Below are 56743 nucleotides of genomic sequence, written 5' to 3' on the forward strand. Positions count from 1 at the left end.
GATCAGGTAACGGATGCCGGCGCAGAAGTGGTGCAGGTATGCCCAGATGAGGGCAAGGACGACAACCTTGGCAAAGCCGTTGGACAGAAGCGCCGTGAACTTGGCGAAACTGATTTCCGACGTGAGACTTTGCTCGAACAAGTACAGCACGAACGGAAGAAGAAGGAACATCAGCGCACCGCTGGCACGGTGCAAGATGGACACCTTACCGGCCCAGGGCAAGCGGTAACGGGCAATGTCGCCCAAACCGATGTTCCTGTATACCGGCCTGGCTTTCTTGATGGCTTCTGCCATGGTCAGACCCCAATTGGCTAATCAACAAACAAAACAGCTTTGCACAAATCCGCGAGATTTTAGCGCGCTTTTGTTGCGCAGCGCACCATTAATTCCATGCGACGCGCTCCACTTTTGTGCTTCCTGCCCTCGCCTGCCAGTGGCGTGATACGGGGGCCGATTGTCTTCTCTACACTGCCTTCATGACGCGCAATACGCTGTTGCGCGACGCACAAACCAAGACGCCGCCGAAGTGGCCATGACCCGCACGAATCGGGCCCATCGACGTGTCGTCAATTCAATTCGTTCTGGTAGTAGTGCCGCGTCGTGACGTACAGGCCACGACGGATCTCCACCGGTTTGTCGCCGAACGTATGCGACACGCGCTCCACCGAGAGCAACGGCGATTGAGCCGCCACCGAGAGCAATTCAGCCGTGGTCGCGTCAGCCGCCACTGCACGGATGTGCTCGGTGGCACGCAACATGCGCACGCCGAACTCCGCCTCGAAAAAGGCGTACATCGGCCCCTTCCACTCGGTCAGCTTTTCAGCCGTCAGCCCTTTGAAACTCGCGCCCGGCAGCCAGATTTCTTCCAGCACAGTCGGCTCGCCCGAAAAGAACAGGATGCGGCGAATCTGCACGACGCTATCGCCGGCCTTGAGTTCGAGCAAGCGGGCGATCTCAGCCGGGGCGCGCATGCGCTTGCACTCCAGCACACGGCTGCTCGGATAGTGCTGTTCGCCCTGCTCCGGCATCAGACGCAAAAACCGGAACTGCACGCCTTCTTCGTAGTGCGTGGTAACGAAGGTGCCCTTGCCCTGGCGCCGCGCGACCAGGTTTTCGGCCGCCAGTTCGTCGATCGCCTTGCGCACGGTCCCCTGGCTGACCTTGTAGCGGGCCGCCAATTCCATCTCGCTGGGGATCATCTCGCCCGGCTTCCATTCGCCGGCCTGCAGGCTTTGCAGGATCAGCGTCTTGATCTGCTGATACAACGGGCTAAAGGTGGGAGAGCCGCCCGCGCCGCCCGAAGAAGCGGACGATGCGCCGCCTTCGCCGCCCGGGGGTGGCATCGCAGCGGATAGAGGGCTGGGTGTGCTCGACATAACTGGCGATTTCACCACAAAAGCGACAAAGGCGTCCAGCCCGTTTATAGAATGTCTTATGTCTTATATAAGACAGAAGATTCATTGACTTTACAGCGAGGCCGGACCTACACTCGCGCCTGCTCCGGGCGACGGCCCCCACGACACGCCACAACGGCTCAAAGGTCAATTGCAGTGTGTTTCCACATCGTCATGCGGACGCAGTAAACTGCGAGGCTCTTGCCGTTTCTGAGCCGACCGCCCACGAGGCGCCGACCGTTGCCGGCAATGCCTGCGAGGCTGCACCGACATCCTGCCGGGATGCGCGCCGCGCGCAGTGCGATCCGCTTTCACTACCGTTTGGAGAGTTCTCATGGCAAAAGCACCCATGCGCGTCGCAGTGACCGGCGCTGCTGGACAGATCGGTTACGCCCTGCTGTTCCGCATCGCCGCCGGCGAAATGCTGGGCAAGGATCAACCCGTCATCCTGCAGCTGCTGGAAATCCCCGATGAGAAGGCCCAGAAGGCGCTCAAGGGCGTGATGATGGAGATCGAAGACTGCGCATTCCCGCTGCTGGCTGGCATGGAAGCGCATTCCGACCCGATGACCGCATTCAAGGACGCCGACGTGGCACTGCTGGTGGGCGCCCGCCCCCGTGGCCCGGGCATGGAACGTGCGGACCTGCTGTCGGCCAATGCCCAGATCTTCACGGCACAAGGCAAGGCACTGAACGCCGTAGCCTCGCGCAACGTCAAGGTGCTGGTCGTCGGCAACCCGGCCAACACGAACGCCTACATCGCCATGAAGTCGGCATCGGACCTGCCGCGTGAGAACTTCACCGCCATGCTGCGCCTGGACCATAACCGCGCCCTGTCGCAGATCGCCGCAAAGACTGGCAAGCCGGTGTCGAGCATCGAAAAGCTGTTCGTGTGGGGCAACCACAGCCCGACGATGTACGCCGACTACCGCTACGCCACGATCGACGGCAAGAGCGTCAAGGACATGATCAACGACCCGGTGTGGAACAACGACGTGTTCCTGCCGACCGTTGGCAAGCGCGGCGCCGCCATCATCGAAGCGCGCGGCCTGTCGTCGGCTGCTTCGGCTGCCAACGCCGCCATCGACCACGTGCGTGACTGGGTGCTCGGCACCAACGGCAAGATTGTCACGATGGGCATCCCGTCAAACGGCGAATACGGCATTCCGAAGGACGTGATGTTCGGCTTCCCGGTCACCACCGAAAACGGCAAGTACAAGATCGTCGAAGGCCTGGAAATCGACGAGTACAGCCAAGGCAAGATCAAGATCACGCTCGACGAGCTGGAAGGCGAGCGTGCGGGCGTGCAGCATCTGCTGTAATCCGCATGATCTAAGAAAGAACCGGAGCGGATCGGCAGCGAACCCTCCGGTTTTTTTTACACCTGCATTTTGATCAAGACATAGGCGTGACAAGCGCCGCCCAACCGATACAACCCGTGCACCCCACCGAGGTTTTGTTCCAGGACGATGCGCTGCCGGCCCAATTGCCGGTCTGCGACCACTACGCGGGCGCAGAAAAACTGATGCGCAAGTCGCTCGCTCTGCAACAAGCCCTTGGCCCTGTTTTCGACATCACGTTTGACTGCGAAGACGGTGCCTCCGTCGGCCAGGAACGCGCACATGCCGAACTGGCCGCCGCGCTCATCAACAGCGACGACAACCGTTTCAACCGCGTTGGCGTGCGCATCCACGATCCGAACCACGATGCGTGGACGCAAGACGTCGACATCCTTGTTGGCCTTGCCGGCCGCCGCCTCGCCTACGTGACCGTGCCCAAGGTACGTGACGTGGTGGAAGTGGCGCGCGTGACCGATCGCATCAACCAAGCTGCCAAGGTTGCGGGCATTGCGCGGCACCTGCCGATCCACGTGTTGATCGAAACGCATGGCGCACTCACGCAGGTGTTCGATATCGCTTCGTTGGTGCAGGTGGAGTGCCTGAGCTTTGGGCTGATGGATTTTGTTTCGGCGCACAACGGTGCGATTCCGGGCGCGGCGATGGGCTCGCCCGAGCAGTTCGAGCATCCGCTGATCCGCCGCGCGCTGACCGATATTTCCGCCGCATGCCACGCCCACGGCAAAGTGCCGTCGCACAACGTCAGCACTGACATCAAACACCCGGACCGCGCGGGCGCCGATGCTGCGCGTGCCCGCAACGAGTTCGGTTATCTGCGCAAGTGGAGCATCCATCCGGACCAGATCACGCCGATCGTTTCGGCTTTCCGCCCATCGCACGAAGAAGTGACACTCGCGAGCGCCATTCTTGCTGCGGCGCAGGACGCCTCGTGGGGACCAATCCAGCATGAAGGCCGGCTGCATGACCGCGCGAGCTATCGCTATTGGTGGGCCGTGCTGCAACGGGCGCACACCACGGGCGTGGAGATGCCGGCCGACGCCGTCGCGCGCTTCTTCGCGTGACGGGCATAGAAAGGAGATTCACCATGACGACGAACACCCAAGCCAGCGCAGGAGCGCGCTTCCGCCAGGCGCTGGTTGAAGAATCGCCGCTGCAGGTGGTCGGCACCATCAATGCAAACCACGCGCTGCTGGCCAAGCGCGCCGGCTATCGCGCGATCTATCTGTCGGGCGGCGGCGTGGCAGCGGGCTCGCTGGGCTTGCCGGATCTCGGCATATCAGGCCTGGACGACGTTTTGACCGACGTGCGCCGCATCACCGATGTGTGCGACGTACCGCTACTGGTAGACGTCGACACGGGCTTCGGCGCTTCGGCATTCAACGTGGCGCGCACGACCAAGTCGCTCATCAAGTTTGGCGCTGCGGCCATGCATATCGAAGACCAAGTCGGCGCCAAGCGCTGCGGCCATCGTCCCAATAAGGAGATCGTCTCGAAGGACGAGATGGTCGATCGCATCAAGGCCGCCGTCGATGCCCGTACTGACGCCAGCTTTGTCGTCATGGCCCGCACCGATGCCCTGGCCGTCGAAGGCTTTGACCGCGCCCTCGAACGTGCCGTGGCCTGCGTGGAAGCCGGCGCCGACGCGATCTTTCCCGAGGCGATGACGGAACTGTCGATGTACCGCAAGTTTGCCGACGCGGTGAAGGTGCCGGTGCTGGCCAACATCACCGAATTTGGGCAGACGCCGCTCTTCACACGCGATGAGCTGGCCACCGCAGGCGTGTCGATGATCCTGTATCCGCTGTCGGCATTCCGCGCGATGAACAAGGCCGCCGAGAATGTCTACGCCGCCATTCGCCGCGATGGCACGCAGCAGAATGTTGTCGACACCATGCAGACGCGCATGGAGCTGTACGACAGCATTGGTTACCACGATTACGAAGCCAAGCTGGACGCGCTGTTCGCACAGAATCGCGGTTGAGCCGGGCCAAGATCCACACCAACGCAAACAAGGAGAACGGAAGGCAAAACTGCGGGGGCAAGCTGCCCGGGAACAACCCGAAAAACGGCGCTGGCGCAAGCACGACACCCCCTTTTGGCGGAGCGGTCGGGCAAGCATGTAACAGAACGTTGGGCGCAGCGTCCAAATCGGTCAAAATACCGGCCGGTGTGCGAAATGCCGTGGCGTTCCGTGGCCTGGCAGCCGCCTCCCCCACTCTGTCTTACCGAAGGAAACCCTATGAACAAATTCATCGTGGGCGCCTGTGCTGGCGTTCTTTCGCTGGCTGCATCGCAATATGCAGCCGCTCAGGCCCCAGAGAAGCCGGCTGCCAAGAAGGCTCCGGCAAAGAAGACTTGGACCAAGAAGCATGCCGCCAAGAAGGCCGCGCCTGTTGCTGCCGTCAAGCCGGAAGGCGTCGAATGGAAGTGCGAGCTTGGCAACGAGATGTACCTCAAGGGCGACATGGCGCGCGATCAGATCATTACGATGTACTGGAAGGGCAAGAACTACCTGCTGCCGCGCCAGATGACCCGCACGGGCGCCGACCGTTACTTCGATCAGAAGACCGGGATGGATCTGGTGGTGATCCCTGCCAAGGCCATGCTGTTCGACCGCAACGAAGGCCACCGTCTGGCCGATGAGTGCCAGACCGCCGAAATGGCTGCCGGCGCACCGGCCCCGACGCAAGCGGGCGCCCTGCGCGCTCCGGCCGGCCTGCCGCTGATGGCGCCGGACAGCCCGCCCCCCGCTCCGGCCCCTGCGCCGGGCGCAGCCCAACCGGCCCAGCAATAACGCGATATCGCGCAAAAGGCCTACAGGAGCCGCCCATGTCCGCACCGGTTGCGAACATCCGCACGAATCTGGACAAGGTCATCGTCGACGATGTGACCTTGTCTGGATGCGCCGGGCTCCGTGGGCCTTTTGTGTCTGGGACCGTCCTGTCAGATGGCACGACGGGCACGACGGCTCCAGGCACGCCCCTCTTCGGCCGCAAGGCAATCGAAGATCACCAAGATGCCATCGCCCGCGGTCAGCGCACCAATGTGCTGCGCATGAACATTGCCCGCGTGGAAGACCAGCCTTTCACCACGAATGACCACGATGCCAAGAAGCGTCCGATCGCCCATGGCATCACCGCCCGCATCAACGGCGGCAAGACGTTCAGCGGGGTCGTGGCGGATTACCCGACCGGTCAGAAGCCAGGCCGGTCAACGCGTTTGTCGGTTTGTACGTGATTGATTTTGTCGATTTGATGTATCCGCAAGGGGCGCCCCGGCACCCCGCGCAATCCTCAAGCCTTGGAGTCATGCCATGCCCCACAATCTGAAAAAAACACTCAAGGAATTTAAGATCAACGGCGGCCAGACCGGCAAGTTCCACTCCCTGCCGCAACTGGGCAAGGAACTGGGCGTGGCGATCGAGCGCCTGCCGGTGTCGATCCGCATCGTGCTGGAGTCCGTGCTGCGCAACTGCGACGGCAAGAAGGTGACCGAAGAGCACGTTGCGCAACTGGCCAACTGGAAGCCCAACGCCGAGCGCGTTGATGAAATCCCGTTCGTGGTTGCCCGCGTGGTGCTGCAGGACTTTACGGGCGTGCCGCTGCTGGCTGACCTGGCCGCCATGCGCAACGTGGCCGAGCGCATGGGCAAGAACCCCAAGAAGATCGAGCCTCTGGTGCCGGTCGACTTGGTGGTGGACCACTCGGTGCAGATCGACCACTTCCGCGAGAAGAAGGCGCTGGACCTGAACATGAAGCTGGAATTCTCGCGCAACAACGAGCGCTACCAGTTCATGAAGTGGGGCATGCAGGCGTTCGACACGTTTGGCGTGGTGCAGCCGGGCTTCGGCATCGTCCACCAGGTCAACCTGGAATACCTGGCGCGCGGCGTCCATAAGAAGGGCGGCGTCTACTACCCGGATACGCTGGTCGGCACCGACAGCCACACCACCATGATCAACGGTATTGGCGTGGTGGGCTGGGGCGTGGGCGGCATCGAGGCCGAGGCCGGCATGCTGGGCCAGCCGGTGTATTTCCTGACGCCGGACGTCGTGGGCGTTGAGCTGAAGGGGCGCCTGCGCGAAGGCTGCACGGCCACCGACCTGGTGCTCACGATTACCGAAATGCTGCGCAAGGAGAAGGTCGTCGGCAAGTTCGTCGAGTTCTTCGGCGAAGGCACGGCCAGCCTGTCGCTGCCGGACCGCGCCACGATCGGCAACATGGCTCCGGAATACGGCGCCACGATGGGCTTCTTCCCGGTGGACGACAAGACCATCGATTATTTCAAGGGCACGGGCCGCACGAAGGAAGAAATCGCCGCGTTCGAAGGCTACTTCAAGGCGCAAAAGCTGTTTGGCGTGCCGAAGGCCGGCGAAATCGACTACACCAAAACGCTGACGCTGGATCTGGCCACGGTGGCCCCGTCGCTGGCTGGCCCGAAGCGCCCGCAAGACCGTATCGAAATCGGCAACGTGAAGTCGACGTTCTCGTCGCTGTTCTCGAAGCCGGTCGCGGAAAACGGTTTCAACAAGAAATCGGAAGACCTCGACAAGACCTTCACGACCACCAACGGCGTCGACGTGAAGAGCGGCGACGTGCTGATCGCAGCCATCACCTCTTGCACGAACACCTCGAATCCGAGCGTGCTGCTGGCGGCGGGCCTGCTGGCCAAGAAGGCTGTCGAAGCGGGCCTGGAGGTCGCGCCGCACATCAAGACGTCGCTCGCCCCGGGAAGCCGTGTGGTGACGAAGTATCTGGAAGCCGCCGGCCTTCTGCCGTACCTGGAGAAGCTGGGCTTTGGCGTAACGGCATACGGCTGCACGACCTGTATCGGCAACGCCGGCGATCTGACGCCGGAACTCAACGAAGCCATCGTGAAGAACGACATCGTTGCTGCCGCCGTGCTGTCGGGCAACCGCAACTTTGAAGCGCGCATTCACCCGAACATCCGCGCCAACTTCCTGGCCTCGCCGCCGCTGGTCGTCGCTTACGCAATCGCCGGCAACGTGACGCGCGACCTGATGACCGAGCCGGTCGGCAAGGGCAAGAAGGGCAAAGACATTTATCTGGGCGACATTTGGCCGACCTCGGACGAGATCGCCAAGCTGATGAAGTTCGCGATGAACGCCGACACGTTCCGCACGAACTACGAACAGGTCAAGAAGCCGTCCAAGCTGTGGGCCAACGTCAAGGGCACGAAGGGCCAGGTCTACGATTGGCCGAAGTCGACCTACATCGCCGAGCCGCCGTTCTTCGAAGGCTTTGGCATGACGCCGGCCGCTGCCTCGGCATCGGTCAAAGGCGCACGCGCACTCGGCGTGTTCGGCGATTCCGTGACGACCGACCACATCTCCCCGGCCGGTTCGATCAAGGAAACGTCGCCGGCCGGCAAGTACCTGCTGGCCAACGGCGTGCTCAAGGCCGACTTCAACAGCTACGGCTCGCGCCGCGGCAACCATGAGGTGATGATGCGCGGCACGTTCGCCAACGTGCGCATCAAGAACCTGATGATCCCGGCCAAGGCTGACGGCTCGCGCGTGGAAGGCGGCGAAACGCTGTTCCAGCCGAGCGGCGAACAAATGTCGATCTACGACGCCGCCATGAAGTACATCGCCGACGGCACGCCGACGGTCGTGTTCGGTGGCGAAGAGTACGGCACGGGCAGCTCGCGCGACTGGGCCGCAAAGGGCACGCAGCTGCTGGGCGTGAAGGCCGTGATCGCACGCAGCTTCGAGCGCATTCACCGCTCGAACCTTGTCGGCATGGGCGTGCTTCCGCTGCAGTTCAAGGGCAACGACTCGGCCCAATCGCTCGGCATCGTGGGCGACGAGACCTTCGACATCGAAGGCCTGGACGGCGAAATCAAGCCGCAACAGGACGTCACCCTTGTCATTCATCGAGCCAACGGCGAGACCACGCGTGCGCAAGTGCTGCTGCGCATCGACACTCCGATCGAAGTGGACTACTACAAGCACGGCGGCATCCTGCCGTTCGTGCTGCGTCAGTTGCTGGCGGCTTAAGCTTCACGCCATTACGCTGCGTTAGTGCAGAACTGAAACCGGCTCTTCGGAGCCGGTTTTTTTATTGCCTGCCGAATCAAACAAGGTGACGATGCTCCAATCAGGGAGCAGGCTTTGGTACAGTGTGCCGAATAGGCCGCGTGATGTGCTCGCCCTGGTGGTGTCGAAATTGCCGTCCGCCCTCGCCTGGTCGTCTCATTGCTGGAGTCCCGCACCCATGGCCCAAGTGGTACTAGCTTTCATCGTCGTGGCGGCTGCCGTTTTCTACATCTTGGTCAAGGCACCGCAGCCCGACGCCCAGACCTCAGCCGCCGCTGTAGCAGCTGCGCCTGTGCCCCCGCCACCGCCGTTGGCCGCTTCCGAGCCGGTTGCCGCGACGCGCACGGCACCAGCCAGCGCGCCGGCCGCATCAGAACCCACAACGGCTTCCATACCTGCGGCCGCAAGCAGCGTGGCAGCGGGAGCATCGGCGCCTGCGGCCAAGCCTTAACGTTTTCGCCTATGCGTTTCGTAATAGGCGTCGCGCAGCAGCGTACAAGGGTAAAATAACGCCCCTTTCATTGTTCCAACGACCGGTACGGCACAGCATGGCAGGATTCCGCTCCAAGGCTCCCCAACGTCTTTCCCCCGATGCAGAACGGCTGGTGGCCGATGCGCTGGCGCTCGACGCGTCAGGCAGCCGCATCGAAGACGTCTATTGGGAACAAAGGCTGTCCGAACGTCTTTCCCGGCTGCTCAAGAACGGCAGCCAGACCGCGCTCGACGCCGCGTTAGACCATCTTTTCAAACACAACGAGGAAGCTTCCGACGTGCTGGCCGAACAGGCCGAGACACTGGCCGAATCGGCCATCCTCAGCTCGGGCGGCGTCGAATATGACGCGTTGCTGATTGCAGCGCCCATCCTGGCACACACGCGCTACATGATCCCGTCGGGCACGATCAAGCCCGAGATGGCGCAGACGCTACAGGTGCACCTGCAGGCCCACGTGATGGCTTCAAACGCCCGCGTGGCGCTCGCGCCGTATCTGTACAGCATCGACCAGCTGCCGCGCACCCATTCCGACACCTTTGCGCTCACGCACAAGCTGGCGGCCTATGCGCTGTCGGGCCAGCCGGCAAAGGTCGAATTGCGCGATATGCCCGAGACGGCACCGATCCTGGCCGATCCGCGCTACTTGGTGGCGATCGTCGTCGCACAACACGGCCAGGCGCTGTTCCGCTGGCAGGAAGACGCCAAGGAGCACCACGCAGAGCGCTCCGCCTGCCTGGAGCAATGGCGCGAGCAAGTCACGCCGACCATCTCAACACTGATGCCTGGCTGCGAGTTCGACCTGCTGCTGCCCGACGCATTCTTCCTGTCCTGCCGCGAGTCCGACAAGCAGATCCGCCCGCTGACCGTCCGCGCTGCTGTCAACTACCTGCAGGGCGCGCTCGATATGCCGGCCAACCGGTTCGGCGCCATCATCGGCGCATTCGGCGAAGAGCAGATCGAGGAATATCGCGTAGCGTTCACGGTGCGCGGCGAGAAAGAACTCATCTACGGCATCGTCTGGCCCGTGTACGGCCGCGATGGTGGAGCCACGGATGTCACCGCGGAAGGCGAACCGGGCAGTCCGCTCGAGCAGATCTGCGACGAGTTGCGCGCCTGCGGCATCGAAGACATCTTCCGCCACGGCCAGCTCTTCGAGCCGGAGTACTGCGAAGATTGCGGCGCCCCGCTCTACGCAGACCGCGCGGCCGAAATCGTCCACGCAGAAATGCCGGAAGACGCGCCGACACAGCAGCCGCTGTTCCACTGATCGGCAACGCACGTTATCAAAGCCACCTCCGGGTGGCTTTTTTATTGCTCCGCCATCGTTCATATTGATTGTCGGTTTGCGTCGCACGTGCCCGGCCGGGCTGCGGCACAATGACGATCTTCCGCCACATGCATCATTGCCCGAACCCCAGGAGCCCCCCGATGACAACCCGTCCCCTCTTGTGTGTTCCCATCCGCGCCCTGATCCGCAACCTTGCCGCTTGCGCGCTGGCTGCGGCTGCCGCAATACCGTTCGCCGCGCAAGCCGACGACCTGCGCATCGGCCTGTCCGCCGACGTCACTTCGATGGACCCGCAATGGAACAACGCCGGCCCCAATAACGCCATGGCGCTGCACATCTTCGAGTCGCTGGTCTTCCTCGACAAGAACGGCCGCTACACGCCCGGCCTGGCGACCTCGTGGAAACCTGTCGATGCCAACACGTGGGAGATCAAGCTGCGCCCCAACGTGAAGTGGAGCGACGGCACGCCGTTCACCGGCGAAGACGTGAAGGCATCGATCGAGCGTCCGGCGCGGCTGACCAATAGCCCGGGCCCGTTCACCAGCTATACCAAGTCAATTACCGACGTACAGATCGTCGATCCGCTCACAGTGCGGCTGAAGTTGTCGACGCCCAATTACGCGAGCATCCCGAACGATCTGAACAGCCTGCCCATCATCCCGAAGAAAGTGGCCAACGCGGCGCAGGCAGACTTTGATGCGGGCCGCACCATGATCGGCACGGGACCGTTCCTGTTCGACCACTTCACGCGCGGGCAGGAAATCGTGTTGAAGAAGAACCCGCACTATTGGGGCCGCGTGCCGCAGTGGGACAAGGTGACCTTCAAGATCATCACCGACAATGCCGCGCGCACGGCCGCGCTGCTTTCGGGCGATGTGGATGTCGTCGAGGCCGTACCGGCTGCGGACGTCCCGCGCATCAAGCAGGACCCGAGGTTCCACCTCGAACAGCAGGTGTCGTGGCGCACGATTTTCTGGCAGATGGACCAGAGCCGCGATGTGTCGCCGTTCGTGACTGACAAGTCTGGCAAGCCGCTGGCCAAGAACCCGCTCAAGGACCACCGCGTGCGTGAGGCTATCGCACTGGCCATCAACCGCGATGCCATCGTCAGCCGCGTGCTTGAGGGCCAGGGCGTAGTGGCATCGAGCATCGTGTCGCCGCAGATCTTCGGGCATCCGGGCGGCAAGCCAATTGCCTATGACCCGGCTCGTGCGAAAAAACTGCTTGCCGAGGCGGGCTATCCGGACGGCTTCGGACTCACGCTGCACGCCACCAACAACCGCTATCTGAATGATGCGCAGGTCGCGCAAACCACCGCACAGCTGCTCACGCGCATCGGCATTCAGACGAAGGTGGAAACGCTGCCGGTGGCGGCGTATTTCTCGCGCGCGCGTCAGGGCGAGTTCTCGTTCATGATGCTCGGCTGGGGCTCGGTGGCGGCCGATGTGGCGCTGCGCAGCATCCTCGGCACGCCCAACCCGCAAACCGGCTACGGCTCGTGGAACTGGGGCCGCTACAGCAATCCGGAACTGGACAAACTGGTGCAGACATCGCTGTCGACGGTCTCGAGCGAACAGGCACACGAGCAGGCCGCCAAGATCGCGGCGCGCTTTGCGCAGACCGACTACGCGATCATCCCGTCGCATCACCAACTGGCCACGTGGGCCATGCGCAAGGGCATCCGCTACGAGGCGCGCACCGACGAATGGTCGCTCGCGTGGTTGTTCACCAAGCAATGATGATCACTTGGTAACCAACACCTTGCCGTAACGCACTGTTACAGCAAATCCGCCGGATGTGCCGCGTTGGGGACGCATTGGGGTAACTAGCAGGAACTTTCATCCTTAGCTTTCCTCTATCATGGCGATTTCCACGCCGACACCCCGTAACTCGTGATGTTGCGACCCAAACTACTTTGTCTCGGCGTCGTCGCTTTGCTGGCCGCCTGCTCCAACCTGCAGACTGAACCGACCGATGGGTCGACCCAGGCCACCAACGCCACGCCGACCATCCCCGCCGCGCCAGCCAAGCCGGCCACTCAGCCCGTCCCGACCACGCCGCCCATCGTCTTCGACGCGACCAATAGCAGCGGCACCACGACGGTCAATCTGCCCTCCAAGGACAAGATGAGCTTGTCCGAATACCGCGCACAAACCCGTGACCGCCTGATTCAATCGGAAGGGGCCCGCCCCGACGTGGCCGACTGCGCTGCGCATGCGAGCTGGATCATCCCGCGCTCAACCAATTTCGACCAGTTCCGCCTGCCAACCGGCGCGCTCTCCAACGACCAAGCCAAGGTCGAACCGTGGGACTCCCGCTTCTCGTCCAGCAAGCAAGGCGCGATCAAGGTGTCCAGCGTGGTCAGCTTCAATGCCGCCGTGCACAAGCGCGGCACGGGCAATGACCAATGGGAGCCAGTGCGCGTGCGCTGCGGGTATGACGAAGGGATGATGCTGGCGTATGAGCTGCTCGACGCCAATGGCCAGCCGTTCGCCGCGCCAGCCGCTGCACCTTCGTCGTCGAAAGCGCGTACGCACTGCCGCCGCGGACATCGCTGCACGACCAGTGCGGCGGCACACGGCAAGAGCGCGGCCAAGGGCAAGGCCTCGACGAAAGCGACGGCCAAGTCCGCCAAGGGCAGCAGCACGGCCAAGACAAAGTCGACGACCGCAAGCAAATCGACGGCCAAAAAGACGACGAAGAAGTCGTCCTCCAACTAAGCGCAGCGCGCCGCCCACACAGGCGGCGCAGCGCTTATCTTCAGCCGAGATACTCCAGGATCGCCTGCAGCATGGCCGCGCCCAACGCGGCGCTGCGGGCGCCGTCCCAGCCCGCGCGTGCATCGGGCAGGTTGGCGTTGTCCTTGAACGGCATTTCCAGCGTCAACGACAGGCACCCATAGGTGTGGCCGACGTACTTGGAAGCGAGCTTCAGCGCGTCTTCGTGGTACTTGCTGGCCTCGTAGCCGTATCGCGTCTGGAAATCCGGTGACGCGCGCAGGAAAGCTGCGACAAAGCGGTCCTGATCAGCACGCTGCGCATCGGTAAAGCCCGGCAGCATTTCACTGCCCGCCACGAACACATAAGGCAGCGCCTCATCGCCATGGATGTCGAAGAAGAGGTCGACGCCGGTCTGCTCGATGGCCTGACGCACAGCCAGCACTTCGGGACTGCGCTGGGCGTCGGGCTCCATCCACTCGCGATTCAGGTTGGCGCCGGCCGCGTTGGTGCGCAGATTGCCCAGCGACGAGCCGTCCGGGTTCATGTTCGGCACGATATGGAAGACGGCGCGCTCGGCAAGCACACGGCCGATCGGATCGCCGCTCCAGGCACCTTGACGCGTCAGACGCGCAAGCAGGCCCTCAACGAACCACTCGGCCATCGTCTCGCCCGGATGCTGACGCGCGATGATCCACACGTTCTTCTTGCCGCGGCCAGGTTCGCCGACGGTGATGCTGGTCATGTCACGGCCCTGCACCGTTTGTCCCAAGCGTTGCGTGCGCACACCCGGCTTCGTTTGCGCGGCGGCCACGAGCGAGAGGTGGCGCTCATCCGAGTACGGCTCGAAGTATGCAAACCAGATGCTGTCATGCTCGGGGGTCACCTCGATGGTCATCATCTTGCCGTCATAGCGTGTCGGCACACGAAACCAGTGCTCGCGGTCGTACGAGGCGACGGCACGGTAGTCTTTCCAGCCGGCGGCGTAGGTGCATTCACCGGCGTTTTCCAGCGCGAGTTTGCAGGTTTGGCCCTGCACGCCTTGCAGCCGGAAGTGGAACCACTGCATGAAGTCTGCGTGCGAATCGCGGCGAATGCGCAGGCGAATGGCATCGGCGCGTGCGGCATCGACGATTTCGATGGCGCCGCTGTCGAACGCGCTGGAGATGTGCGGCTGAGTGGCTGTCATGTCGGATCCTGTCATCAGGTGAGCTTGCGCCGGAAGACCCAGCGCTCGTCGTCGGAATCGGCAGCGACAAAGGCATAGCCGTCGACATCGAACGCCTTGAGCTTGCGCGGATCGGTGATCCGGTGCTCGATCGCGTAGCGCGCCATCAGACCGCGTGCACGCTTTGCGTAGAACGAGATGATCTTGTACTGCCCGTTCTTCCAGTCTTCAAAAACCGGTGTGACGATGCGCGCCTTGAGCACTTTGGGCCGCACCACCTTGAAATATTCTTCAGAAGCAAGATTCACGAGCACGGGGTCGTCGTCCTGCTTGAAGAGCTTGTTGAGTGCGAGCGTCACGTCGTCGCCCCAGAAGGCGTACAAATCCTTGCCGCGCGGATTGGCCAGGCGCGTGCCCATTTCCAGGCGATACGGCTGCATCCAGTCGAGCGGGCGCAACACGCCGTACAGCCCCGACAAAATCCGCAGATGCTTCTGCGCGAACTGCAGATCGTCGACCGCCAGCGAATTGGCGTCGAGCCCGCCGTAGACATCGCCGTCGAAAGCCAGCGCGGCCTGCTTGCTGTTCTCGGCGGTGAATTCGGACGACCAATCCGCATAGCGCGTGGCATTGAGCGCCGCCAACGGGTCGGAAATGTGCATCAGCGTGCCGATCTGGGCTGGCGACAGCTTGCGAAGCACTTCAATGAGTTCTGCGGAGCGCGCGATGAAATCGGGCAGCGTGTGGGTCTTGGTGCGCGGCGGTGTGTCGTAGTCGAGCGACTTGGCCGGCGAGAGGACGATGATCATGTCAGAATCGCGGTTCACAAGTCTGGAATTGTATCGAATGGCAGACGCTGCCGCCCTCGCCCACTCCACCCAGGCTCTGGCCCCGCGCGTGGTGCTGGACTCCAACATCTGGGTCGACATCCTGATCTTCGACGATGCGGTTGCGCGACCGATCCGCGCTGCGCTTGATGCCGGCCGGCTGGACGCCATCATCAGCCCCGCCTGCCGCGAAGAACTGCGCCGCGTGCTGGATTACCCGCAATTCGCGCATTACGCCGTCGACGCGCAAGCCGCTCTGGCGTGGGTCGATCGCGTGACACGGTCCGTTGCCGATCCTGAAGAAGCCGCCCGCACGCAAGGCGAAGCGTTCGTTCCGCGTTGCAAAGATCGCGACGACCAGAAGTTCCTGGCGCTGGCCGATGCCGCCGGCGTTGCCTATCTCGTTTCCAAGGACCGCGCCGTGCTCAAGCTCAAGCGACGCATGGCCAAGTATTGCGACGTGGCGGTGCTGCCGCCCAAGCAGTTCGTCGCGCTGGTCCAGTTGGAAACCGCTGCCCTCGCTGCCACCCCAAATCAAGCCTGAAGCCGTCTTGTCATGACCACTGTTGAATCGCTCGCGCCCATCGCGCCGCCGCCCTCGCGGTTACCGAATGTCGGCACTACCATCTTCACCGTGATGTCGGCGCTGGCCGTGGAAAAGCAGGCCGTCAACCTGGGCCAGGGCTTCCCGGATTTCGATTGCGACCCGCGCATCGTCGATGCGGTGTCCGATGCCATGCGCGCGGGCCTGAACCAATACCCACCGATGACGGGCGTACCCGCACTGCGCCAGGCCATTGCCGCGAAGATCGCCAATCTGTACGGTCACACTTACGATGCCGACCGCGAGATCACCGTCACCGCCGGCGCCACGCAGGCGCTGCTGACCACGGTGCTGTGCTGCGTGCATCCGGGCGATGAAGTCATCGTCTTCGAGCCGACGTACGACAGCTACATCCCGTCGATTGAACTGGCGGGTGGCAAGGTGGTGCCGATCACGCTGAACGCGCCGGACTTCCGCATCCCGTTCGACACGCTCGCAGCGGCCATCACGCCGCGCACGCGCCTGATCATGCTCAACACGCCGCATAACCCGACCGGCACGGTCTGGCATGCGGACGACATGCAAAAGCTGGCCGAGATCCTGGCGCCCACCAACGTGCTGCTGCTCTCGGACGAGGTGTACGAGCACATGGTGTACGACGGCGTGCAGCATGCGTCCGTCGCGCGCATTCCGGAGCTGGCGCGGCGCGCCTTCGTGGTGTCGAGCTTCGGCAAGACGTATCACGTGACGGGCTGGAAGGTCGGCTACGTGGCCGCGCCTGCCGCGCTCATGGCGGAGTTCCGCAAGGTGCACCAGTTCAACGTGTTCACCGTCAACACGCCAATGCAGCACGGCCTGGCGAACTACATGGCGGATCCGCGTCCGTATCTGGAGCTGCCGTCGTTCTACCAGCACAAGCGCGACTTGTTCCGCGCGGGGTTGGAGAAGACGCGCTTCAAGCTGCTGCCCTGCCAGGGCACGTACTTTCAGTGCGTCGACTACAGCGCCATCTCCGATCTGCCCGAAGCCGAGTTCGCCAAGTGGCTGACGAGCGAGATTGGCGTGGCGGCGATTCCCATATCGGCGTTTTACTCGCAGCCGCACGAATCGGGCGTGGTGCGCTTTTGCTTTGCCAAGAAAGACGAAACGCTCCAAGTTGCCCTGGAGCGTTTGTCGAAGGTGTAAGACCGTAAAGCTAAAGCCGATCAGCGCTTGCTGGCGTAGTGCGCCAGCATCTGCTCCAGATTGGCCTTGCTGTCTGCCCGCACCTTCTGCACGTTGGGGTTCTCGGCCATCTTGGCCAGGTAAGGCTTGACGCCCTCGACCTGCACCAGCAGGTCTTCACCGTAGATGATCTTGGTGGCCTGGCTGACCAGCGGGAAATGCACGATGGCCGCGCAGTCCGCAATGGTGAACGTGTCGCCCGCCACATACGGCGAGAACTTGAACAGTTTGGCTGCCGCCGGAATGTTCTTCTGCAGTTGTTCGCGCACCTTCACTTTCAGGTTGTCGCTGATCTTGCCGCCGAAGAACGCTTCGGGAAACAGCTGGCGCGCGACCAGCTCCAGGTGCAGCTCCAGAAACGCCACAATCTCCCGCACCTTGGCCGCCTTGAACGGATCGGCTGGAATCAGCGGATGTTGCGGGTAGCGCGCTTCCAGATAATCGATGATGACCTGCGATTCGCACATTCCACCGTCCTCACCCACCAGATACGGCACCTTGTGCAGCGGCGAAACCTCACCGTCGGTCTGGTCCGGCCAGCGCAGCGATTCCTCAAACGCAATTCCCTTTTCCATCAGCGCGAGCTTGACCTTGTTGTAGTAGTTGCTCGCAGAAAAACCGTATAGCGTCAGCATGAAGCCGTCTCCTTGGTAATTTGGCCGTCCGTTATGGTCGGTGCGGATGCCAGAAATCGCACGCTCGTGCTATTTTAGCCAGACTTCTTTCGATCGCAGCGGATTTCATATGCAAACTATCGGGATTGTGGGCACGGGCGCCATGGGGCGTGGCATTGCGCAGATCGCGGCCCAGGCCGGTTTGCGCGTCAAACTGTTCGACGCCAACCCGCAAGCCGTGGAGGCCGCACGCACGGCGCTGGCCGACACGCTGGCCAAGCTGGCCGCCAAGGGCAAGCTCACAGTGGATGACGCCGACGCCACAATCGCCCGACTGATTCCGGCAGGCGCCCTGACCGACCTGGCCGACTGCGATCTTGTGGTCGAGGCCATCGTCGAGAAGCTGGACGTCAAACGCGACCTCTTCCGTCAGCTCGAAGACATCGTCCGCGCGGATGCGATCCTGGCGTCGAATACATCGTCGCTGTCGATCACCGCGATTGCCGCGACATGCAAGCACCCCGAACGCGTCGCAGGCTTTCACTTCTTCAACCCGGTGCCGCTGATGAAGGTGGTCGAAGTCATCGACGGCCTGCGCAGCGCGCCCGCTACCGGCGATGCCCTGGCCGCACTGGCCAAGCGCATGGGCCACACCGCCGTGCACTGCATCGACATGCCGGGCTTCATCGTCAACCACGCCGGGCGCGGCATGAACACCGAGGGCCTGCGCGTGGCCCAGGAAAGTGTGGCGGCGTATGCGGACATCGATGCCATCATGCGCGAGCAGGCCGGCTTCCGCATGGGGCCGTTCGAGTTGATGGACCTGACAGGGCTGGATGTCTCGCATCCGGTGATGGAATCGGTCTACCGCCAGTTCTACGACGAGCCACGCTATCGTCCATCGCAGATCACGGCGGTGCGCTTTGCGGGCGGCATCCTGGGCCGCAAGACGGGCGAAGGGTTCTACCGCTATCCGGAAGGACAGAAGCAGGTTCCCGCTGAGGGGCCTGCACCGTCTGCGCGCCCATCTTCGGTGTGGATCAGCCGCGCGCATGACGCCGGCCACGCCGCAGCGCAGCGCCTGTTGCTTGATCTGGGCATCACGCCCGAAGCCGGTTCCAAGCCGTCCGCCGATGCGTTGATCATCGTCACGCCGCGCGGGCTGGATGCCACGGCCTGCGTGGCCGCCGAAGGGCTCGACGCACGCCGCACCGTGGCGCTCGACACGCTCTATCCGTTTGCCGCCACAAAGCGCCGCACGCTGATGACCACACCCGCCACAGATGCGGCCTACCGCGATGCCGCACACGGCCTGCTTGCCTCCGACGGGGTGCCCGTCACGGTGATCCGGGACTCGGGCGGCTTTGTCGCGCAGCGCATCGTCGCATGCATCGTCAACATCGCGTGCGACATCGCTCAGCAGCGCATTGCCACGCCTACCGACATCGATCTCGCCGTCACGCTGGGCCTCGGTTATCCGCAAGGGCCATTGGCACTCGGCGATACGCTAGGCGCGAACGCCATCCTGGAAGTCCTGCAAAACCTCTACACGCTCTATGGCGACCCGCGTTATCGCCCGAGCCCGTGGCTGCTGCGCCGTGCCCGTCTGGGCATGTCGCTGCTGACGCCTGATGCCTGATTGCCGCTTACTCTGACGAGGCCGCCATGACCGCGCAATTGCTCTCCAAACGCATCGGCTCGACGCTGGTGCTGACGCTGTCCAACCCAGACGCACGCAACGCGCTGGACCCGGTGATGTACACCGCGTCGATGGAAGCGCTCGACCGCGCCGCCAACGACAACGAGATCCGCGCTGTCATCTTCACGGGCGCAGGCAATGCCTTCTGTGCGGGCGGCAACCTGAACCGCCTGCTGGAAAACCGGAGCAAACCGAGAAGCGTTCAGGAAGAAGGCATCGACGCGCTCAACCACTGGATCGAGACGATCCGCACGTTTCCCAAGCCGGTGATTGCCGCAGTGGAAGGCCCGGCAGCCGGCGCAGGATTCTCGCTGGTGCTGGCGTGCGACTTTGCGATTGCCGCGTCGGATGCAAAGTTCGTGATGGCGTACGTGAACGTGGCACTCACGCCGGACGGCGGCGGCTCGTGGCACATCGCGCGCTTCCTGCCGCGCCCGCTGGCGAGCGAAATCATCATGCTCGGCAAGCCCGTTGGCGCCGAGCGGCTGGCGCACTTCGGCCTCATCAACGAAGTGGTCAAACCCGGCGAGGCGCTGGATCAGGCGTTGGCACTGGCGGAAAAACTGGCTGCGCAATCGCCGCATGCGGTGGGCCGCATCAAGGGCCTGATCACCCACGCCGAAGACGCCTCGCTGCACGATCACCTCAAGGCCGAGCAGCTCAGCTTTGTCGAAGCGCTGCACCACGCCGACGGCAACGAAGGCATCTCGGCGTTCCTGCAAAAGCGCAAACCTCAATACCGCTAATTTCCGGTCCGCATGGTCCCCTTCCCAACACCCCAGCGCCGGCGCGTCTATCTGATGCGCCACGGCGCCGTGACGTACTTCGACGAAACCGGCCGCCCCGTTCCGTCGCCCGAGGCCGTAGCACTCAATGAACTGGGCCGCAGCCAAGCCACCGCTGCGGGCAAAATCTTTGCCGCCGAAAACATCGTCTTCGACCGCGTGATCGTCAGCGGCCTGCCGCGCACGGTCGAAACCGCACAGCGTGTGCTGGCCGAGATGCCCGCGATGCAGGAACGCGGCATCGCGCTTGAACATTGGCCCGAGCTGCAGGAGATCCGCGGCGGCAAGCTGGCGGAGATTCCCGAGCATGAACTCGCGCAAGCCTTTATCGGCGCGTTTGAAGGCACGGTGTCGGAAGACCGGCGTTTCCTCAACGGTGAGAGCATCGGCGAATTTCTTGACCGGGTGATTCCGCCAATCGCCCAGCTGCGCGCGCAAACCGACTGGGACACCGTGTTGCTGGTGCTGCATGGCGGCACCAACCGCGCGATCCTCTCGCACGCCATCACCGGCGGCGAGCGCGTGTTCTTCGGCAGCCTCGCGCAGACCGCCGGCTGCATCAACGTGCTCGACGTTGGCGATGCCCCGGCCGACTGGGTGCTGCGCATGAGCAATTTCTCGGCGCCCTCGCCGACGCATCTCGGCTCGCGGCTGACGACGATGGAGGTGCTGCTGCAGCAATACCTCCAGCATCGCCAGCCGGCTGCCTGAACTTTCCAGATACCCAACAAGATTCGGAGACACACCCATGGCACAGACGGACCAGCAGGATTTCTCAGCCTTCGAGGGCACGCGCCCGGTAGCGGATCAGCAGAAGTTCGACATTGGCGCGCTCGAGGCGTGGATGCGCGAACATGTTGAAGGCTTTGCCGGCCCGCTCACGGTTGAGCAGTTCAAGGGCGGCCAGTCGAACCCGACCTTCAAGCTGATCACGCCGTCGCGCACGTACGTGATGCGCGCCAAGCCCGGGCCGAAGGCAAAGCTGCTGCCATCCGCACACGCCATCGAACGGGAATACCGCGTGATGGATGCACTGGCCAAGACCGACGTGCCTGTCGCCAGGATGTATGCGCTGTGCGAAGACGAAGCCGTGATCGGCCGCGCCTTCTACATCATGGAATTCGTGCAGGGCCGCGTGCTGTGGGATCAGGCCCTGCCCGGCATGGAGCCCGCCGAGCGCACCGCCATCTATGACGAGATGAACCGCGTCATCTCCGCACTGCACACCGTCGACTACGCCGCCATCGGCCTCGCCGATTACGGCAAACCCGGCAACTATTTCGCGCGCCAGATCGAGCGCTGGAGCAAGCAGTACAAGCTGTCGGAAACCGAATCGATTCCGGCCATGGACAACCTGATCGAATGGCTGCCGAAGCATGTGCCGCAGGAAGCCGAGGAAATCACCAGCATCGTTCACGGCGACTACCGGCTCGACAACCTGATCTTCCACCCGACCGAGCCGCGTGTGCTGGCCATCCTGGATTGGGAATTGTCGACGCTGGGCCATCCGCTGGCTGACTTCAGCTACCACTGCATGAGCTGGCACATCGAGCCGGGGCAGTTCCGTGGCGTGGCGGGTCTGGACTTCGCCGCACTCGGCATTCCCACGGAAGCCGAGTACATCCGCCAGTACGAAGAACGCACCGGCCGCCGCATCACGGGCGACTGGAACTTCTACCTCGCCTACAACATGTTCCGCATTGCCGGCATCCTGCAGGGGATCATGAAGCGCGTGGTGGATGGCACGGCGTCTTCGGCGCAGGCACTCGAAGCAGGCAAGCGCGCCCGCCCGATGGCCGAACTAGGCTGGAAGTACGCCCAGCAGGCCGGCGCCTGACGCTGCGCCTCACTCAGCGGCGGCTTTACTCGTAGTCGCGCGCTGCGTCCAGCGGACCGGACATTGGCGCTTCCAGCTCCAGCACCACCCCGCCCGGCAACTGCACGAATATCTGTGCGGCAGGCCGCGCGGGGTGTTTTCTTACCTGGTGCGGGATACCGCTTTCACGCACCGCGGCCAGCACGTCGGCCGCATCTTTTCCGGTGCGAAACGCGATGTGCGAGAACACCAGTTCCGGCGTGTCGCCCTCCTGCGTCACGAGGTGTACCAGCGCATCGTCGTTCTGGTACAGCCACGTGCCGGGAAACGGAAACGCCGGACGCGGCCCCGGTTTCCAGCCGAGCACATCGGCGAAGAATTTCAGGATGGGCGCATCTCCTGCCACGTGAAAGTTCACGTGGTCGAATGTCCAGTCGCTGTCAGGTGTCATAGCAAACCGCCTCCTTCAATGTCGATAATCGCGCCGGTCATGAAACCGTTGGTCATGGCCAGCAGATAGCCTTGGGCAAGGTCTTCCGGCGTGCCGACGCGGCCGACCGGCAAGCCGCTGCCAATACGCGCGAGCATGGTCTCGCGATCGGCCGGGGCGCCCCACACTTCCGTATCCACCACGCCAGGGCTGATCACGTTGACACGGCGCGGTGCGAGTTCCTTCGCCAGATTCTTGGCGGCGGCTTCCACTGCAGCATTGATCGAGCCACGCAGCAAGCCGGTCGCTGTGGCCTTACGAGAAAGCAGGCCAGAGGTGAGCGTAATCGATGCGCGTTCGGTCAGGTGCGGCAAGGCGGCCTGCACCGCCATCAGCGCGGCAAACAGCTTGGTGCCGAAGGCCTGCTCGAGGTCGGCACGTTGCAACGAAGCAAACGGCGGCGGGCTCGTGCGCGAGCCGATGGTGATGACAAGGTGATCGATCTTGCCGCTGGGCGACAACCTGGCTGCCTGGGCCAGCGCGCCCGCCAGCGATGCCGTGTCGTTCGCATCAACGGCAATGCCATGCACACCGTCCGCCGCTTTGGCTGAGCGCCCCAGCACCGTCACGCGCGCCCCTTCGGCTGCCGCCGCGCGTGCCACCGCCTGCCCAATACCGGCCGTACCGCCCAATACCACCACCGATTGGTCCTGCAGAGTGTTCGAAGTCATGCCAATGCTCCTTTGAAAAGAGGAAAGAAAAAACCGTCAATCGATTGGGGCCATTCTTTCATCAAACAAAAGCAAGATAATCTGGCTATGCTTTGATGATTCTCCAAATCTGCTTTGACAATGATCGCCCTCGACGACCTCCGCCTGCTGGTGCGCATTGCTGACGCCGGCAACCTTTCCGCCGCCGCGCGCCAGCTCGGCTGGCTGCCAGCCACCGCCAGCGCAGCGCTCAAACGTGTGGAAACCGAACTCGGCGCCCGCCTGTTCGAGCGCACCACGCGCAGCATGCGACCGACCGAAGCCGGTCAGCGCTATCTAGGCTATGCAAGACAGGCGCTGGAAGCGCTGGACGAAGGTGCGGAAAGCCTGGGGCAGGATCGCACCGAACTGTCTGGCCCCATCCGCATTGCGGCCACATCAGACCTGGGGCGACACATCCTGCGCCCATGGCTCGACGCGTTCTGCGATGAGCACCCGGGCGTGCGAGTCACGCTGGTGCTCGGTGACCGCCTTGCCGATCTGATGCGCGAAGACCTCGACTTTGCGCTGCGCTACGGGAATCTGCAGGATTCGGCACTGGTGCGGCGGCCGTTGGCGTCGCACCCGCGCGTGATCGTGGGCGCGCCGTCGTACTTCAAGCAGCATGGCCGGCCCGCACACCCGAGCGACCTGGCCGACCACCGCTGCCTGATCCTCCTGCGCAACGGCGAGCCCGTCACGCGCTGGCAACTCACGCACGCCAGCGGCCCTGCCCCGATCGACGTGCGCGGTGATTTCCAATGCGACGACGGCGCCGTGGTGCGCGACTGGGCAATCGCGGGGCGAGGCCTGGCATTCAAATCGTGGTTGGATGTCGCGCAAGACGTGAGCGCCGGCCGGCTGGAGGTGGCACTGCCGGCATGGAGCCATGCGCCCACGCCGCTGCAGCTTGTCGCCCTTGCGCGCCGCCATCGACCAGCACGGCTGACGGCCTGCGCGGACTTTCTTGCCGCGCGCTTTGCGGAGTTCAGCGCGCGTTACCCGTTCCCGTCGACAAAGGCGGCAACGACATCGCCCAAGCCGGTCAAAGCCACCAAAGCCACCAAAGCCAAGTCGGCCGTCACGGTGAATACGTAGGCGTGCTTGTTGGTTGTAGCGGCGGCGCTGATTGCGTCCGCCTTGGCGTTCGTCACTGCCCGTCGGCGAATGCCGCTACGGCGTCGTCCAGGGCCACCTCTGCCATCGCGGCGAATACGTGGTCGCGCAGCCAGCGGCTGGCGGCATCCTGGTCGCTGTTCGTGTGCCAGTACAGGTACAGCTCCAGCGGCTGCACGTTGAACGGCAGCGGCAGCATCACGTTGCCATACGGTTCATTAGCGATGCGCGCATAGCGGATCGGCAACGTGGCGAGTAGATCCGTGCAGCTCACCACGCGGCAGGCGGCCGGGTAATGCTGACAACGCAGCCGCACGCGCCGCTCATGGCCGAGCCGGCGCAGTTCCACATCTTCCAGCCCTGCCCCGCGACGCCGGGACGACACGTGCACGTGTTCGCACGCCAGATAGCGCTCCAGCGTCAACGGCGCATTTGCGATGGGGTGGCCCGGGCGCGCCAGCACCACCATCGGGTCGGTCAGCAGCGGCGCATGCCGAATGGCGGGAGATGCCTGCAGCAGAATGTCCGCAGCCGCATCAATGGTGCCCGCCAGCAACTCGGTTTCGAGCTGGCGGCGGTCTCCACGCACGGTCGTCACATCGATGCGCGGCGCTTCCCTGGCAATGGCGGCCATAAGCGGCGGCAGCAGCGTGGCTTCCAGCGCATCGCGCATCGACAAAGTGAAGCGGCGCTCGCTCGTGGCGGGGTCGAAGCGCGTGCCTTCGCGCAACGTGCGCTCGAAGCCCTGCAGCGCGCTGCGCACCTCGGCGATGAGCGTGCGCGCCAGCGGCGTCGGCACCATGCCCTGCCCGCGCCGCTCGAACAGCGGGTCGTCAAACAACTCGCGCAGCCGCCCAAGCGCGTGGCTCACAGCGGGCTGCGTCAGGCTGAGCGTGCGCGCGGCCGCCGTGATGCCGCCTTCCGTATAGATCGCATCGAAGACGACAAACAGGTTCAGGTCGACCCGGGATATATGCATGGTATTGATGGACCGTAATCTACTAAATTCATTTCTCTTATTGTAGGCGAAGGCTTATTCTGCGGACACCACTTGGGAGTTGCGCCACGCGCCATGACCACCACCACTGATCTCGCCGTTCCCACGGGCTTTGTTCTGCTGAACAAGCCGAGCCCTTTCCTGACGATGCTGGGGCCGGTGTATGCCCGAGGCATGGGGCCGACGATGGTGATGGGTTTTCATGTCGGCCACCACCACCTGAACCGGCGCGGCATTCTGCACGGCGGCGTGGTGGCATCGCTGGCCGATGCGGCGCTCGGTTATTGCCTGGCCGAGCCCGGCGAAGGCACCGGCGGCGCCCTGGCCATGTCCACCGCCAGCCTGACTGTGGATTTCATCGCCTCCGCCGGAGAAGGCGACTGGATTGAGATCACCCCGGAAGGATTGCGCACGGGCAGCAAGCTGGCCTTTGCGCAGGCGCTCTTCCATCGCGGCGACCGGTTGATTGCGCGCGCGAGTGCCGTATTTGCCGTGCTCGGCGGACGTATTTGACGCATGGCCGAGCCGGTCTGAACTGAGTTGATGGTTGCCCGTTCGAGGCGCTTGTTCGATGTACTGAGGAGACACCATGAATTTCGATTACACACCCAAGGTCAAGGAAATGCAGGCACGCCTGCTTGAATTCTTTGACCAGCACATCTATCCGAACGAGCACCGCTTCCACGAAGAAGTTGAAGCCAACCGCCGTGCCGGCAACGCGTGGATTCCCACCAAGGTCATCGAAGAACTCAAGCCGCTGGCACGCAAGGCCGGGCTGTGGAACCTGTTCCTGCCGCGCTCGCCGCGCGCGCCCGAAGGGCTGTCGAACCTCGAATACGCGCCGCTGTGCGAGATCATGGGCCGCGTGCCCTGGGCACCAGAAGTGTTCAACTGCTCCGCGCCCGACACCGGCAACATGGAAACGCTGGAGCGCTACGCCTCTGAAGAACTGAAAGACCGCTGGCTCGAACCGCTGCTGCGCGGCGAGATCCGCTCCGCCTTCCTGATGACCGAGCCGGCCGTGGCCTCGTCGGACGCCACCAACATCGAATGCCGCATCGAGCGTCAGGGCGACGAATACGTCATCAATGGCCGCAAGTGGTGGTCGTCGGGCGCTGGCGACCCGCGCTGCGCCGTCTACATCGTCATGGGCAAGACCAACCCGGATGCCGGCCGCCACGAGCAGCAGTCGATGATCGTGGTGCCGGCCAATGCGCCGGGCATCACGGTCATGCGCCCGCTGTCGGTGTTCGGTTACGACGATGCGCCGCACGGCCACATGGAAGTCGACCTGAAAGACGTGCGCGTGCCGGTGGGCAACATCCTTCTGGGTGAAGGCCGCGGCTTTGAGATCGCACAGGGCCGCCTAGGCCCGGGCCGCATCCACCACTGCATGCGCAGCATCGGCGTGGCTGAGCGCGCGCTCGAACTGATGTGCAAGCGCCTGTCGTCGCGCATTGCGTTCGGCAAGGCCATCGCACAGCACAGCGTCTGGCACGAACGCATTGCCGAAGCGCGCTGCATGATCGAGCAGGCCCGCCTGCTGACGCTCAAGGCCGCATACATGATGGACACCGTCGGCAACAAGGTCGCCAAGGCTGAGATTGCGATGATCAAGGTCGTGGCTCCGAACATCGCCTGCCAGATCGTCGACTGGGCGATCCAGGCACACGGCGGCGGCGGCGTGTCGGGTGATTTCCCGCTGGCTTCGGCCTACGCGCACCAACGCACGCTGCGCCTGGCCGACGGCCCGGACGAAGTGCACCGCGCGGCCATCGCCAAGCTGGAACTGGCCAAGCACCTGCACCTGAAGGACGTTGTCGACATGCCGGTTACACGCGGTTCCTGACCTGCGGCACGGCTGTACCGTTCACTCCTTAACCCCGCCTTGAGCGGGGATTTTTTTGCCTCTGCCCGGCGTCTGCGCGTTTTTCGGTTCTGTGCTGGAATGGAACACTTTGCAGGCTGCTGGTGGCCTGCACCTCTCTTCCCAGCCAGAAGCCAAGGAGCCACCTCGATGATCGACGTCTATAGCTGGGCCACACCCAACGGCCACAAAGTGCACATCATGCTGGAAGAATGCGGGCTGCCTTACCGCGTTCACGGCGTCAACATCGGCGCCGGCGACCAGTTCAAGCCCGACTTCCTCAAGATCAGCCCCAACAACAAGATCCCGGCGATCGTCGATCAGGACGGCCCCGACGGCAAACCGATCTCGCTGTTCGAATCGGGCGCGATCCTGCTGTACCTCGCCGGCAAGACGGGCAAGTTCATGCCCGACGACGTGCGCGGCAAATACGAAGTGCTGCAATGGGTGATGTTCCAGATGGGCGGCGTCGGCCCGATGCTCGGCCAGGCGCACCACTTCCGCATCTACGCGCCCGAAAAGATCGAATACGCGATCAACCGCTACACGAACGAAGCCAAGCGTCTGTATGGCGTGATCGACAAGCGCCTGAGCGAATCGAAATTCCTGGGTGGCGCGGATTACTCCATCGCCGATATTGCGACGTGGCCCTGGCTGCGCAGCTGGAAGAACCAGGGGATCGAGCTGTCGGATTTCCCGAAGCTGCAGCGCTGGTTCGAAGCCATTGAAGAGCGCCCCGCCGTGCAACGCGCGGTGAAGGTACTGGCCAAGGAACGACCGGCTGTGCAGGACGACAAGGCGAAGGAAATCCTCTTCGGAGCGACGCAGTACGAGCGGCGCTGATTCCGCTTCTCCGCATCGAAAACAGGCCGCGCGATGCGGCCTTTTTCTTTTGGAAGTCGTCAATGCGGCGCGCTGGCGAGCGGCCTACACTGGCTTCACATCACTCACGCGTTCGTGCACAAACGCTATGGCAGCCTCACTCAAAATGGGCCTCGCGGCTGCGGTGTCCATCGTGGTTTATCTCGGCCTTGCCGCGCTCGGTTGGGGTGGCGTGGGCGCGTTCCTGGCCCACCCCGCACGCGTCGCGCTGGTGGTCATCACGGTGTTGCTGGCCATCGCCGCACTGCTTGCCGGCGGCAACCTCAGCCCCGGAGAACGTGAAGATCGATCCAACCGCTGGGTGCTGCCGGTGTTTGGCGTGATCGGCTTCGCCAGTGCATGGCTGCCGGCGCACACGGACCGGCTCAACCTCTGGTGCATCGATGGCGATGCCGTACGTTGGCTGGGTGTCGTGCTCTACGCCGCAGGCGGCGCGTTGCGTGTGTGGCCGGTGTATGTGCTGGGCAATCGCTTCAGCGGACTGGTCGCGATCCAGCCCGGCCATACGCTCGTGACCGGCGGCATCTACCAATACGTGCGCAACCCGAGCTACCTGGGGTTGCTGATCGGCACGCTGGGTTGGGGACTGACGTTCCGGGCACTGGCCGGTGTGGTGCTGACGCTCTTGCTGATTCCACCATTGGTGGCCCGCATGCGTGCCGAAGAAGCCCTGCTGCAATCGCAGTTCGGCGCGGAGTACGACGCGTACCGCGCCCGGACGTGGCGCCTCATTCCCGGGCTCTACTGACGCCGTCCACCACCAGGCTCGACATCGTTGCCGCGCGATTGCGTGCGCGCCCGGTTGGCCCGGTGGCGCAGGCGCTCTGACGCTACCTCACGGAAGACGCCTGATCGCATTACCGGGGCAATGCGAAGCACTGCACGTCCGGCGCGGTGTAGACCGTCGGATACGGCGACCGCGGCCCCGTCTGCAACCGCAGAGGCTGCGTCGCCAGCACCTCGGCTTCGTTACGCTCGCGCACTGTCAGCGGCTCCGGCGGCGGGCTCGGCAAGCGCACCGGTTGATTGACCGCACACCGCACGGGTTTCCCGTCCGCCAGCCGCACATCCATCGTGTAATACGGCCCGACGATGGTCGGCGCGCAGGCGGCTGCGCCCAAGACCACCGTCATCAGCACCGCAGCATGCAGCGTCTTCATCACTCACCTCCGCAACGCGCGCGTCAGTGTTTTTGACTCAGCGCAGTCTCTGCAAGTGCCGCAACATCAGGCAGCCGCCGTCAGCATCCCCTGCTTCTCAATAAAGCGGATCACTTCATCCAACCCACCCTGCGCCCGCAGATTGCACATCACGAACGGACGATCGCCGCGCATCTTGCGGGTGTCGCTCTCCATCACCTCCAGCGACGCCCCGACGTATGGCGCCAGGTCCGTCTTGTTGATGATCAGCAGATCCGACTTGGTGATGCCCGGGCCGCCCTTGCGCGGGATTTTCTCCCCGCCTGCCACGTCGATCACGTAGATCGTCAGGTCCGACAGCTCGGGGCTGAACGTCGCCGCGAGGTTGTCACCGCCCGACTCAATGAACACCACATCCGCATCTGGAAACTTGGAGAGCATGCGATCCACCGCTTCGAGGTTGATCGACGCATCTTCGCGGATGGCCGTGTGCGGGCAGCCGCCCGTTTCGACGCCCATGATGCGTTCGGCGGGCAGCGCGCCGGAAATGGTCAGCAGCCGCTGATCTTCCTTCGTGTAGATGTCGTTGGTGATGGCCACCAGGTCATAGCGCTCGCGCATGGCCTTGCACAGCATTTCGAGCAGCGTGGTCTTGCCGGAGCCCACCGGGCCGCCCACACCAACACGCAGAGCAGGAAGTTTCTTGGTTCGCATGATGTTCAGGTTCAGGATCGAAAGAGTCGTGAGTATTGCGTTTCATGCCGGGCGGACAACACGCCCAGCCCCGGTGAAAACGTAGACAGTTCAGGCGGATGACATGCCGCACGGCGCGTGGCCTCTTCCACCGCACGCGCCACCGAAGTGTGCAGACCGAAGAGAATGCGCTGCCCCGCAGCCTGCCCGAGCGGCACGGCCTTCACCGCCGCCGCCATCTGGTTTTCCACCCACGCAAAGCAGTACGCCGTCACGCCGTCGTGCGGGTCGACATTCAGCGCGGCAGCGGCGGCGGCAAAGGCCGTCGGAAAGGTCACGGAGGCACGCGCGGCCAATGCGCTGCGCAGTGCGGCATCGCCCCATTCCATCTGCTGGATGAGGCGATTGAGCGACCAGCCCATCTGGGACGTTTCGAGCCGCAGCTCGCGCGTCTCGCGCGTAGCGAGGAACCATGCATCGCGCTCGGCCACGGCATCGAAGCGGCCTGCCTGCCAGTCGGCAAACTGCAGCAGCCACAACGGTGCCTCGCAGGCGGCCAGCACGTCGAGGCCCTCGGCAATCCACGCCGCCGCCGACGCTTCATCGGCCACGTGCCGGACGTCCACCGCCGCTTCCAGCCCCTGCGAATAGCTGAACGCGCCCACCGGCAGCGCGGGGGACGCGAGATGCAGCAAGGCGGTGAGCTGCGCCGCGTTAGTCATGGTGATGGTGATGATGGCTGCAGCCGGGCCCGTGAACATGGCCGTCGTCGTGACCATGCGCGTGGTCGTGTGCGTGATCGTGGCTATGCGCGTGGGCATGGTCATGATCATGCGAGTGCCCGTGATCGTTCCCGTGATGCTCGTGGTACAGCGCCTGCGCGGCTGCGTAGTCCTCTTCGAACGTCGCATCGTGGCCGTGACGATGGCCGCCGCCATAGGCGCCTGCCTCGGGCTCGAACGGCGCCTCCACATGCGCGACGGTCACGCCCAGGCGGACCAGCATGTCTTCGAGCACCGGATCGGCTTCGAGCTGCAGTGCATCTGCACTGACCTGCACGGGTGTGTGGCGATTGCCGAGGTGGTAGGCAGCGCGCATCAGCGCAAGACGGTTGTCGCTCGTCACGCGCAGGACTTGCTCAGGCGCGGCCTGCACTTCGACCAGCGTGCCGTCTTCAGCGACCAGCACGTCACCGCCACGCATGACGGTGCCGCGCGGCAGCACGACGGCCACGTCACGGCCATCGTCGAGGGTGGCGCGCAGGCGGCTGCGGCTGCGCTGCAGGAACGGCAGCACCAGCTTGGGCGCACGCTTGACCAGCACGGAGGCCAGGCCATGCGGCGCGGGGAGATGTTTAGTGATGGAAAGCATCGTTGGGGCCTATTCACAATCTCATGACGGCCCAGCTTGGAGCTGAGTCTGTCAAATACCAGGGTCCGAGCCTCGAAGGTCAAGCTCTGAGCCTCAATCGTCAGGTTCAGAGACTCAATCGTCAGGTTCAGAGACTCAATCGTCAGGCTCAGAGGCTCAATCGTCAGGCTCTGAGGCTCAATTGCCAAGCTCTGACACTCAACAGTGGGGCTCTGAACTCCGACTTTCACACTTTTGGTTTCGAATCTCGAGCTCTGAGGGTCGAACGTCGGGCTCGGAGGTTGGAGCACGAGGCTTTTTGCATCAAGCGTGGCCCTCGGAGGCTCGAAAAAATCACCATTTTTGCTTCGGTTGCGTCTCGTTTTGTCCAGATTGGGGCCTATGGCCGAATTGCTTTGCTTCGTTGGCTCTTATTCGATATCTGGAGTATCGAATTTGAGGGTCAGAGGGTCGTGGTTGGGGGTCTGAGGCTGGGACTTCGAGGTTCGAGGCTCGTTTTCCTCTTTTTCTGCCGGGGCGGGCCTTGGTGGTTTGCTGCTGTTTCGTCCCCTGCCGGGGCCGACTCACTTTCTTTGTCTTGCCAAAGAAAGTAAGCAAAGAAAAGCGCGCCCGAGATGGCGAAAGACTCCTTGAATTTATGTCGCAGAGAGGGAGGGGAGGCAAACTCGCTTCGCTCAAACAGGCCTCCCCTCTTTTTCCTCTCTGCAACAGAAATTCAAGGCGCCATCTAGGGCAGGGGTAAAGCACACAATCTTCTGCCCGAGCGCCACTCCGTTGTTCGTTCCGAACCCTCGCACGCACTTCCACTTCCACTTCCACTTCCACTTCCACTTCCACTTGCACTTGCACTTGCACTTGCACTTGCACTTGCACTTGCACTTGCACTTGCACTCAACGAGCCCCGGCGCCCACCTCAGTTTCCCGCCGGTGTGGCCTTTGACGTTCCTGCCCTTGATGGCGCCTTGAATTTTCGTAAGCGGGCGGAAAAAAGACGGGAAACTGTCTGAGCGCAGCGAGTTTTTCCCGTCTCCGCACGGTTACGCAAATTCAAGGAATGGGTCGCCATCTCGGGCGCGCCTTTCTTTTGCCTACTTTTCTTTGGCAAGACAAAGAAAAGTAGGTCAGCCCCGGCAGGGGATGAAACAAGGGATGAACCACCAAGCCCCAACCCCAGAAAAACTCAAAACAAAAAATACCTCTGCGCCATCGGCAACACTTCCGCCGGCTCACAAGTCAGCACCGTCCCATCCGCCACCACCTGATACGTCTCCGGATCAACAGTAATGTCAGGCTGCCAGTCGTTATGGATCATGTGCGCCTTGGTCACAGTACGCGTGCCCTTGACCACCGCCGTGGTTTTAGCCAGCCCGTACTGTTCGGCCACCCCAGCAGCGGCCGCAGACTGCGACAAAAAGCTCAACGACGTCCGCCCCAGCGCCCCACCCGCCGACCCAAACATCGGCCGATAGTGCACAGGCTGCGGTGTCGGGATCGACGCATTCGCATCGCCCATCGCCGCGGAGGCAATCATCCCGCCCTTCAGGATCAGGCTCGGCTTCACACCAAAGAACGCGGGTTTCCACAACACGAGGTCGGCCCACTTGCCGACTTCAACCGAGCCCACTTCGTGCGCAATGCCGTGCGTGAGCGCGGGGTTGATCGTGTACTTCGCCACGTAGCGCTTCACGCGGAAGTTGTCGTGCCCGCCGCGCGCGTCGTTCGGGTCACCGGCGAGCTTGCCGCGCTGCACCTTCATCTTGTGCGCGGTCTGCCACGTGCGCAGAACGACTTCGCCCACGCGGCCCATCGCCTGCGAGTCGCTGGAGATCATCGAGAAGGCGCCCAGGTCGTGCAGGATGTCTTCGGCAGCAATGGTCTCGCGGCGGATGCGGCTTTCGGCAAAGGCAATGTCTTCGGCAATGGACGCATCGAGGTGATGGCACACCATCAGCATGTCCAGATGCTCGTCCAGCGTGTTGACGGTGAACGGCCGCGTCGGGTTGGTGGACGATGGCAGCACGTTCGATTCACCGCACACGCGGATGATGTCGGGCGCGTGCCCGCCGCCCGCGCCTTCGGTGTGGTACGTGTGGATCGTGCGGCCTTTGAATGCAGCGACGGTGGCCTCGACAAAGCCCGATTCGTTCAACGTATCGGTGTGGATGGCGACCTGCGTGTCGGTATCGTCGGCCACGCCCAGACAGCAATCGATGGCGGCCGGCGTGGAGCCCCAGTCCTCGTGCAGCTTCAGGCCGATGGCGCCCGCGTCGATCTGCTCGCGCAGCGCGCCTGGCAGGCTGCCGTTGCCCTTGCCAAGAAAGCCGATGTTCATCGGATACGCATCAGCGGCCTGCAGCATGCGCTGCATGTACCACGGGCCTGGCGTGCAGGTGGTGGCGTAGGTGCCGGTGGCGGGGCCAGTGCCGCCGCCGATCATCGTCGTCACGCCGCTGTTGAGCGCTTCGTCGATCTGCTGCGGGCAGATGAAGTGGATGTGCGTGTCGACGCCGCCGGCGGTGACGATCATGCCCTCGCCCGCGATGATCTCGGTGCCCGGGCCGATGACGATGGTCACGCCGGGCTGGATGTCCGGATTGCCCGCCTTGCCGATCGCCGAGATGCGACCGTTCTTCAGGCCAATGTCAGCCTTGACGATGCCCCAGTGGTCGATGATCAGTGCGTTGGTGATGACGGTGTCCGCGCAGTCCTTCGACTCGCGCTGGCTCTGGCCCATGCCGTCGCGGATGACCTTGCCGCCGCCGAATTTCACTTCCTCGCCGTAGATGGTGAAGTCGCGTTCGACTTCGACGATGAGGTCGGTGTCGGCCAGGCGAAGGCGGTCGCCGGTTGTGGGGCCAAACATTTCCGCATAGGCGCGGCGATCAATCTTCAATGTCATGTCCGTGCCTCGTTCAAAGCTTGCCCATCACACGGCCGGCAAAGCCGTAGACCACGCGATCGCCCGCAAGCGCCACGAGCTCGACCGTGCGCTCCTGCCCCGGCTCGAAGCGCACGGCGGTGCCGGCGGCGATGTTGAGTCGATAGCCGCGCGCAGCTTCTCGGTCAAAGCGCAACGCGTCATTGACTTCATAGAAGTGGTAGTGCGAGCCGATCTGCACCGGGCGGTCGCCCGTGTTGGCCACCGTGACCGTCACCGTGGGGCGGCCTGCGTTGAGTTCCAGATCGCCGTCTTGCGGCAGGAGTTCACCGGGGATCATGTCGCGCCCCTTTAGACAGCCGCCACCAGCAGGCCGGCACCGTACAGCGCCACGCCCACACCCGACAGACGCGCCAGCCACGCCAGACGCGGCTTCAGCGCAAAGCCCGCGCCGATACCAGCGGTATGCAGCAGCGCCGTCGCCACGGCAAAGCCGCCAACGAAGTACGGGAACATGGCTTGCGCGCCAGCGGGGAATTCCGTGCCATGCGCATAGCCATGGAACAGTGCGAACGCGCCGCACAGCAGTGCACCGCCCCAGGTCGGCAGTTGGGCGCGTGCGGCAATCAGCAGGCCGAACACCAGCAGCGATGCTGCGATCATCGGCTCGGCCATCGGCAAGGCCACGCCGCCTGTGCCGAGCAGCGCGCCCAGGATCATCAACGCAACAAAGGCGACCGGTGCCCACAACGCGTCGCGCACCGAGCGCGAGGCCAGCGCGCTCCACACACCCACGGCCACCATTGCCAGGAGGTGATCTGCGCCGGTGAGCGGATGCAGGAACCCCGCGAGCAGGCTGCCCTCGGCGGTATGGCCCGGATGCCCCGGGTGAGCGAAGGCAACGGAGGCGCCAAACGTGAGCGCAATGGCCGCAGCGGGCCGGACGAAGCGAGACAGGGTAGGCGTCATGGCAGGACTCGTAGTGGTGAGTGGCGTGCGGACTTCAAACTTCAAACAATCGGGTGGTGGACGGTGACGAGCTTCGTGCCGTCGGGAAACGTGGCTTCGACCTGGATGTCGGGAATCATCTCGGCCACGCCGTCCATCACGTCATTGCGCGTGAGGAGCGTGGTGCCGTAGTGCATCAGCTCGGCGACGGTCTTGCCGTCGCGTGCACCTTCCATGATGGCGGCGCTGATGAAGGCGACGGCTTCCGGGTAGTTGAGCTTGAGGCCGCGGCCCTTGCGGCGCTCGGCCAGCAAGGCGGCGGTGAAGATCAGCAGCTTGTCTTTTTCGCGCGGGGTCAGTTCCACGAGGGGCTCTCTTCGGTGAGGGTCAATTCAGTTCAGTTCAGATCGGGCAATGCGAGGTCACGTCGCCATCATGTCGCCGTCATGTAGACCAGAGGCGCAGCGGACGGCCCGCTACGCCATGCATCGGTTCGCGCAGCGCAAGCCATGTCTGCGACAACAGGGCGCGTGCATCTTCGGGCCGGCGTGCGAGCACGCGTAGCAGCAAAACGTTTGGCAGGCCGGGCGCATCTTGCGTGAGGCACGTGACGCCTGCGCGCAAGTCATCGTTGTACGGCAGGTGCTCGGCCATCGATTCGGCCAGGGCATCGGTCGCGCCTTCGCCCACGGCCCAGAGCGTGCCGACGACGTGGAAGCCGGCCATGCCCGTCGTCGCGTTCAGCATGGGCGATTGCGTGTCGAACGCGGCCGATTCAATCCACAGCGGTTGGCCGTTGCAACGCAATGCGGTGCGCATGACGATGCGGCCTTCGGCCCACGATTCACCGGCGGCATGGCGGCCGAGCATGGTCGTGTCCCAGCCGATGGCGGTGGCGCCCGGTGCCAGATCCAGCGTCAGGTCGATGATCGGGCAGGCCTGGTTGAAGACGATGTTCTCTTGCGGTAGCCAGTCGAGCCGCGCGCCAGCATCCATGCGGATAGCAACACGCTGCGTGGCCGTGCGGCCGAGCGACTTGTACCACTTGGTGGCGCCGGGCGTGGTCAGTACCGCATGCGCGTCGGCACCGAGTTCGATGTCGATATCGAGCACATCGCCGCCGGCAATGCCTGCGGGCGGATGCAGCATGACGGCATGGCAGACGGCCTCGCCTTCCGGATGCAGCGCCTTCTGCACCCGCAGGGGCCCCTGATGCCGGCAGGTGGCCAGCACAGTGCGCTCGCCGCGCCGCGCAAATGCCAGGCGCAATGAGGCTTCCCAGGATGCAAATGCGGAGGCCTGCGGCGGAACAGGAAAATCGGGATGGCGCATCGGTCATGCAATCGGGAGGCATCCCTCATGAAACGCGGCTGTGCGCTTCAGATTGGACCCCGCCCTAAGCAAACGGAAAGGTTTTCCATCATAGCCAGATGCCGCACATTTGGCACCCGACTTTTTCACACGACACCTGTGCGTCAAACCGCCACCAGATCGCGCACGCCATCGGCCTCCATGTTGGCGCCGTCGCCGCTGGCAATCACCTCGCCCCGGCTCATGACGACGTAGCGGTCGGCAATGCTGCGGGCAAAGTCGTAGTACTGCTCGACCAGCAGCACCGACATACCGAACTCGTCCACGAGGCGCCGCAGCGTGCGGCCAATCTCCTGGATGATCGACGGCTGGATGCCTTCGGTCGGCTCGTCCAGGATCAGCAGGCGCGGCTCGCTCATCAGCGCACGGCCGATGGCCAGTTGCTGCTGCTGGCCGCCGGACAGGTCGCCACCGCGCCGGCCCTTCATCTCCTTGAGCACCGGAAACAGCTCGTAGATGGAATCGGGCACCTTGGAAGGCGCACGCTTGGCGGCTGCACCAATCAGCAGGTTCTCTTCCACCGTCAGACGCGGGAAGATTTCGCGCCCCTGCGGCACATAGGCAAGGCCCTGCGAGACGCGCTCGTACGCGGGCAGCTTCTGGATGGTGCGGCCTTCCCAATCGATCACACCGCTGGCGGTGGGCACCACGCCCATCAGGCACTTGAGCAAGGTTGTCTTGCCGACGCCGTTGCGGCCAAGCAGCGTGGTCAGCTTGGCCGACGGCACGTCGAAGCTGACATTGCGCAGGATGTGGCTGCCGCCGTAGAACTGGTTCAGTTGTTGGACCTGCAACATATCAACGCCCCAAGTACGATTCGATCACGCGCTCATCGCGCTTGACGGCATCGAGCGTGCCTTCGGCGAGGACACTGCCTTCAGCCAGCACGGTCACGCGCCCTTCTGCCCCCGCCAGCGCGGCGACAAACTCCATGTCGTGTTCCACGACCATGATCGAGCACGTGCCGCGCAGGCCGTTGAGCAACGCAGCGAGCTGCATCGTCTCTTCATCTGTCATGCCGGCAACGGGTTCATCGAGCAGCAGCAGTTGCGGCTGCTGCATCAAGAGCATGCCGATCTCAAGCCGCTGCTTTTGCCCGTGCGAGAGCAGCCCGGCGGGCCGATACGCCTCCGCTTCCAGATGGATGCGGCCGAGGGTTTCTTCGATGCGCTGGCGGCCGTCGTTCAGCAGACGCGCGCGCAGCGACACCCACCAGCGCTTGTCGGCCTTCATCGCCAGTTCCAGGTTCTCCCACACGGTGTGCTGCTCGAACACGGTCGGCTTCTGAAACTTGCGGCCGATGCCGATCTGCGCGATGCGCGGTTCGGTCAGGCGCAGCAGGTCGATAGTCTGGCCGAGAAACACGCGGCCGGTCACGTCCGCATTGCGTGGCCCCGTCTTGCCGGTGATCACGTCCATCATCGTGGTCTTGCCCGCGCCGTTGGGGCCGATGATGCAGCGCAGCTCACCATGGTCGATCGACAGCGTGAGCGCGTTCAGTGCGCGAAAGCCGCCGAAGCGCACCGTCACGTCTTCGAGGTACAGGATGGCGCCGTGCGAGACGTCGATCGTGTCCGGCTCGACCACGTGGCCCATGCCCGTGGCGGTGCCGCTGAAGTTTCCGATCTGCGCGCGGTCGGGGAGTTCGGTAAAGGTGCTCATGCATGGTCTCCGGTGACGGTCGCGGCTTCGGGGGCCTTGGCTTGCGTGGGCACCCGCTTCTTCATGCGCAGCTTGCCCATCAGGCCCAGCACACCGTTCGGCAGATACAACGTCACCAGCACGAAGATCGCGCCGAGCACGAACAGCCAGTATTCCGGCACCCATGCGGTGAGCAACGTCTTGGCCCCGTTGACGAGGAACGCACCGATGATCGGGCCGATCAACGTACCGCGTCCGCCCACGGCCACCCACACCGCCATCTCGATGGAGTTGCCCGGCGACATCTCGCCCGGGTTGATGATGCCGACCTGCGGCACGTAGAGCGCACCCGCAATGCCGCACAGCACGGCGGAGAACGTCCACACGAACAGCTTGTAGCCGAGGGGGTTGTAGCCGGAGAACATCACGCGTGCTTCTGCATCGCGGATGGCGGTGACCACGCGGCCGAACTTGGACGTGACGATGGCGCGGCACGCAATGAACGCCAGCACCAGCGCGACGAACGTGGCGACAAACAGCACGGTGCGGGTTGGCAACGCAGAGATCTGGAAGCCGAGAATGCGCTTGAAGTCGGTAAAGCCGTTGTTGCCACCGAAGCCCGTCTCGTTACGGAAGAACAGCAGCATGGCCGCATACGTCATTGCCTGCGTGATGATCGACAGGTACACGCCCTTGACGCGTGAGCGGAACGCGAAAAAGCCGAACAGCCACGCGAGCACGCCGGGCACCAGCACCACCAGCAGCGCGGCCCAGGCAAAGTGCTCGGTGCCGTGCCAGAACCAGGGCAGCTCTTTCCAGTCGAGAAAGACCATGAAGTCCGGCAGATCGCTCTTGTACACACCTTCGCGGCCGATGGAGCGCATCAGGTACATACCCATCGCATAGCCCCCCAGCGCGAAAAACACGCCGTGGCCGAGGCTGAGGATGCCGCAATAGCCCCACACCAGGTCGAGTGCCAGCGCCGCAAGGGCGTAGCACATGATCTTGCCGACGAGCGTGAGCGCATACGCCGACAGATGCAGCGGGCTGCCCTCGGGCACCAGCAGTGCGCACACCGGCGCGCCAATGCACACGATGAGCGACGCCAGCACCAGCGCAGACCACCCGCGCCCCGACAGCAGCGGCATGCGCGCCGGAATATCGAGAGAGAACTTGGTCGTCGTCATATCAGGCCTCGGCGCTGCGGCCCTTGAGGGCGAACAGCCCCTGCGGACGCTTCTGGATGAACAGCACGATCAGCACCAGCACGATGATCTTCGCCAGCACCGCGCCATAGAACGGCTCGATGAACTTGTTGATGAGCCCCAGCCCGAACGCCCCGATGATCGTGCCGGCCAACTGCCCCACCCCGCCCAGCACCACGGCCATGAACGAATCGATGATGTAGCTCTGGCCGAGGTCCGGCCCGACGTTGCCGATCTGCGAGAGCGCGCAGCCGCCCAGCCCCGCAATGCCCGCGCCAAACGCGAACGCGTAGCTGTCGACCTTCCAGGTGCGCACGCCAACGCAGGCGGCCATCGTGCGGTTCTGCGTGGTGGCACGTACGAACAGGCCCAGGCGCGTGCGGTTGAGCACCGCCCACGCAATCGCCACCACGGCCAGCGCAAACAACAGAATGACAAGCCGGTTGTACGGCAGCACAAGGCCCTGCGTCAGGGCAACGCCACCGCTCATCCAACTCGGGTTGGCCACCTCCACGTTCTGCGCACCGAAGATGGAGCGCACCGCCTGCATCAGCAGCAGGCTGATCCCGAACGTGGCGAGCAGCGTTTCGAGCGGGCGGCCATACAGATGGCGCAGCACCAAGCGCTCCAGCGCAAAGCCGACGATGGCGGCGGCCAGGAACGCGGCAGGCAGCGCTGCCGGGAGATACCAGTCGAAGGCATTCGGAAAGTAGTTGCGAAAGATCGTTTGCACCACATACGTGGCATACGCACCGATCATCAGGAACTCGCCATGCGCCATGTTGATGACGCCGATCAGGCCATAGGTGATGGCCAGCCCGAGCGCCGCCAGCAAAAGCACGGAGCCCAGGCTCAGGCCCGCGAACAGGTTGCCGATCAGTTCAGATTTGCGTTCCTGTGCGGCCAGACTATCGAGCGCTTGCTGTGCTGCGGCACGCAGCTCGCCATCCGCCCCACTGTCTTTCGCGAGCAGCGGTGCAATGCGTTGCCGGGTCTGCGGGTTGGTGTCGCCCGCGAGCAGCTTCAGCGCTTCGAGCTTCTCGGCATGTGTGCCGTCGTCGAGTGCGAGATTGGCCCACAGCAGATGCAGCTTGCTGCGCAACTCCGGATCGGTCTCATGCTTGCGTGCGGCGTCGACAATGGGGCGTGATGCCGTCTCCGGATGCGCGAGCAGCGTATCGACGGCCTGCGCGCGCACCGCGCGATCGGGCGATTGCAGCACAAAGCCGCTCGCCGCGCTGTCCACTTGCGCACGCAGGGCATTGTTCAGAGTGAGCGATTGCAGGTCGTCGGCCTTGACGGTCACGGGCTGGCCCGAAATCGCATCGAGGTAGCGCTCGCCGTCCTGGCGCACCATGCCGGCGGCGGGGGCAAAGAACAGCGCGTCGTTCTGCAACGCTTGCAGAATCGGGCCGGCCTGTTCGGCAGGCGCAGCAGTGAGCGCGTTGAGCGTCTTTACCTTGGCGTCGAAATCGTCTTCGGCCAGCGGCTTGAGATCCGCCTGGGTCAAAGGTTGTCCGGCAGCCCACGCAGATACCGCGGGCATCGCAGCCAGACAGACCGCGCACAGCAGCGCGGCAAAGAATCGGGACAGGCGCATCATGGCAATCCGATACGTGGCGGTCGATGTCGAAACCGGTCCGCCACGTCGTACAGCGTCGTTCAAAGGACCGGCTACGTTAGACACATGGCCGGCCCGCCTGACCACATCACTTGCTTGCGACCATGTCAGGCTTGCCCTCGTTGCCGGGGATGTACGGGCTCCACGGCTTGGCGCGGATCACCGTCGGCGTCTTCCACACGACGTTGAACTGACCATCGCCGCGCACTTCGCCGATCATCACGGGCTTGCTGAGGTGGTGGTTGTTGTTCATCACCAGTGTGAAGCCGGACGGCGCCTTGAACTGCTGGCCGTACATCGCCTTGCGGACCTTGTCCACGTCGGTGGAACCGGCCTTTTCCACGGCCTGCTTCCACATCATGATGCCGACGTAGGTCGCTTCCATCGGGTCGTTGGTGACGCGCTTGTCACCACCCGGCAGGTTGTTGGACTTGACCCACGCAGCCCACTTCTTCTTGAAGTCGTCATTGACCGGGTTCTTGACCGACATGAAGTAGTTCCATGCTGCCAACTGGCCGGCCAGCGGCTTGGTGTCGATGCCGCGCAGTTCTTCTTCACCCACCGAGAACGCCACCACCGGTACATCCTTGGCCTTCAGGCCAGCGTTGCCGAGTTCCTTGTAGAACGGCACGTTCGAATCGCCGTTGATGGTGGAAATGACGGCGGTTTTGCCGCCCTGCGAGAACTTCTTGATGTTGGCGACGATGGTCTGATAGTCGGAGTGGCCGAACGGGGTGTAGACCTCTTCGATGTCGCTGTCCTTCACGCCCTTGCTGTGCAGGAATGCGCGCAGGATCTTGTTGGTCGTGCGCGGGTAGACGTAATCGGTACCGAGCAGGAAGAAGCGCTTGGCGCCGCCGCCTTCCTTGCTCATCAGGTATTCCACGGCCGGAATGGCCTGCTGGTTGGGTGCCGCGCCGGTGTAGAAGACGTTCTTCGACATCTCTTCGCCTTCGTACTGCACCGGGTAGAACAGCAGGCCATTCAGCTCTTCATAGACCGGCAGCACCGACTTGCGCGACACCGACGTCCAGCAGCCGAACGTGACGGCCACCTTGTCCTGCGTCAGCAGCCCGCGCGCCTTCTCGGCAAACAGCGGCCAGTTCGAAGCCGGGTCCACCACCACCGGTTCCAGCTTGCGGCCCAGCACGCCACCACTCTTGTTGATCTCGTCGATTGTCATCAGCGCCACGTCTTTCAGCGACGTTTCGGAGATGGCCATGGTGCCCGACAGCGAATGCAGGATACCGACCTTGATCGGGTCCTTTGCCTGAGCAAACGCGAAGTTCGACACAGACAACAGCGTTGCGGCGGCGACGGCAGACAGCTTCAACAGCTCACGACGTTTCATTGCGGCTCCTTGGGTTTAATGGTGGCGAGAACGACTCCCCGGGGCCCAAAAGTGCAACTACCGTGCCATCGCATTTGGCTCATTCGAAGGGAAATCCGCGCCAAAACAGTGCCAAAGCCGCGCCAAGAACGCGCATTTGTTCTGCAGGATGCGCCCGCTTGGGGCGCGCGCAGACAAGCACAAAACAAGCTGAGTGCAAGAGAAAGACAAGGCAAAAAGAAAGGCCGGCATTGCGCCGGCCTTGTGAACGTACGAAAAGCGAGACTCAGGAATAGCGGCGCGAAATCGATTCGGCCACGCAAACCGGGCGCTCCTGCCCTTCGCGTTCGATGGTCACAGCCCAGGTCATTTGCGCGCCCGTCAGCGTGGGCGCATTGGGCAACGGCGGCAGCGCTTCCATTTCCACCAGCTTCACGCGGGCGCGCACACGGCTGCCCACCGGCACAGGTGCAGTGAAACGGACCTTGTTCAGGCCGTAGTTCACGCCCATCTTCACATCGGCCATCTCGATCGCGTTCGCCATCAGCATCGGCAGCAACGACAGCGTTAGGAAGCCGTGCGCCACCGGTGCTCCGAACGGCGACTCGCGCTTCGCACGCTCAACGTCCACGTGAATCCACTGGTGATCGCCCGTGGCCTCGGCAAAGAGATTCACCTGCTGCTGCGTGATCTCTGTCCAGTCGCTCACGGCAACTTCCTGGCCGATCAAGCCTTTCAACTCGTCGAGCGATTCGATGATGCGCATCTGGGTTGTCTCCTTGTTGTGATGCGATGACGTGGAATCAAGCCTTCGGGCGCCGGCCAAACAGGCCCATGCCCGTTACCGTGCAGACGAGTTCGCCGCGCTGATTGTGTGCCTCCCAGCGGTTGACGGCCACGCCCCGATCCGGCTTCGACTGCGATGGGCGCACTTCCATGCATGTGCTCGACACTGACAGCGTGTCACCCGGGTACACCGGCTTCATCCAGCGGATTTCATCCACGCCGGGCGAACCCATGCTGGCCGCCTTGCCGAGGAAGCCGGTCACCATCAGCCGCATCATGATCGAGCAGGTCATCCAGCCGCTCGAGATGATGCCGCCGTAGATGCTGTGCTTGGCGGCCTCCGCATCGATGTGGAACGGCTGCGGATCGTACTGCCGCGCGAAGGTCAGGATCTCCTCTTCGGTGACGGTGTAGGTACCCATCTGCAGCGTACGGCCGACTTCGAAATCATCGAAGTAGAACTCGTACGATCGCGTTGCTTCTGCCCTTTCGTTCTCCGCCATATCGTCTCCTCCAAATGACAACGCCCCGCACGAATGCGGGGCGTTCAGGTTTGCCGTTACGCCGCTTGCTGGAAGCCAGGCAGCGATGCGAAGCGTGCCAGGTGATGGTCCACGTCGCCCAGCGTCGTGTTGATCATCGTCAGCCGCTTGAACATGTGCGCGGCCGGCAGTTCGTTCGTCACGCCCATGCCGCCGTGCAGTTGCACGGCTTCCTGGCCAACGTCACGCGCAGCCTGGCCGACGCGCGCCTTGGCAGCCGACACGTAGCGGCGGCGTGCCTCGACGTCGCCATCTTCAAAGTGCGCAGCGGCCAGATAGGTAATCGAGCGCGCTTGCTCGCCATGGATGAACATGTCGACCATGCGGTGCTGCAATGCCTGGAAGCGCGCGATCGGCACGCCAAACTGCTGACGGGTCTTGGTGTACTCAAGCGTTGCCGCGTTCAGCGCGTCGATCAGGCCGATCGCTTCAGCGCACAACAGCACGCAACCAAGATCCGCCACGGCGTCGATCGTTTCCCACGCTTCGCCCGTGGTGCCAAGCAGCGTTGCCGGCGCGTTGTCGAAGCGGATATCCGCAGCGTGCAGGTTGTCGATCGTGCGGTAGTCCTTGACCGTGACGCCGGCGGCAGTGCGGTCGACCACAAAGAGCGACAGGCCCGACGTGTCACGCGCTTCGCCACCCGTGCGCGCCGAGACGATCAGCTTGTCTGCCTGCGCGCCATGCACCACAACCGCCTTCTCGCCGGTCAGCGTCCAACCGCCGCCTTGTTGCGCAGCGCGCGTGGTGACGTTGAACAGCTCGTAACGCGATTGGGGCTCGCCGAATGCAATGGCCAGCTTCACGGCACCGCCAGCGACTTCTTCAAGCAAGGCATCCTGCCCGCCCGTGAGCTTGAGCGCCTGCGCGCCTAGCACGGTCGCCTGGTACGGCTCCACCACCAGGCCGCGGCCGAGTTCCTGCATCACCACCAGCAGGTCCATTGCGCGGCCGTCAAAACCGCCTTGTGCTTCCGGCACCGGCAATGCGGTCAGGCCCAGTTCGGCCAGCGCATCCCAATGGGCCTGTGACACGCCTTCCGGCGAGTACACAACCTTGTTGCGCGCCTCAAAGCCGTAGTCCTTGTCGATGAAGCGGCGCACTGCATCGGCCAGTTGCTTCTGTTCGTCGGTGAACGAGAAATCCATGTTTGTCTCCGCTATGTGTTCTGTCGTCGTTCTGCTCAGACGCCAAGGATCATCTGCGAGATGATGTTGCGCTGGATCTCGTTCGACCCGCCGTAGATCGAGGTCTTGCGATAGTTGAAGTAGTACGGCGCAAGCGGCGCGGCATCGTTGTCGCCCGTCACGGCCTGCGAGGTGTCGCCTTCCAGGTAGCTCGGGTCGAACGGCTGGGCATACGGCCCCACGGCTTCGACCATCAGCTCGGTCAGCATCTGTTGGATCTGCGTGCCCTTGATCTTGAGCAGAGACGCCTCGGGGCCGGGGCCTTTGCCGGCGTTCTCGCTCGACACCACGCGCAGCACCGTCATCTCCAGTGCCAGCAGTTCAATTTCCAGCGACGCCACCTTGGCACCGAATACCGGATCCTGCAGCAGCGGCTTGCCGTTCTTCTGGTGTTGCAGAGCGACACGCTTGAGGAACGCCAGTTCGCGCTTGGAGTTACCCACGCGCGCGATGCCCGTGCGCTCGTGGCCGAGCAGATACTTGGCGTACGTCCAACCGCGGTTTTCATCACCGATCAGGTTTTCGACCGGCACCTTGACGTTGTCGAAGAACACCTCGTTCACTTCGTGCTCTTCGTCCAACATGATGATCGGGCGCACGGTGATGCCTGGCGTCTTCATGTCGATCAGCAGGAACGAGATGCCCTCTTGCTTCTTCGCATCCGGGTCCGTGCGGACCAGGCAGAAGATCATGTCGGCGTGTTGGCCGAGCGTGGTCCAGGTCTTCTGACCGTTGACGATGTAGTGATCGCCTTCGCGTACGGCGCGGGTCTTCACCGAGGCCAGATCGGAACCGGAACCGGGCTCCGAATAGCCCTGACACCACCAATCGGTGCAATCAACGATGCGCGGCAGGAAGTAGCGCTTTTGCGCTTCATTGCCGTATTTCATGATCACAGGGGCGACCATGCTGACGCCGAACGGCAGCACGCCGGGCGCGCCGACCTGCGCGCACTCTTCGTCCCAGATGTGTTTTTGGATGGGAGACCAGCCGGTGCCGCCCCATTCAACCGGCCAATGCGGTACCGACCAGCCCTTGGCCGCAAGCGCCTTGTGCCAGCGAACGAAATCGTCGCGGTTCAGGCGGCGGTGGTTCAACACCTTGTCTTGGATGTCCTTGGGCAGATTGGCTTCCAGCCAGCCGCGGACTTCCTGGCGGAACGCATCATCGGCCGCCGAGTAGTTCAGATCCATGCCTGTCTCCTGTGGTTGGCTCCCCACCGTGGCAAATCGGTGGAGAACGTTCTGTCGGACCGGCGCGGACCTGAATGGGGGCTGCTAGTGCACGGGCTGCTTGAGCGCGTCGGGCACCAACAGCGGCATCACGTCGATGCCTTCCTCCGCCAGTTCCTGCGCTTCCTCCCGAGACGTCGTCCCGCGAATGCCCCGCTCCGGCGCCTCGTTGTAATGCATACGGCGCGCCTCTTCTGCAAACCGCTCGCCGACGTCCTCGGTATTAGCAAGGACATGGCGCACGGCTTTCAGGTAGAGCTGTTGCAGGGTCGCGGGCACACCGCTCTCGCCTTCAGCTGCCTTGGCGGTGCCGCTTTTCTGGGCGGTCTCCGCACGAGACGACGATAGATTCAGGCGGGGCGCACTCGGCAAACGCTCGACCTCGTTGTGACCGCAAACTGGGCACGTCAATAGCCCGCGCTCTTGCTGCGATTGCAGGTCGGCATCGGAGCCGAACCAGCCTTCGAAGCGGTGGTCATTGGCACAGCGGAGGTCCAGCACTTTCATGATCGGTCCAGCGCATGGGGATGAGTGTATCCCCGATTCGAAAATTTGTGAACGGTCGTGCTAATTTTTTCGCACGACCGTTCGCTATGGTAGCAACGACAGGAAAACGGTGTGATCACACGACGCCTATAAGAGCCTCAGACGGCACCCGGCGTCCACGCGCCTGACAGAATCTTCTCAAGCCAGAACGTTCCGATGATGGTCTTCACGTCGGAAATCTTACCTTCGCGCACCCAATCGATCAGTTGCCCGACCGGCGTGACGAAGGTCTCGAGAAATTCGCCTTCATCCAGCATTGCCGTACCCGGTTTAAGATCGCGCGCGAGATAAATGTCGATGAACTCAGTGGAATACGAAATGACCGGATGAATGCGCGTGAGATAGTCCCAGCGCTCGGCCGTGTAGCCGGTTTCTTCGCGCAGTTCGCGCTTGCCGCATGTGAGCGCACCTTCCTCCGGATCGAGCTTGCCTGCCGGAAACTCAATCATCACCTTCCCGACCGGGTAGCGGAACTGACGCTCCATCAGCACGGTGCCGTCATCGAACAGCGGAATCATCATCACCGCGCCCGGGTGAATCAGGTATTCGCGGCTGGCATTGCGGCCGTCCGGCAGGCGAACAATGTCGTGCTTGAGCGTGAGAAATTTGCCCTGGTGCATCAACGCAGATGCGACCTGCGTCTCGCGCAGACCGGCATCCGGGTCCTGCGTCACATCAGGGGTGGCGTTCAGCGGGGTGTGATCGGACATGGCGCTCTCTCATGCCGAGACAGCGAGAACCTGCCCGGCGGGAATTAACGGGAATCGCGAGGATGGCGAACCAGGTATTGCCACGTAAAGCCGGGAAACGCGAACACCAGCATCAGGCAAGCGGTGATCGCGTAAAACTGCCAGCCTTGCGGAAATGCATTGCCTTGGCTCGATTCGATACCAAAGCCGATCAGCCCAACCACAACGTACATGGCAATCAGCTCGGTGCCGCGCAGCCAGAACGGCTTGCGAGGCCAGCGTGCCGGCACCAGCGCCAGCACGCGTTGATTGACGAACGGCAGGTTGGCACAGATGAGTGCCAACGCGATGACAAACAGACCGCCCGTCGACGTATTCATAGCGCTCGGCGTTTTACGAAGCCAACGTCAGGCGGATTGCCTGATAGCACACAGCCATCAGGCCGGCCGGGAAGATACCCAGCAACAGCACCAGCAAGCCGTTGACCGACAGCAGTGAACGCAGGCCGAAGGTGGCCTCCACGGGGCCTTCGTCCGCCGGCGCATCGAAATACATGACCTTGATGACACGCAGGTAGTAGAACGCCCCCACCAGCGAGAACAGCACCGCCACCACGGCCAACCACGGCATACCTGCATCGACCACCGCGCCCAGGACCGACAGCTTGGCGTAGAAGCCAACCGTCGGAGGCAGGCCCGCCAGCGACATCATGATGAACAGCATCAGCAGCGCAAACCACGGGCTCTTTTTCGACAAGCCCTTGAGGTCGGCAAGCTCTTCCGCTTCGTAGCCCTTGCGTGCAAGCAGCAGGACCATGCCGAAGCCACCCAATGCGGTCAGCACGTAGGTGATCGCATAGAACATCGACGCGCTGTAGGCCTGGGCCGTCAAATCCGGCTTGCCGGAGCTGACGCCCGACACCAAGCCCAGCAGCAGAAAGCCCATGTGCGAGACGGTCGAGTAACCGAGCAGACGCTTGAAGTTGGTCTGAACAACGCCCGTGATATTGCCAATGGCCAGCGACACAACGGCCAGCACGATCAGCATGTTCTGCCAGTCGAACGCCAGCGGCAGCAGGCCTTCCACCAGAATGCGAAACGTCATCGCGAACGCCGCCACCTTCGGTGCGCCGGCAATCAGCAGCGTCACGGCCGTCGGCGAGCCTTGGTACACGTCTGGCACCCACATGTGGAACGGTGCCACACCCAGCTTGAAGCCCAGACCAGCAACGATGAACACCACGCCGAATACGAGGATCGTCTTGTTGATCTCGCCGTTCTTGATCGCGTCAAACACCTTACCCAGCTCCAGCGAGCCAGTCGCGCCGTACAGCATCGACATCCCGTAAAGCAGCAGGCCCGAAGCCAGGGCGCCGAGAATGAAATACTTCATGGCCGATTCGGACGACACGTTCGAACGGCGGCGCAGCGCCACCAGTGTGTACGACGCCAGCGACAGCAATTCCAGGCCCAGATAGAGCACGAGGAAGTTGTTGCCGGTGATCATCACCACCTGACCGCCCAGCGTGAACAGCGCGAACATGTAGAACTCACCTGCGTACATGTCGCGGTCGGCCAGATAGCGGCGCGTGTAGACGAGGGTGGCAAACAGCGTAAGCGCACAGAACGACGCCAGCACGTTGGCCATCGGGTCGATGACGGCCATGTTGCCGAAGACGTAGTGCGTCTCACCGTTCGCGGCGTTCAGCCCGAACCACACGGCCAGCACCAGCGTGATCACCAACGAAACCGGATACGCCACGCTGCTTCGTTTCTGGCCGCGCGCCAAGTCAATCCAGTTGACTGCACCAATGCCCAGCGCGAGAAAAACGATTGGGGCAACAGCCGCAATAGAGGAGGACGATTGCATAGTTTCTTCTCGCTGCTTACAGCTTCGACTGAGCCACGTGGGTCAGCAGGTTGACCACGGACGCATGCATGACATCGGTGAAGGGCTTCGGATACAGGCCCATGTACAGGGTGGCGATTGCCAGCACGCCCAGCATGAAGAACTCGCGGCAATTCAGGTCCTTCAACTCGGCCACGTGTTTGTGGGTCACATCACCGAAGATCACGCGCTTGACCATCCACAGCGAATACGCCGCACCAAAGATCAGTGCCGTGGCGGCCAGCAAACCAATCCAGAAATTGAACTTGACCGAACCCAGGATCACCATGAACTCGCCGACGAAACCCGAGGTTGCCGGCAGACCGCAGTTGGCCATCGCAAAGAACACCGACAGCGCCGCGAACTTCGGCATCGTGTTCACCACACCGCCGTAATCGGCGATCTGGCGCGAGTGCACGCGGTCATACAGCACACCAATGCACAGGAACATCGCACCGGAGATAAAGCCGTGCGAAATCATCTGGACGATACCGCCCTCGACGCCAATCTCGTTGAAGATGAAGAAGCCCAGCGTGACGAAGCCCATGTGTGCGATCGACGAATACGCGACGAGCTTCTTCATGTCGGCCTGCACCAGCGCCACCAGGCCGATGTAGATCACGGCGACCAGCGAGATCGCAATGATGAACGCCGACAGGCTATGGCTTGCATCCGGAGCGATCGGCAGCGAGAACCGCAGGAAACCGTAGGCACCCAGCTTCAGCATGATGGCAGCCAGGACCACGGAACCGCCGGTCGGCGCTTCCACGTGGGCGTCTGGCAGCCAGGTGTGCACCGGCCACATCGGCACCTTCACGGCAAAGGCCATGAAGAACGCGAGGAAGATCAGGATCTGCTCGTTCATCGACAGCTTGACCTGATGCCACTGCAGAATTTCAAACGTGCCGCTGTGGAAGTACAGATACAGCAGCGCAACCAGCGTCAGCAACGAGCCCAGCAGCGTGTACAGGAAGAACTTGAATGCCGCATAGACGCGGTTCGGGCCGCCCCACACGCCGATGATGATGTACATCGGGATCAGCGTGGCTTCGAAGAACACGTAGAACAGCAGACCGTCGAGCGACGCAAACACACCGATCATCAGACCCGACAGGATCAGGAACGCGGCCATGTACTGCGCCACGCGCTCGGTGATCACTTCCCATGCAGCAATCACCACGATGACGGTGATGAATGCAGTCAGCACCACGAACCACATCGAGATGCCGTCGACACCCAGGTAGTAGCTGATATGAAAGCGCTCGATCCACGACGATTTCTCGACGAACTGCATCGCAGCCGTCGTCTTGTCGAAACGCGTAATCAGCGGCAGCGTCATCACGAAGCTGATCAGCGAGCCGATCAGCGACATCCAGCGGACATAACCGGGATTGCGGTCTGAGCCCGAGGCCAGCACCAGCACGCCGAAGAAGATCGGCAGCCAGATCGCAAAAGACAGAACCATTTTTGTAATCCCTTATTTGCCTGCCAGGAACACGAAATACGTCAGCAGCCCAACCGTGCCGATGATCATCGCGAACGCATAGTCATAGATGAAGCCGGACTGGAGCAGGCGCACGACAGTCGCGAACCAGCCCACCAGACGCGCACTGCCGTTGACGACAACACCGTCGATCACTCCCTGATCGCCGCCCTTCCACAGGCCGCGGCCAAACTTGACCGCTCCGTTGGCGAAGACGATCTCGTTGATCTTGTCCATGTAGTACTTGTTGTCCAGCAGCTTGTAGACGCCAGAGAAACGCTTGGCGATCGCTGCCGGGATATCCGGGCGCTTCAGGTAGAAGAACCACGACAACACGACGCCCGCCAGCAGCAGAATGAACGGTGCCGACGTGAAGCCGTGCAGCGCCATCTCGACCCAGCCGTGGAAGTCTTCGGCCAAAACCTTCATAGCTTCGTGGTTGTCAGCATTGAAGATGACTTCCGAGAACACCACGCCGTGCTTGAAGAACTCGCCGAACAGCATCGGCTGGATTGCCATTGCACCGATGATGACCGACGGAATCGCCAGTAGGACCAACGGCACCGTCACCACCCACGGCGACTCGTGCGGCTTCTGGCCCGGAGCCAGACCATGGTGGTGATCGTGGTCGCCCTCTTCCTCTTCATGGTGATCGTCGTGATGGGCGTGAGCCTTGCCGAAACGCTCTTCACCGTGGAACACCAGGAAGTACATGCGGAACGAGTAAAACGCGGTCACGAACACGCCGGCCAGTACCGCCCAGTAAGCGAAACCGGCGCCCGGCAGGTGCGATTCGCGCACCGCTTCGATGATCGAGTCCTTCGAATAGAAGCCCGCGAAAAACGGTGTGCCGATCAGCGCCAGCGACCCCACCAGCGACGTCAGCCACGTGATCGGCATGTACTTGCGCAGGCCGCCCATGTTGCGCATGTCCTGATCGTGGTGCATGCCGATGATGACAGAGCCGGCGCCCAGGAACAGCAGGGCCTTGAAAAACGCGTGCGTCATCAGGTGGAACACGGCCACTTGATAAGCCGATGCGCCCAGCGCGACAGTCATGTAACCCAACTGGGACAGTGTGGAGTACGCCACCACCCGCTTGATGTCGGTCTGGATGATGCCCAGGAAGCCCATGAACAGCGCAGTGATGGCGCCGATGACCAGCACGAACGACAGTGCGGTGTCCGAGAGCTCGAACAGCGGCGACATGCGCGCGACCATGAAGATACCGGCGGTCACCATGGTGGCCGCGTGAATCAGCGCAGAAATCGGGGTCGGACCTTCCATCGAGTCCGGCAGCCATACGTGTAGCGGGAACTGCGCCGATTTACCCATCGCACCAATGAACAGGCAGATACAGGCGACCGTCAGCATGTGCCAATCAGTGCCAGGGAAGCCAATCGTGGCCAAGTTGTCGCGGGCGGCGAACACGTCGGCGTAGCTCAGGCTGCCGCTGTAGGCCAGCAGCAAACCGATGCCGAGCACGAAGCCAAAGTCACCCACGCGGTTGACCAGGAACGCCTTCATGTTGGCGTAGATAGCTGTCGGACGCTTGAACCAGAAGCCGATCAGCAGATACGACACAAGACCCACCGCTTCCCAGCCGAAGAACAGCTGCAGGAAGTTGTTGCTCATCACGAGCATCAACATCGAGAAGGTGAACAGCGAGATATAAGCGAAGAAACGGTTGTAGCCGTCATCTTCCGCCATGTAGCCGATGGTGTAGATGTGCACCATCAGCGAGACGAAGGTCACCACGCACATCATCATCGCCGTGAGCGAATCGATGAGGAAGCCGACTTCCATCTTCAGCGAGCCAACCGTCATCCATTCATAGACGGTGCCGTTGTAACCGGCGCCGTTGATGACGTCGGACAGCGTCAGCGCCGACAGGATGAAGGCGATCGCAACACCGAGGATGGTGACGCTGTGGGATGCCGTGCGGCCGATCTTCTCGCCAAAGAACTTGGTGCCGAACAGCCCAGCGATCGCTGCGCCGGCCAGCGGCGCGAGCGGAATCGCCAGCAGCAGGTTGGGATTGAGCGTGGTAGCCATGGAACGCTTCTTATAGGTGGATGCGGAGGTCAGCCCTTCAGGCTGTCCAGATCGTCGACGTTGATGGTGTCCAGATTGCGGAACAGCACCACCAGGATGGCGAGACCGATCGCGGATTCCGCCGCGGCCACCGTCAGGATGAAAAACACGAACACCTGACCTGCCAGATCGCCCAAGTAATGGGAGAACGCGACGAAGTTCAGGTTGACCGCCAGCAGCATCAATTCGATCGCCATCAGCAGCACGATGACGTTCTTGCGGTTCAGGAAGATGCCGACGATGCTGATGGCAAACAGCACCGCGCCGAGCACGAGGTAATGGGCAAGGGATAGCGAAGACATATGGGTTCTCTCCCGGGGCTCAGCTCTTGGATTCAGCCGAAGCTGCGCCAGCCGACTTTTCAGACGGCATCGAGACCAGACGTACACGGTCCTTGCGCTTCACACGGATTTGATCGGACACGTTCTGGGCCTTGGTGTCCTTGCGGCGGCGGGCGGTCAGGGCCACGGCCGCGACAATCGCCAGCAGCAGCACCGCGCCAGCGACTTCAAAGGCATAGATGTAATCGGTATAGATGAGCTTCCCGAGCGCCTGCGTGTTCGGGCCGGTAAAGCCCTTCGGCAACTCCTGCACCGGCTGTACGCGCCCCATGAAGGTCTTGGTCAGCACGACGGTCATTTCCAGGATGATGACCACGCCCACAAAGGCTGCCATCGGCACGTAAGTCCAGAAATCGCGTCGCAGGTGCTCGATGTCGATGTCGATCATCATCACCACGAACAGGAACAGCACCATCACTGCCCCAACGTAGACCAGCACCAGCGTGATGGCGAGGAACTCCGCCTTGAGCAGCATCCAGATCGCCGCCGCGGTGAAGAACGAGAGCACGAGGAACAACGCCGCGTGCACCGGGTTCTTCGCGGTGATGACCTTCAGCGCTGCGAGCACCAGCACGAGCGCGAAACAGTAGAAGATGATCGTCGTGATTTCCATGATCCTGGCACGGGCCGTTTTGCGGCACGCGCTTGTCCAAAGCCGCGATGGCGTGACGCCACCGCAACTGGTTGGCTCTCAAAGAGCCGTTGTCCAACCGGGATGTCAACTGCACCGCCCGCCAACCGCACGGCGGACGTTCTGAATCAGCGGTACTTTGCGTCGGCCGCCTTGTTGGCCGCAATTTCCGGCTCGAAGCGATCACCCACGGCCAGCAGCATGTCTTTGGTGAAATACAGGTCGCCGCGCTTCTCACCGTGGTATTCCAGGATGTGCGTCTCGACGATGGCGTCCACCGGGCAAGCCTCTTCACAGAAGCCGCAGAAAATACACTTGGTCAGGTCGATGTCGTAGCGCGTGGTGCGGCGAGTGCCGTCGTCGCGCTGATCTGACTCGATCGTGATGGCCAAAGCCGGGCACACGGCTTCGCACAGCTTGCAAGCGATGCAACGCTCTTCGCCGTTCGGATAGCGACGCAGTGCATGCAAACCGCGGAAGCGCGGCGACAGCGGCGTCTTCTCTTCCGGAAAGAGAACAGTGATCTTGCGCGCAAACAGGTAGCGCCCGGTCAGCGCCAGCCCCTTGAAGAGTTCCTTCAAGAGGAGGCTGTTAAAAAATTCCTTGATGGCAAGCAACATGGTGCCTTCCTATTGTCCCGTTACTTCCAGATGTTCCACGGCGACACCAACCAGATGGCGACGACGACAAGCCAGCCCACAGTGAGCGGAATGAAAATCTTCCAGCCCAGACGCATGATCTGGTCATAGCGATAGCGCGGGAACGATGCTCGCAGCCAGATAAAGACCGACAGCAGCAGGAAAACCTTGATGAGCAGCCAGAAGAAGCCAGGAATCCAGTTAAGGACCGGTGCATCAATCGGCGAAGCCCAGCCGCCCAGGAACAGCGTTGCCGTCAGCGCCGAGATCACGATCATGTTGATGTACTCGGCCAGGAAGAACAGCGCGAACGCCATGCCCGAGTATTCGATCATGTGGCCGGCCACGATTTCCGATTCGCCTTCCACCACGTCGAACGGGTGGCGGTTCGTTTCTGCCACACCCGAGATGAAGTAGACGCCGAACATCGGCAGCAGCGGCAGCCAGTTCCACGAAAGAATGTTGATGCCGTGACCCGCAAAGAAACCGCGGTTCTGCGAGTTGACAATGTCCGACAGATTCAGGCTGCCCGTCACCATCAGCACGGTCACTAGCGCGAAGCCCATGGCGATTTCGTACGAAATCATCTGTGCCGACGCGCGCATCGCACCCAGGAATGCGTACTTGGAGTTCGAAGCCCAGCCGGCCAGGATCACGCCGTACACGCCCACCGAGCTAATCGCCATCACGTACAGCAGACCGGCGTTGATGTTCGACACCATGGCTTCGGCCTGGAACGGAATCACCGCCCAGATCGCCACGGCGGGCATCAGCACCATCAGCGGCGCGATGATGTACATGCCACGGCTGACCGCGCTCGGCACCATGACTTCCTTGAGCAGCAGCTTGAGCACGTCGGCAATCGGCTGCAGCAGGCCCATCGGACCCACGCGGTTCGGGCCCAGACGCACGTGCATCCAGCCAATCAGCTTGCGCTCCCACAGGATCAGGTAAGCGACGCACAGCAGCAGCGGCAGAATGATGCAGACCGCGCGGACCAGCGTCCAGATCAGCGGCCACCATCCACCGAAGGTGGCGGTACCGAAAGAAGTAATCGACTCGATCATGTTGACCCTTACACCGTAGCCGCCAACGCGGACGATTCAACCTTCTCAACGCTCACCGCGCCGAACATGGCACCCAGCTGAGCCGAAGCCTCGGTGGCAGCCGGCACGCGGATCACACCGGAAGCCAGCGACTTGTCCAGCACGGCCGGCAGCACCACACTGCTCTGCCCTTGCGTCACGCGCACGGCATCATCATCGGCAAGACCGAGTTGCGCGTAGAGATCAGCCGGCAAGCCAGCGCGCATGGCGGCACGTGCTGCAGCCGTCAGTTGCAGCGAACCAGCGCGGCGCACGATCGGATCGGCGTGGTAGATCGGCACATCGGCCAGACGTTCGATGCCTGTCGCGGGGGCTGCCGGAGCAGCGGTCTGTGCAGTCGTCGTGTTCGACAAACGGGCGGTCACCGGTTTGGCCAGCACTTCGTCGCGCACTACTTCCGAGCTGTCGTATCCGAAGCCCGACACGTTCAGCAAGTTGCCCAGCACGCGCAGGACCTTCCATGCCGGACGCGAATCGCCTAGGCTTCGCACAACGCCGTTGAAGCTTTGCGGCAAACCCTCGCAGTTGACGAAGGTGCCCGAGGTTTCCGTGAACGGCGCGGTCGGCAGCAGCACGTCGGCGTACTCGAGTGCGGCGCGGGAGGCAAACGGCGCCAGCACGATCACAGTGTCAGCCTGGTCCAGCGCCGCACGAGCCTGCACAGGATTCGCGGTATCGAATTCAGGTTCGGCGCCCAGCAGCACGTAAGCACGACGCGGCTGCGCCAGCATAGCTGCGGCATTGAGGCCATTGCCTTGCGGCAGCGCACCGGCAATATAGCCACCGACGGTGTTGGCCGCTTCCGTCAGGAAGCCCAGCGTCGCACCGGTCTGCTGCGCAACCCACTGAGCCAACGCGTGCAGTTGCGAGAATTGCGGATGTGCTACAGCAGCGTTGCCGAGGAACACAGCCTTACGCTCGCCCGAAGCGAGGCTTGCGGCGATGCGCTTGGCAACGTCACCAGCTTCGATGCCATCGGTGCCGCCCGGACGGGCAACGTTGTTGGCCGCAGCCACGGCCACCGCCACTTGCGACAGCAGCGACAGCCATTGCGACGGTGCACCCAGCAGTTGCGTGGCGGGCATCAGCAGATCTTCGCCGCCGGCGCTGATCATGTTCAGTTGCGCACCCTTCTTGCCAGCTTGGCGCAGACGCGCAGCCAGCAGCGGATGATCCTTACGCAGGAAGGCGCCAACAACCAGCGTGCGCTGCAGCAGCGACACATCGGCGATCGGCAGGCCTAGCCACGGAGCGCCCGTCGGCTTGACGGAAAAATCGGATTGGCGCAGACGGAAATCGACGTTGTCGCTGCCAATGCCACGCACCAACTTTTGCAGCAAGAACAGCTCTTCAAGCGTG

General features: G+C 62.9%; 58 protein-coding genes (1 of these 58 cut by a window edge). 21 read left to right on the forward strand and 37 right to left on the reverse strand.

All coding sequences use genetic code 11. The annotated features are described in order from the left end of the window. Both sdhC and NKG59_RS13420 read right to left on the reverse strand, forming a co-directional pair. Positions 1-294: succinate dehydrogenase, cytochrome b556 subunit (sdhC, locus tag NKG59_RS13415; protein WP_253537542.1), on the reverse strand; the 294-nt coding region annotated here is incomplete at its 3' end. Between the two features lie 272 nt (positions 295-566). Beyond that, positions 567-1376, reverse strand: a complete 810-nt coding sequence (locus NKG59_RS13420) for a GntR family transcriptional regulator (protein WP_253537544.1) — start codon at positions 1374-1376, stop codon at positions 567-569. Positions 1377-1728: 352 nt separating this feature from the next. Between NKG59_RS13420 and NKG59_RS13425 the strand changes: the two genes are divergently transcribed. The 10 genes from NKG59_RS13425 to NKG59_RS13470 all read left to right on the forward strand — a co-directional run bounded on the left by NKG59_RS13425 (position 1729) and on the right by NKG59_RS13470 (position 13310). Beyond that, positions 1729-2715 (forward strand): malate dehydrogenase, encoded by a 987-nt coding sequence (locus NKG59_RS13425; protein WP_253537547.1) that lies wholly within the window; start codon positions 1729-1731, stop codon positions 2713-2715. Between the two features lie 116 nt (positions 2716-2831). Next, positions 2832-3812: an HpcH/HpaI aldolase/citrate lyase family protein gene (locus tag NKG59_RS13430; protein ID WP_253537550.1), complete on the forward strand. Its 981-nt coding sequence runs from the start codon at positions 2832-2834 to the stop codon at positions 3810-3812. A 23-nt stretch (positions 3813-3835) separates the two neighbouring features. Beyond that, positions 3836-4732 (forward strand): methylisocitrate lyase, encoded by an 897-nt coding sequence (gene prpB / locus NKG59_RS13435; RefSeq protein ID WP_253537553.1) that lies wholly within the window; start codon positions 3836-3838, stop codon positions 4730-4732. A gap of 258 nt (positions 4733-4990) precedes the next feature. Further along, complete coding sequence (locus tag NKG59_RS13440; protein WP_253537556.1) at positions 4991-5545, forward strand: hypothetical protein; 555 nt, start codon at positions 4991-4993, stop codon at positions 5543-5545. Between the two features lie 35 nt (positions 5546-5580). After that, entirely contained in the window at positions 5581-5988 is a 408-nt protein-coding gene (locus NKG59_RS13445; protein ID WP_045206233.1) for a 2-methylcitrate dehydratase, read from the forward strand. 76 nt (positions 5989-6064) lie between these two features. After that, positions 6065-8770: an aconitate hydratase AcnA gene (gene acnA / locus NKG59_RS13450; protein WP_253537559.1), complete on the forward strand. Its 2706-nt coding sequence runs from the start codon at positions 6065-6067 to the stop codon at positions 8768-8770. Between the two features lie 217 nt (positions 8771-8987). Beyond that, the gene (locus NKG59_RS13455; RefSeq protein ID WP_253537562.1) at positions 8988-9260 is read left to right on the forward strand and encodes a hypothetical protein; all 273 of its coding nucleotides are present in this window, start codon (positions 8988-8990) and stop codon (positions 9258-9260) included. A gap of 97 nt (positions 9261-9357) precedes the next feature. Then, positions 9358-10569, forward strand: a complete 1212-nt coding sequence (locus NKG59_RS13460) for a DUF2863 family protein (protein ID WP_045206230.1) — start codon at positions 9358-9360, stop codon at positions 10567-10569. A 161-nt stretch (positions 10570-10730) separates the two neighbouring features. Continuing rightward, positions 10731-12329 carry an ABC transporter substrate-binding protein gene (locus NKG59_RS13465; RefSeq protein ID WP_253537565.1) on the forward strand — a complete coding sequence of 533 codons (1599 nt, stop codon included), beginning with the start codon at positions 10731-10733 and terminating at the stop codon, positions 12327-12329. Positions 12330-12485: 156 nt separating this feature from the next. Continuing rightward, positions 12486-13310, forward strand: coding sequence for a BspC domain-containing protein (locus tag NKG59_RS13470; protein ID WP_253537568.1), 825 nt, complete (start codon positions 12486-12488; stop codon positions 13308-13310). Positions 13311-13350: 40 nt separating this feature from the next. On the opposite strand, the gene NKG59_RS13475 is transcribed toward NKG59_RS13470, so the two are convergent. After that, entirely contained in the window at positions 13351-14496 is a 1146-nt protein-coding gene (locus tag NKG59_RS13475) for a M14 family metallopeptidase (RefSeq protein WP_253537571.1), read from the reverse strand. Between the two features lie 14 nt (positions 14497-14510). Continuing rightward, entirely contained in the window at positions 14511-15284 is a 774-nt protein-coding gene (gene yaaA / locus NKG59_RS13480; protein ID WP_253537574.1) for a peroxide stress protein YaaA, read from the reverse strand. Between the two features lie 37 nt (positions 15285-15321). On the opposite strand from yaaA, the gene NKG59_RS13485 reads away from it, so the two are divergent. Beyond that, positions 15322-15846, forward strand: coding sequence for a putative toxin-antitoxin system toxin component, PIN family (locus NKG59_RS13485; RefSeq protein WP_253537577.1), 525 nt, complete (start codon positions 15322-15324; stop codon positions 15844-15846). A 12-nt stretch (positions 15847-15858) separates the two neighbouring features. After that, positions 15859-17031: a pyridoxal phosphate-dependent aminotransferase gene (locus NKG59_RS13490; protein ID WP_253537580.1), complete on the forward strand. Its 1173-nt coding sequence runs from the start codon at positions 15859-15861 to the stop codon at positions 17029-17031. Between the two features lie 20 nt (positions 17032-17051). Here the strand turns inward: NKG59_RS13490 and NKG59_RS13495 are convergent, their stop codons facing one another. Then, positions 17052-17705: a glutathione S-transferase gene (locus tag NKG59_RS13495; protein ID WP_253537583.1), complete on the reverse strand. Its 654-nt coding sequence runs from the start codon at positions 17703-17705 to the stop codon at positions 17052-17054. Positions 17706-17751: 46 nt separating this feature from the next. On the opposite strand from NKG59_RS13495, the gene NKG59_RS13500 reads away from it, so the two are divergent. From NKG59_RS13500 to NKG59_RS13515, 4 genes are read left to right on the forward strand one after another with little or no spacing between them, the layout of a single operon-like run. Beyond that, positions 17752-19323 (forward strand): 3-hydroxyacyl-CoA dehydrogenase, encoded by a 1572-nt coding sequence (locus NKG59_RS13500; RefSeq protein WP_301288157.1) that lies wholly within the window; start codon positions 17752-17754, stop codon positions 19321-19323. Positions 19324-19349: 26 nt separating this feature from the next. After that, positions 19350-20129, forward strand: a complete 780-nt coding sequence (locus NKG59_RS13505) for an oxepin-CoA hydrolase, alternative type (protein WP_253537591.1) — start codon at positions 19350-19352, stop codon at positions 20127-20129. Positions 20130-20141: 12 nt separating this feature from the next. Next, positions 20142-20879 carry a histidine phosphatase family protein gene (locus NKG59_RS13510; RefSeq protein WP_253537596.1) on the forward strand — a complete coding sequence of 246 codons (738 nt, stop codon included), beginning with the start codon at positions 20142-20144 and terminating at the stop codon, positions 20877-20879. 37 nt (positions 20880-20916) lie between these two features. Beyond that, a complete protein-coding gene (locus tag NKG59_RS13515; RefSeq protein ID WP_112184368.1) occupies positions 20917-22005 on the forward strand; it encodes a phosphotransferase in 1089 nt (362 codons plus the stop codon). Positions 22006-22030: 25 nt separating this feature from the next. Here the strand turns inward: NKG59_RS13515 and NKG59_RS13520 are convergent, their stop codons facing one another. Together NKG59_RS13520 and NKG59_RS13525 are read right to left on the reverse strand one after the other, a co-directional pair. Beyond that, complete coding sequence (locus tag NKG59_RS13520) at positions 22031-22435, reverse strand: VOC family protein (RefSeq protein WP_253537600.1); 405 nt, start codon at positions 22433-22435, stop codon at positions 22031-22033. Further along, positions 22432-23145: an SDR family oxidoreductase gene (locus tag NKG59_RS13525; RefSeq protein WP_253537603.1), complete on the reverse strand. Its 714-nt coding sequence runs from the start codon at positions 23143-23145 to the stop codon at positions 22432-22434. The genes NKG59_RS13520 and NKG59_RS13525 overlap by 4 nt, the downstream gene beginning before the upstream one ends. 120 nt (positions 23146-23265) lie before the next feature. On the opposite strand from NKG59_RS13525, the gene NKG59_RS13530 reads away from it, so the two are divergent. After that, a complete protein-coding gene (locus tag NKG59_RS13530; RefSeq protein WP_253537606.1) occupies positions 23266-24261 on the forward strand; it encodes a LysR family transcriptional regulator in 996 nt (331 codons plus the stop codon). A 52-nt stretch (positions 24262-24313) separates the two neighbouring features. On the opposite strand, the gene NKG59_RS13535 is transcribed toward NKG59_RS13530, so the two are convergent. Continuing rightward, complete coding sequence (locus NKG59_RS13535; protein WP_253537609.1) at positions 24314-25258, reverse strand: LysR family transcriptional regulator; 945 nt, start codon at positions 25256-25258, stop codon at positions 24314-24316. A 93-nt stretch (positions 25259-25351) separates the two neighbouring features. Between NKG59_RS13535 and NKG59_RS13540 the strand changes: the two genes are divergently transcribed. From NKG59_RS13540 to NKG59_RS13555, 4 genes are all read left to right on the forward strand, one after another. Further along, complete coding sequence (locus NKG59_RS13540; RefSeq protein ID WP_253537612.1) at positions 25352-25789, forward strand: PaaI family thioesterase; 438 nt, start codon at positions 25352-25354, stop codon at positions 25787-25789. A 76-nt stretch (positions 25790-25865) separates the two neighbouring features. Beyond that, positions 25866-27125 (forward strand): acyl-CoA dehydrogenase family protein, encoded by a 1260-nt coding sequence (locus NKG59_RS13545; protein ID WP_253537615.1) that lies wholly within the window; start codon positions 25866-25868, stop codon positions 27123-27125. 168 nt (positions 27126-27293) lie between these two features. Further along, a complete protein-coding gene (locus NKG59_RS13550) occupies positions 27294-27986 on the forward strand; it encodes a glutathione S-transferase N-terminal domain-containing protein (protein ID WP_253537618.1) in 693 nt (230 codons plus the stop codon). A 127-nt stretch (positions 27987-28113) separates the two neighbouring features. Continuing rightward, the gene (locus NKG59_RS13555; protein WP_253537621.1) at positions 28114-28773 is read left to right on the forward strand and encodes a methyltransferase family protein; all 660 of its coding nucleotides are present in this window, start codon (positions 28114-28116) and stop codon (positions 28771-28773) included. A 109-nt stretch (positions 28774-28882) separates the two neighbouring features. On the opposite strand, the gene NKG59_RS13560 is transcribed toward NKG59_RS13555, so the two are convergent. The 29 genes from NKG59_RS13560 to nuoG form a co-directional block, all read right to left on the reverse strand. Then, the gene (locus tag NKG59_RS13560; RefSeq protein ID WP_045206211.1) at positions 28883-29185 is read right to left on the reverse strand and encodes a hypothetical protein; all 303 of its coding nucleotides are present in this window, start codon (positions 29183-29185) and stop codon (positions 28883-28885) included. A gap of 66 nt (positions 29186-29251) precedes the next feature. Next, positions 29252-29878 (reverse strand): urease accessory protein UreG, encoded by a 627-nt coding sequence (gene ureG, locus NKG59_RS13565; RefSeq protein ID WP_009241038.1) that lies wholly within the window; start codon positions 29876-29878, stop codon positions 29252-29254. Between the two features lie 11 nt (positions 29879-29889). Next, positions 29890-30579 carry an urease accessory protein UreF gene (locus NKG59_RS13570; RefSeq protein ID WP_253539077.1) on the reverse strand — a complete coding sequence of 230 codons (690 nt, stop codon included), beginning with the start codon at positions 30577-30579 and terminating at the stop codon, positions 29890-29892. Further along, complete coding sequence (gene ureE / locus NKG59_RS13575; protein ID WP_253537624.1) at positions 30572-31228, reverse strand: urease accessory protein UreE; 657 nt, start codon at positions 31226-31228, stop codon at positions 30572-30574. The genes NKG59_RS13570 and ureE overlap by 8 nt, the downstream gene beginning before the upstream one ends. Before the next feature lie 1180 nt (positions 31229-32408). Next, positions 32409-34127, reverse strand: coding sequence for an urease subunit alpha (ureC, locus tag NKG59_RS13580; protein ID WP_253537627.1), 1719 nt, complete (start codon positions 34125-34127; stop codon positions 32409-32411). 13 nt (positions 34128-34140) lie between these two features. Beyond that, positions 34141-34446 (reverse strand): urease subunit beta, encoded by a 306-nt coding sequence (locus NKG59_RS13585; protein ID WP_253537641.1) that lies wholly within the window; start codon positions 34444-34446, stop codon positions 34141-34143. Between the two features lie 11 nt (positions 34447-34457). Further along, positions 34458-35075: a HupE/UreJ family protein gene (locus tag NKG59_RS13590; RefSeq protein WP_253537644.1), complete on the reverse strand. Its 618-nt coding sequence runs from the start codon at positions 35073-35075 to the stop codon at positions 34458-34460. Positions 35076-35116: 41 nt separating this feature from the next. Beyond that, positions 35117-35419, reverse strand: a complete 303-nt coding sequence (gene ureA / locus NKG59_RS13595) for an urease subunit gamma (protein WP_045206205.1) — start codon at positions 35417-35419, stop codon at positions 35117-35119. Positions 35420-35498: 79 nt separating this feature from the next. Next, on the reverse strand, positions 35499-36386 hold the full coding sequence (locus NKG59_RS13600; protein ID WP_253537647.1) for an urease accessory protein UreD: 888 nt from the start codon (positions 36384-36386) through the stop codon (positions 35499-35501). Positions 36387-36529: 143 nt separating this feature from the next. Further along, positions 36530-37222 (reverse strand): urea ABC transporter ATP-binding subunit UrtE, encoded by a 693-nt coding sequence (urtE, locus tag NKG59_RS13605; protein WP_045206203.1) that lies wholly within the window; start codon positions 37220-37222, stop codon positions 36530-36532. Between the two features lies 1 nt (position 37223). Next, positions 37224-38087, reverse strand: coding sequence for an urea ABC transporter ATP-binding protein UrtD (gene urtD / locus NKG59_RS13610; RefSeq protein ID WP_253537650.1), 864 nt, complete (start codon positions 38085-38087; stop codon positions 37224-37226). Further along, complete coding sequence (urtC, locus tag NKG59_RS13615; protein ID WP_253537653.1) at positions 38084-39253, reverse strand: urea ABC transporter permease subunit UrtC; 1170 nt, start codon at positions 39251-39253, stop codon at positions 38084-38086. Before urtC ends, urtD begins: the two co-directional genes overlap by 4 nt. 1 nt (position 39254) lies before the next feature. Next, positions 39255-40874, reverse strand: a complete 1620-nt coding sequence (gene urtB, locus NKG59_RS13620) for an urea ABC transporter permease subunit UrtB (RefSeq protein WP_045206200.1) — start codon at positions 40872-40874, stop codon at positions 39255-39257. A gap of 106 nt (positions 40875-40980) precedes the next feature. Next, entirely contained in the window at positions 40981-42243 is a 1263-nt protein-coding gene (gene urtA / locus NKG59_RS13625) for an urea ABC transporter substrate-binding protein (protein WP_024975307.1), read from the reverse strand. 265 nt (positions 42244-42508) lie between these two features. After that, a complete protein-coding gene (locus NKG59_RS13630; RefSeq protein WP_024975306.1) occupies positions 42509-42988 on the reverse strand; it encodes a MaoC family dehydratase in 480 nt (159 codons plus the stop codon). 37 nt (positions 42989-43025) lie between these two features. Next, complete coding sequence (locus NKG59_RS13635; RefSeq protein ID WP_253537655.1) at positions 43026-43511, reverse strand: MaoC family dehydratase; 486 nt, start codon at positions 43509-43511, stop codon at positions 43026-43028. Positions 43512-43567: 56 nt separating this feature from the next. Beyond that, positions 43568-44698 carry an acyl-CoA dehydrogenase family protein gene (locus NKG59_RS13640; protein WP_253537658.1) on the reverse strand — a complete coding sequence of 377 codons (1131 nt, stop codon included), beginning with the start codon at positions 44696-44698 and terminating at the stop codon, positions 43568-43570. A 35-nt stretch (positions 44699-44733) separates the two neighbouring features. After that, a complete protein-coding gene (locus NKG59_RS13645) occupies positions 44734-45930 on the reverse strand; it encodes an acyl-CoA dehydrogenase family protein (RefSeq protein ID WP_045206197.1) in 1197 nt (398 codons plus the stop codon). 84 nt (positions 45931-46014) lie between these two features. Continuing rightward, the gene (locus NKG59_RS13650; protein ID WP_045206196.1) at positions 46015-46476 is read right to left on the reverse strand and encodes a DUF1178 family protein; all 462 of its coding nucleotides are present in this window, start codon (positions 46474-46476) and stop codon (positions 46015-46017) included. 137 nt (positions 46477-46613) lie between these two features. Continuing rightward, the gene (locus tag NKG59_RS13655; protein ID WP_253537661.1) at positions 46614-47225 is read right to left on the reverse strand and encodes an NUDIX domain-containing protein; all 612 of its coding nucleotides are present in this window, start codon (positions 47223-47225) and stop codon (positions 46614-46616) included. Positions 47226-47269: 44 nt separating this feature from the next. Continuing rightward, complete coding sequence (locus tag NKG59_RS13660) at positions 47270-47584, reverse strand: DUF2818 family protein (protein ID WP_253537676.1); 315 nt, start codon at positions 47582-47584, stop codon at positions 47270-47272. A 13-nt stretch (positions 47585-47597) separates the two neighbouring features. After that, on the reverse strand, positions 47598-49073 hold the full coding sequence (gene nuoN, locus NKG59_RS13665; protein WP_253537680.1) for an NADH-quinone oxidoreductase subunit NuoN: 1476 nt from the start codon (positions 49071-49073) through the stop codon (positions 47598-47600). Positions 49074-49089: 16 nt separating this feature from the next. Then, positions 49090-50556: an NADH-quinone oxidoreductase subunit M gene (locus NKG59_RS13670; RefSeq protein ID WP_024975298.1), complete on the reverse strand. Its 1467-nt coding sequence runs from the start codon at positions 50554-50556 to the stop codon at positions 49090-49092. A gap of 12 nt (positions 50557-50568) precedes the next feature. Further along, entirely contained in the window at positions 50569-52629 is a 2061-nt protein-coding gene (nuoL, locus tag NKG59_RS13675; RefSeq protein ID WP_253537683.1) for an NADH-quinone oxidoreductase subunit L, read from the reverse strand. 29 nt (positions 52630-52658) lie between these two features. Further along, positions 52659-52970, reverse strand: a complete 312-nt coding sequence (nuoK, locus tag NKG59_RS13680) for an NADH-quinone oxidoreductase subunit NuoK (protein WP_004630788.1) — start codon at positions 52968-52970, stop codon at positions 52659-52661. Positions 52971-52989: 19 nt separating this feature from the next. Then, positions 52990-53622, reverse strand: coding sequence for an NADH-quinone oxidoreductase subunit J (locus NKG59_RS13685; RefSeq protein WP_045206191.1), 633 nt, complete (start codon positions 53620-53622; stop codon positions 52990-52992). A gap of 146 nt (positions 53623-53768) precedes the next feature. Next, entirely contained in the window at positions 53769-54260 is a 492-nt protein-coding gene (gene nuoI / locus NKG59_RS13690) for an NADH-quinone oxidoreductase subunit NuoI (RefSeq protein WP_003261939.1), read from the reverse strand. 20 nt (positions 54261-54280) lie between these two features. Continuing rightward, positions 54281-55345 (reverse strand): NADH-quinone oxidoreductase subunit NuoH, encoded by a 1065-nt coding sequence (gene nuoH, locus NKG59_RS13695; protein WP_009241059.1) that lies wholly within the window; start codon positions 55343-55345, stop codon positions 54281-54283. An 8-nt stretch (positions 55346-55353) separates the two neighbouring features. Next, positions 55354-56743, reverse strand: the 3' portion of a protein-coding gene (gene nuoG / locus NKG59_RS13700) for an NADH-quinone oxidoreductase subunit NuoG (RefSeq protein WP_253537686.1). The gene runs 962 nt beyond the window's last position; only the last 1390 of its 2352 coding nucleotides appear in the window; its start codon lies beyond the right edge, outside the window — the gene reads right to left on this strand; the stop codon is at positions 55354-55356.

This window comes from Ralstonia chuxiongensis (assembly GCF_024158925.1).
In the GTDB taxonomy this organism is placed as follows: Bacteria; Pseudomonadota; Gammaproteobacteria; order Burkholderiales; family Burkholderiaceae; genus Ralstonia; species Ralstonia chuxiongensis.

Coding starts and splice junctions, on each gene's coding strand:
- NKG59_RS13420 (WP_253537544.1), bottom strand. CDS start 1,376: ATGTCGAGCACACCCAGCCCTCTATCCGCTGCGATGCCACCCCCGGGC.
- NKG59_RS13425 (WP_253537547.1), top strand. CDS start 1,729: ATGGCAAAAGCACCCATGCGCGTCGCAGTGACCGGCGCTGCTGGACAG.
- prpB (WP_253537553.1), top strand. CDS start 3,836: ATGACGACGAACACCCAAGCCAGCGCAGGAGCGCGCTTCCGCCAGGCG.
- NKG59_RS13440 (WP_253537556.1), top strand. CDS start 4,991: ATGAACAAATTCATCGTGGGCGCCTGTGCTGGCGTTCTTTCGCTGGCT.
- NKG59_RS13445 (WP_045206233.1), top strand. CDS start 5,581: ATGTCCGCACCGGTTGCGAACATCCGCACGAATCTGGACAAGGTCATC.
- acnA (WP_253537559.1), top strand. CDS start 6,065: ATGCCCCACAATCTGAAAAAAACACTCAAGGAATTTAAGATCAACGGC.
- NKG59_RS13455 (WP_253537562.1), top strand. CDS start 8,988: ATGGCCCAAGTGGTACTAGCTTTCATCGTCGTGGCGGCTGCCGTTTTC.
- NKG59_RS13460 (WP_045206230.1), top strand. CDS start 9,358: ATGGCAGGATTCCGCTCCAAGGCTCCCCAACGTCTTTCCCCCGATGCA.
- NKG59_RS13465 (WP_253537565.1), top strand. CDS start 10,731: ATGACAACCCGTCCCCTCTTGTGTGTTCCCATCCGCGCCCTGATCCGC.
- NKG59_RS13470 (WP_253537568.1), top strand. CDS start 12,486: ATGTTGCGACCCAAACTACTTTGTCTCGGCGTCGTCGCTTTGCTGGCC.
- NKG59_RS13475 (WP_253537571.1), bottom strand. CDS start 14,496: ATGACAGCCACTCAGCCGCACATCTCCAGCGCGTTCGACAGCGGCGCC.
- yaaA (WP_253537574.1), bottom strand. CDS start 15,284: ATGATCATCGTCCTCTCGCCGGCCAAGTCGCTCGACTACGACACACCG.
- NKG59_RS13485 (WP_253537577.1), top strand. CDS start 15,322: ATGGCAGACGCTGCCGCCCTCGCCCACTCCACCCAGGCTCTGGCCCCG.
- NKG59_RS13490 (WP_253537580.1), top strand. CDS start 15,859: ATGACCACTGTTGAATCGCTCGCGCCCATCGCGCCGCCGCCCTCGCGG.
- NKG59_RS13495 (WP_253537583.1), bottom strand. CDS start 17,705: ATGCTGACGCTATACGGTTTTTCTGCGAGCAACTACTACAACAAGGTC.
- NKG59_RS13500 (WP_301288157.1), top strand. CDS start 17,752: ATGCCAGAAATCGCACGCTCGTGCTATTTTAGCCAGACTTCTTTCGAT.
- NKG59_RS13505 (WP_253537591.1), top strand. CDS start 19,350: ATGACCGCGCAATTGCTCTCCAAACGCATCGGCTCGACGCTGGTGCTG.
- NKG59_RS13510 (WP_253537596.1), top strand. CDS start 20,142: ATGGTCCCCTTCCCAACACCCCAGCGCCGGCGCGTCTATCTGATGCGC.
- NKG59_RS13515 (WP_112184368.1), top strand. CDS start 20,917: ATGGCACAGACGGACCAGCAGGATTTCTCAGCCTTCGAGGGCACGCGC.
- NKG59_RS13520 (WP_253537600.1), bottom strand. CDS start 22,435: ATGACACCTGACAGCGACTGGACATTCGACCACGTGAACTTTCACGTG.
- NKG59_RS13525 (WP_253537603.1), bottom strand. CDS start 23,145: ATGACTTCGAACACTCTGCAGGACCAATCGGTGGTGGTATTGGGCGGT.
- NKG59_RS13530 (WP_253537606.1), top strand. CDS start 23,266: ATGATCGCCCTCGACGACCTCCGCCTGCTGGTGCGCATTGCTGACGCC.
- NKG59_RS13535 (WP_253537609.1), bottom strand. CDS start 25,258: ATGCATATATCCCGGGTCGACCTGAACCTGTTTGTCGTCTTCGATGCG.
- NKG59_RS13540 (WP_253537612.1), top strand. CDS start 25,352: ATGACCACCACCACTGATCTCGCCGTTCCCACGGGCTTTGTTCTGCTG.
- NKG59_RS13545 (WP_253537615.1), top strand. CDS start 25,866: ATGAATTTCGATTACACACCCAAGGTCAAGGAAATGCAGGCACGCCTG.
- NKG59_RS13550 (WP_253537618.1), top strand. CDS start 27,294: ATGATCGACGTCTATAGCTGGGCCACACCCAACGGCCACAAAGTGCAC.
- NKG59_RS13555 (WP_253537621.1), top strand. CDS start 28,114: ATGGCAGCCTCACTCAAAATGGGCCTCGCGGCTGCGGTGTCCATCGTG.
- NKG59_RS13560 (WP_045206211.1), bottom strand. CDS start 29,185: ATGAAGACGCTGCATGCTGCGGTGCTGATGACGGTGGTCTTGGGCGCA.
- ureG (WP_009241038.1), bottom strand. CDS start 29,878: ATGCGAACCAAGAAACTTCCTGCTCTGCGTGTTGGTGTGGGCGGCCCG.
- NKG59_RS13570 (WP_253539077.1), bottom strand. CDS start 30,579: ATGACTAACGCGGCGCAGCTCACCGCCTTGCTGCATCTCGCGTCCCCC.
- ureE (WP_253537624.1), bottom strand. CDS start 31,228: ATGCTTTCCATCACTAAACATCTCCCCGCGCCGCATGGCCTGGCCTCC.
- ureC (WP_253537627.1), bottom strand. CDS start 34,127: ATGACATTGAAGATTGATCGCCGCGCCTATGCGGAAATGTTTGGCCCC.
- NKG59_RS13585 (WP_253537641.1), bottom strand. CDS start 34,446: ATGATCCCCGGTGAACTCCTGCCGCAAGACGGCGATCTGGAACTCAAC.
- NKG59_RS13590 (WP_253537644.1), bottom strand. CDS start 35,075: ATGACGCCTACCCTGTCTCGCTTCGTCCGGCCCGCTGCGGCCATTGCG.
- NKG59_RS13600 (WP_253537647.1), bottom strand. CDS start 36,386: ATGCGCCATCCCGATTTTCCTGTTCCGCCGCAGGCCTCCGCATTTGCA.
- urtE (WP_045206203.1), bottom strand. CDS start 37,222: ATGTTGCAGGTCCAACAACTGAACCAGTTCTACGGCGGCAGCCACATC.
- urtD (WP_253537650.1), bottom strand. CDS start 38,087: ATGAGCACCTTTACCGAACTCCCCGACCGCGCGCAGATCGGAAACTTC.
- urtC (WP_253537653.1), bottom strand. CDS start 39,253: ATGACGACGACCAAGTTCTCTCTCGATATTCCGGCGCGCATGCCGCTG.
- urtB (WP_045206200.1), bottom strand. CDS start 40,874: ATGATGCGCCTGTCCCGATTCTTTGCCGCGCTGCTGTGCGCGGTCTGT.
- urtA (WP_024975307.1), bottom strand. CDS start 42,243: ATGAAACGTCGTGAGCTGTTGAAGCTGTCTGCCGTCGCCGCCGCAACG.
- NKG59_RS13630 (WP_024975306.1), bottom strand. CDS start 42,988: ATGCGCATCATCGAATCGCTCGACGAGTTGAAAGGCTTGATCGGCCAG.
- NKG59_RS13635 (WP_253537655.1), bottom strand. CDS start 43,511: ATGGCGGAGAACGAAAGGGCAGAAGCAACGCGATCGTACGAGTTCTAC.
- NKG59_RS13640 (WP_253537658.1), bottom strand. CDS start 44,698: ATGGATTTCTCGTTCACCGACGAACAGAAGCAACTGGCCGATGCAGTG.
- NKG59_RS13645 (WP_045206197.1), bottom strand. CDS start 45,930: ATGGATCTGAACTACTCGGCGGCCGATGATGCGTTCCGCCAGGAAGTC.
- NKG59_RS13650 (WP_045206196.1), bottom strand. CDS start 46,476: ATGAAAGTGCTGGACCTCCGCTGTGCCAATGACCACCGCTTCGAAGGC.
- NKG59_RS13655 (WP_253537661.1), bottom strand. CDS start 47,225: ATGTCCGATCACACCCCGCTGAACGCCACCCCTGATGTGACGCAGGAC.
- NKG59_RS13660 (WP_253537676.1), bottom strand. CDS start 47,584: ATGAATACGTCGACGGGCGGTCTGTTTGTCATCGCGTTGGCACTCATC.
- nuoN (WP_253537680.1), bottom strand. CDS start 49,073: ATGCAATCGTCCTCCTCTATTGCGGCTGTTGCCCCAATCGTTTTTCTC.
- NKG59_RS13670 (WP_024975298.1), bottom strand. CDS start 50,556: ATGGTTCTGTCTTTTGCGATCTGGCTGCCGATCTTCTTCGGCGTGCTG.
- nuoL (WP_253537683.1), bottom strand. CDS start 52,629: ATGGCTACCACGCTCAATCCCAACCTGCTGCTGGCGATTCCGCTCGCG.
- nuoK (WP_004630788.1), bottom strand. CDS start 52,970: ATGTCTTCGCTATCCCTTGCCCATTACCTCGTGCTCGGCGCGGTGCTG.
- NKG59_RS13685 (WP_045206191.1), bottom strand. CDS start 53,622: ATGGAAATCACGACGATCATCTTCTACTGTTTCGCGCTCGTGCTGGTG.
- nuoI (WP_003261939.1), bottom strand. CDS start 54,260: ATGTTGCTTGCCATCAAGGAATTTTTTAACAGCCTCCTCTTGAAGGAA.
- nuoH (WP_009241059.1), bottom strand. CDS start 55,345: ATGATCGAGTCGATTACTTCTTTCGGTACCGCCACCTTCGGTGGATGG.